This is a genomic window from Gluconobacter cerevisiae (genome assembly GCF_015244675.1).
GTDB lineage: Bacteria > Pseudomonadota > Alphaproteobacteria > Acetobacterales > Acetobacteraceae > Gluconobacter > Gluconobacter cerevisiae.
In genome coordinates this window covers 1-43,187 of record NZ_JABCQO010000013.1, presented here as the reverse complement: position 1 = coordinate 43,187, position 43,187 = coordinate 1, and the positions used below count along the sequence as shown (strand labels likewise).

At 57.1% G+C, this 43,187-nt stretch carries 28 protein-coding genes and 1 riboswitch; of the genes, 9 read left to right on the top strand and 19 right to left on the bottom strand.

Features of this window, described 5'->3' with window-relative positions:
• Positions 1-96: 96 nt before the first annotated feature.
• From HKD21_RS12765 to HKD21_RS12745, 5 genes are all read right to left on the bottom strand, one after another.
• On the bottom strand, positions 97-420 hold the full coding sequence (locus HKD21_RS12765; RefSeq protein WP_194256010.1) for a hypothetical protein: 324 nt from the start codon (positions 418-420) through the stop codon (positions 97-99).
• 13 nt (positions 421-433) lie between these two features.
• The gene (locus HKD21_RS12760; protein ID WP_194256009.1) at positions 434-841 is read right to left on the bottom strand and encodes a hypothetical protein; all 408 of its coding nucleotides are present in this window, start codon (positions 839-841) and stop codon (positions 434-436) included.
• Positions 842-954: 113 nt separating this feature from the next.
• Positions 955-3,285, bottom strand: a complete 2,331-nt coding sequence (locus tag HKD21_RS12755; RefSeq protein WP_194256008.1) for a glycosyltransferase — start codon at positions 3,283-3,285, stop codon at positions 955-957.
• A gap of 739 nt (positions 3,286-4,024) precedes the next feature.
• Complete coding sequence (locus HKD21_RS12750) at positions 4,025-5,665, bottom strand: ABC-F family ATP-binding cassette domain-containing protein (protein WP_194256007.1); 1,641 nt, start codon at positions 5,663-5,665, stop codon at positions 4,025-4,027.
• A gap of 104 nt (positions 5,666-5,769) precedes the next feature.
• Complete coding sequence (locus HKD21_RS12745; protein ID WP_228121473.1) at positions 5,770-8,406, bottom strand: M1 family metallopeptidase; 2,637 nt, start codon at positions 8,404-8,406, stop codon at positions 5,770-5,772.
• 172 nt (positions 8,407-8,578) lie between these two features.
• A riboswitch (Fluoride riboswitch) is annotated at positions 8,579-8,657 on the top strand.
• 36 nt (positions 8,658-8,693) lie between these two features.
• Here HKD21_RS12745 and HKD21_RS12740 point away from each other — a divergent pair.
• A complete protein-coding gene (locus HKD21_RS12740; RefSeq protein WP_194256006.1) occupies positions 8,694-9,986 on the top strand; it encodes a voltage-gated chloride channel family protein in 1,293 nt (430 codons plus the stop codon).
• 7 nt (positions 9,987-9,993) lie between these two features.
• Here HKD21_RS12740 and HKD21_RS14405 read toward each other — a convergent pair whose 3' ends face one another.
• Entirely contained in the window at positions 9,994-11,349 is a 1,356-nt protein-coding gene (locus HKD21_RS14405) for a superinfection immunity protein (protein ID WP_215748059.1), read from the bottom strand.
• Between the two features lie 366 nt (positions 11,350-11,715).
• Between HKD21_RS14405 and HKD21_RS12730 the strand changes: the two genes are divergently transcribed.
• From HKD21_RS12730 to HKD21_RS12720, 3 genes are all read left to right on the top strand, one after another.
• Positions 11,716-20,151: a GH36-type glycosyl hydrolase domain-containing protein gene (locus HKD21_RS12730; RefSeq protein ID WP_228121472.1), complete on the top strand. Its 8,436-nt coding sequence runs from the start codon at positions 11,716-11,718 to the stop codon at positions 20,149-20,151.
• A 125-nt stretch (positions 20,152-20,276) separates the two neighbouring features.
• The gene (locus HKD21_RS12725) at positions 20,277-21,098 is read left to right on the top strand and encodes a DNA/RNA non-specific endonuclease (protein WP_194256004.1); all 822 of its coding nucleotides are present in this window, start codon (positions 20,277-20,279) and stop codon (positions 21,096-21,098) included.
• A 145-nt stretch (positions 21,099-21,243) separates the two neighbouring features.
• Complete coding sequence (locus HKD21_RS12720) at positions 21,244-22,596, top strand: inorganic phosphate transporter (protein ID WP_194256003.1); 1,353 nt, start codon at positions 21,244-21,246, stop codon at positions 22,594-22,596.
• 82 nt (positions 22,597-22,678) lie between these two features.
• On the opposite strand, the gene HKD21_RS12715 is transcribed toward HKD21_RS12720, so the two are convergent.
• The 7 genes from HKD21_RS12715 to HKD21_RS12685 form a co-directional block, all read right to left on the bottom strand.
• Positions 22,679-24,322, bottom strand: a complete 1,644-nt coding sequence (locus HKD21_RS12715) for a phospholipase C (RefSeq protein WP_194256002.1) — start codon at positions 24,320-24,322, stop codon at positions 22,679-22,681.
• Between the two features lie 116 nt (positions 24,323-24,438).
• Positions 24,439-25,449, bottom strand: a complete 1,011-nt coding sequence (locus HKD21_RS12710; protein WP_194256001.1) for an MYG1 family protein — start codon at positions 25,447-25,449, stop codon at positions 24,439-24,441.
• 91 nt (positions 25,450-25,540) lie between these two features.
• The gene (locus HKD21_RS12705) at positions 25,541-25,921 is read right to left on the bottom strand and encodes a VOC family protein (protein ID WP_194256000.1); all 381 of its coding nucleotides are present in this window, start codon (positions 25,919-25,921) and stop codon (positions 25,541-25,543) included.
• 56 nt (positions 25,922-25,977) lie between these two features.
• Positions 25,978-26,310: a hypothetical protein gene (locus tag HKD21_RS12700; protein ID WP_194255999.1), complete on the bottom strand. Its 333-nt coding sequence runs from the start codon at positions 26,308-26,310 to the stop codon at positions 25,978-25,980.
• A gap of 143 nt (positions 26,311-26,453) precedes the next feature.
• Positions 26,454-28,028, bottom strand: coding sequence for an efflux transporter outer membrane subunit (locus HKD21_RS12695; RefSeq protein ID WP_194255998.1), 1,575 nt, complete (start codon positions 28,026-28,028; stop codon positions 26,454-26,456).
• Position 28,029: 1 nt separating this feature from the next.
• A complete protein-coding gene (locus HKD21_RS12690) occupies positions 28,030-29,214 on the bottom strand; it encodes an efflux RND transporter periplasmic adaptor subunit (protein ID WP_194255997.1) in 1,185 nt (394 codons plus the stop codon).
• The gene (locus tag HKD21_RS12685; protein ID WP_194255996.1) at positions 29,214-32,438 is read right to left on the bottom strand and encodes an efflux RND transporter permease subunit; all 3,225 of its coding nucleotides are present in this window, start codon (positions 32,436-32,438) and stop codon (positions 29,214-29,216) included. The genes HKD21_RS12690 and HKD21_RS12685 overlap by 1 nt, the downstream gene beginning before the upstream one ends.
• 280 nt (positions 32,439-32,718) lie before the next feature.
• Between HKD21_RS12685 and hpxZ the strand changes: the two genes are divergently transcribed.
• Positions 32,719-33,120, top strand: a complete 402-nt coding sequence (hpxZ, locus tag HKD21_RS12680) for an oxalurate catabolism protein HpxZ (protein ID WP_194256011.1) — start codon at positions 32,719-32,721, stop codon at positions 33,118-33,120.
• Between the two features lie 9 nt (positions 33,121-33,129).
• Here hpxZ and HKD21_RS12675 read toward each other — a convergent pair whose 3' ends face one another.
• The 3 genes from HKD21_RS12675 to HKD21_RS12665 are packed head-to-tail and all read right to left on the bottom strand — an operon-like array spanning position 33,130 to position 35,754.
• Positions 33,130-33,951, bottom strand: coding sequence for an ABC transporter permease (locus tag HKD21_RS12675; RefSeq protein WP_194255995.1), 822 nt, complete (start codon positions 33,949-33,951; stop codon positions 33,130-33,132).
• Position 33,952: 1 nt separating this feature from the next.
• Positions 33,953-34,777 (bottom strand): ABC transporter permease, encoded by an 825-nt coding sequence (locus HKD21_RS12670; RefSeq protein ID WP_194255994.1) that lies wholly within the window; start codon positions 34,775-34,777, stop codon positions 33,953-33,955.
• The gene (locus HKD21_RS12665) at positions 34,774-35,754 is read right to left on the bottom strand and encodes an ABC transporter ATP-binding protein (protein WP_194255993.1); all 981 of its coding nucleotides are present in this window, start codon (positions 35,752-35,754) and stop codon (positions 34,774-34,776) included. Before HKD21_RS12665 ends, HKD21_RS12670 begins: the two co-directional genes overlap by 4 nt.
• Before the next feature lie 303 nt (positions 35,755-36,057).
• On the opposite strand from HKD21_RS12665, the gene HKD21_RS12660 reads away from it, so the two are divergent.
• Positions 36,058-37,488, top strand: a complete 1,431-nt coding sequence (locus HKD21_RS12660; protein ID WP_194255992.1) for a carbohydrate porin — start codon at positions 36,058-36,060, stop codon at positions 37,486-37,488.
• A 4-nt stretch (positions 37,489-37,492) separates the two neighbouring features.
• Here HKD21_RS12660 and HKD21_RS12655 read toward each other — a convergent pair whose 3' ends face one another.
• Positions 37,493-37,921, bottom strand: coding sequence for an Lrp/AsnC family transcriptional regulator (locus HKD21_RS12655; RefSeq protein ID WP_194255991.1), 429 nt, complete (start codon positions 37,919-37,921; stop codon positions 37,493-37,495).
• Between the two features lie 120 nt (positions 37,922-38,041).
• Between HKD21_RS12655 and HKD21_RS12650 the strand changes: the two genes are divergently transcribed.
• A complete protein-coding gene (locus tag HKD21_RS12650) occupies positions 38,042-39,109 on the top strand; it encodes a saccharopine dehydrogenase family protein (RefSeq protein WP_194255990.1) in 1,068 nt (355 codons plus the stop codon).
• Positions 39,110-39,116: 7 nt separating this feature from the next.
• Here HKD21_RS12650 and HKD21_RS12645 read toward each other — a convergent pair whose 3' ends face one another.
• A complete protein-coding gene (locus HKD21_RS12645; RefSeq protein WP_228121469.1) occupies positions 39,117-40,163 on the bottom strand; it encodes a YeiH family protein in 1,047 nt (348 codons plus the stop codon).
• Positions 40,164-40,272: 109 nt separating this feature from the next.
• On the opposite strand from HKD21_RS12645, the gene HKD21_RS12640 reads away from it, so the two are divergent.
• A complete protein-coding gene (locus HKD21_RS12640) occupies positions 40,273-41,178 on the top strand; it encodes a LysR family transcriptional regulator (protein ID WP_194255988.1) in 906 nt (301 codons plus the stop codon).
• 54 nt (positions 41,179-41,232) lie between these two features.
• Here the strand turns inward: HKD21_RS12640 and HKD21_RS12635 are convergent, their stop codons facing one another.
• Positions 41,233-41,439 carry a cold-shock protein gene (locus HKD21_RS12635; RefSeq protein ID WP_024717199.1) on the bottom strand — a complete coding sequence of 69 codons (207 nt, stop codon included), beginning with the start codon at positions 41,437-41,439 and terminating at the stop codon, positions 41,233-41,235.
• Positions 41,440-41,814: 375 nt separating this feature from the next.
• Here HKD21_RS12635 and HKD21_RS12630 point away from each other — a divergent pair, with 375 nt between their 5' ends.
• The gene (locus HKD21_RS12630) at positions 41,815-43,080 is read left to right on the top strand and encodes a glycerate kinase type-2 family protein (protein WP_194255987.1); all 1,266 of its coding nucleotides are present in this window, start codon (positions 41,815-41,817) and stop codon (positions 43,078-43,080) included.
• The last annotated feature ends 107 nt before the right edge of the window (positions 43,081-43,187 follow it).

Here is a 43,187-nt window from a genome sequence, read left to right as displayed (position 1 = left end):
GAGGACCAGTTCGTCGTACGGTATCGCGTGGCTTTCGGCTTGCTCATCACTCCCAGCTACCAGTCTGGATTCATTCCGTGAATCCACTCCGAGCATTTACGCAACAAAGCCGTTCAGCGGGAGAAACGGATCAGGGAGGTGTAGCCACACGCCTGGTACGGCGAGCGCGGGATACAGGGGAAGGTACCACTGTTCCGCAGATGAGAACTCGCCCTTGGCGAAGGAGAGGGCAGCGTGGATGTAATGTGACTGGTCATAGTCTCCCCACCACCCGTTTCCCGGAAGCGCTGCCGTGGGATGATGTCCGTCTTGCCACCACCCTGTCAGGCAAATGAATGCTGCCAAGACGGGCAGAAGCATTTTCCAGCCGACAAGCATGAAGGAGGCTGGAAAATGGGCACGAGAAGCGGATACGGACATCAGTTTTTCTAATTCAGCCTCTGAGACGGGATGTTACGAGGCGGATGACAACGCGGAAGGGGCGTGTCATGCGCCATGACGTGGAGCGGCGCACGGCATCCAGCCACATGCGGGCATCGTCACGTTCCGCGACAAGCAGGCGCAGTTGGTCTGTAACATTGTTGGGTACAATTTCCGGATGAGTTCTCGGAATATCAAGGTCTCTGGAGGTTTCGAACAGCCTGCTGCGCAGGTGGATCAGTTCCTCACGGCCACCATGCGACATGGCAAGGCGCATGGCGTAATCTTCGCAGCGTTCCTGAAGACGTGCGACCGAAGTGTGAAGGCGTTCGACTTCATTTCTCAGAAAAGTGGCTTCATGCTCCGCACGGGATTGCGCTTCCCGTGCCATCTCGATGGCATTCGTCTTCAGAGATTCCAACGGTTGAGACGTCCTGTTTTTGGGCGTGTCTTTTTGTACGGGACGCGGGGTAGGTTTGTGCTGGGCATGATTTCTCGTGGACATAAGAACTTCTTTTCTTCTTGAGAGCAGACTCAGGTGTTCTTGGTCAGCTCGGCAAAACGCTGCATCTGCTGCTTGAGAACAATTTCGGCGTTGTAGGTCTTCTGGATAAATTGCTGTGCTGCGGTGGCCTTTTGCTGCGCTTCTTCTGGATTGTTCATGACATGCCGCATCAGCCATGCAGCATGTCCGATATCTGGATCAGCCCATCTCTGACCCTCTCCGAAGGGATATTCACCCTTTTTGACAGGAACAAGGCGATAGCCCACGGGGTAACCTGTGGCAGGAGAAAGAAGATCGGTCGTCGCTGCATAGTCCGTTGCAATGACAGGAAGCCCCAGCGCCATGGCCTCAGCGACAACCAGGCCCAGACCCTCACAACGGTGTAACGACACGACGCAGTCACAGCATGTCATGAGGGAGAGGGTGTGTGCGCGTGACAGCACACCGTTGATGAGAATGATATCGGGGTCGTCCCCAATGAGTTTCAGGAAAGCGTCTTCGCGGTCTTTGGCGAAATCTCCGTTCATGGCTTTGATGACGAGAGCGGAGCGATGGGCTTTTCCGTGCTGTTGCCGCATTTGCCGGAACGCTGCGACGATGCCCTCGGGATTTTTGCGTTCGATGAAAGATAAAAAATCAAATGAGAAGTAAAAGAGGAACGTGTCTTCCGGCAGGCCGAAGCGCGCACGCGGTTGAGCTGTCGGGAGATCAAGGGTGAGCGCAACCGGCATATAAACGACGGGTTTGTCCAGACGGCCGGCAAGCATGCGCTGTATCCAGCGGGTCTGGGCCCAGATCTCATCGACATCGTCGAAAGCTGACAGCCATTCCGCAGGAAATTCCTCAAGTTCCCATGCCGGCATGCTGATTTTATAACCAGGATCCGTGATGGGTTGGAGATGCTTGAGGATGGCAGGAAGCTGGTCTGCATTGATGTTGGCGTAAAGCTGAATACGACCGCGCACGCGACCGTTCAGCAGGTGCGTACAGCTTCTGTCAGAACGATCCGAAACCACTCCAAAGGCGACATCAACGCCCTCCACAGCCAAACCAGACTTGGCGAGATTTTGAAGCGTGTGGCGGGCAACTGTACCGACACCACTGGTCGTCTGGAGATAGCCCACAACGGAAATGTCGGCATGATCCGCAGATTTATGAAACGCGGTTATAGCCTTGGCAGGCCGAACCTGCCCAAAGCGGCAGGCTACAGGTTCGATAAGGCGGTGGTCCAGCCCCTGCTCGAACCGGGCATTTTTGATATACCAGTGTGTCAGGCTGGTGAGATGATCAGCCCGCTCTGGGTCAAGATTAAGACGCTGGTTATCGAAGAAATTCCAGAGATAATGCTGGAAATTTGTAAAGACAAGATTTTCCTTGTCCTGACTGCCTCTTGGAGCGGGTTGTTGGAGATATGCTTCATAGGTCTCAAAAGGATCGGACGGCCAGTCAGGAGTGTTTTCCCGGAACATGTGTCGGGCATGTTCCGGAATTCGCGTTCCGCTTGTGAAAGCGCCATAGGCATAAAGCGCCGCCGGAATTGTGCCGTATCCTGCTGAAAAGAGAAGCGTGGAATAACGATCCAGAAGATTACGCAGGGGAGGAGCAATGTTGGTCCGGAAGTGCCGGCAATGCTTGCTCAGACATTCAGGGTGTCGGGGATCAAATCCGCTGAAATGGAAAAATACCAGTGGGTCGTCATTGGCCGTCCATGCATTATCATTCTGTCTGAAGGTGACCTGCGCCAAATTCCAGTATGCGAGGTTCATTCCGGGATTGTGAATGATATGGGTATTGGGTGCAAAGCAGGGCGCCAGATCCATGAATTTCTGGTCTACAAAAATTCCCTGTTCCTGGGCGTTGATGCAGGTGCGATGCAGGCGTCGCATCCACCAGCGGATTACGTTGAGGGTTTCTGCCGAACGAGAGGCGCCGAGAAAGCCGAGATTATACACACCGGCTCGCATGATCGTAATGTCATTGGGATCTGCATCTCCTTCCGCCGGACAATGCAGATGTGGAGTTAGGAGAAGTGAAGCGCCCTCATCAAAGTGAGCAAGCAGAAGATCGAGGCGATTGAGAAGGAGAATATCGGGATCAAAATAGAAGACACGATCAAATCCCTGAGCGACCAGAAGGTGTTCCATCAGGAACGGTTTGATAGCCGTATTGAATTCCATAATGTCGTATTGGAAAGCAAAAGTCTTAAAATCGGGAATATCAAGTGTATCAGCTTCAATAATGGAGGCCGGACCATCGTAAAGGCCATCCCAGTCGACCATCTTGTCTGCAAGCCCGATGAAAAGCTGAAATTCGGGGTGTAATTTTGCCACCGAATCCATAAGAACGCGAGCTGCGGGCATGTAATTGTTGGAACAGATAGTGAAGAGAGCAACTCGACAGTGGGGCTGTTCGTTTTCTGCCGTTTTGGACAAGGAGGTCAGAGGGCTGGATGAGGTGACCATAATGACTGCTGCTGGCTCCAAGGATGTTTTCAACGACCGGAAATGATGCTGAAGTCAATAGAATACGCTAACCCGCGTTTCTCACAAGGGTTTTGCCTGTCTTGGTATGTGATGTAAGAACGAAACTCGCAAAATATTGACGATATGGGTATTTTGAGAATGGATAATAACTGATTTCATCTCGTCATGGCTGGTTCGTGTACGTTTAGCCCGTATTGGAATGATCGAATAGTATTCTATCGTTTGAAAGGTTTCTTGGGTTTGATTGGCAGGGCTGGGTTTTCATATTTTTTATAATAATTGATGAGAAATGGTCTTAAAGAGACTGGAATCCTATCTTGATTTTTCTCGACACATTATCTGATATGCGACTTGAGATAATCTTATAAAATACCCGTTATGAATTCACCGTGTTAGGTTGAGAAATATTAATAAGGCATAGAATAAATTTGATAATTATATTGGATTTTCTGATCATTTTAATCGTTCATTATTAGATATTCTTTTGTTTTTTGAAATAATTTTTCAATAAGAGTTTATGATTATAAAAATAATTCGATTATGAATTTGTCTGACAGTCAGACTAAAAATGATCTACATTTTCATAGATCATTTTATTTTTTTCAAATCAATATTATTATTTTCTTTTATTTTTCTTATTCTTTGAGCGTTTTTCCTTGGCAGCATTTTGAGACGGAGCAGATGTTCCACCTTTTGCGCGCTCGATAACGAATTTGGCGTAGTCGTCCATATCGCCATCGAAAGGCACGATCTGGTTGTCCGCCGCAAGCCAGAGCCGGTCTGCAACCAGTTCCATAAGAGAACGGTCATGGGTGATGAGAATAACCGCACCTTCATAGTTGTTCAGAGCGTCCAGAAGGGCCCTGCGGCTGTCGATATCCAGATGGTTGGTTGGCTCATCGAGGATCAGCAAGTGCGGGGCAGCCATAGCCACCATGTTCAGCAGCAGGCGGGCACGTTCGCCGCCAGACAGGGCTTCAACCTTGGTGCCCTGCTTTTCGAAATGAATGCCGAACTGTGCCAGACGGGAGCGGTGAGACTGATCGCTGTCCGTCGGACGGGCTTCACGCATGATGTCCAGTGGCGTCTGTTCCGGATCGAGCGCCTCGATCTGATGCTGATGGAACCAGCCGACCTCAATGCGGGGAGAGCGCGAGACTTCTCCGGAGCGGACTTCAAGGGCACCTGCGATCATCTTCGCAAAAGTGGATTTGCCGGCACCGTTAACGCCGAGCAAGCCAATGCGGTCATCCACATCCAGTCTGAGGTTCAGGTCGCGCAGGATGGCGGGATCGTCTGCGTAGCCGACTTCGACGTTCTCCAGCCTGATCAAGGGCGGTGCAAGTGGGCGGGCGGGAGACGGGAGGAGGAATGGTGAGACTGAGGCCTCGATCGTTGTTTCGATGGGAGCCAGTTTGGCAAGACGTTTCACGCGGCTCTGGGCCTGTGCCGCCTTGGCGGCCGAAGCTTTGAAGCGATCCACAAAAGACTGGAGATGGGCCCGCTCAGCTTCCTGCTTGGCGCGGGTAGCGCTTTGCAAACGGATTTTTTCGGCACGCTGACGCTCGAAATCGTCGTAGCCGCCGGTGTAGAGTTCCAGCTTGCCTTCCGTGACATGCAGCGTGAAGTCCACGGAATTGTTCAGCAGTTCGCGGTCATGGCTGATGATGAGCGCGGAATGCGGGTATCGAGCGAGGCGCGCTTCCAGCCATAAGGCGCCTTCGAGATCGAGATAGTTCGTCGGCTCATCAAGCAGCAGCAGGTCGGGTTCGGCGAAGAGTGCGGCGGCGAGAGCTACACGCATCCGCCAACCACCGGAGAATTCGGCCATTGGACGGTCGAGGTCTTCCGTTGAGAAGCCCAGACCGTTGAGGATTTCTGCTGCGCGGGAAGGGGCGCTGTCTGCATCGATTTCGATCAGACGCATCCAGATATCACCCATCCGCTCCGGATCGGCCGTTTCCAGCTCTGCCATGAGGGTTGCACGTTCCGTATCGGCTGCGAGGATCGTATCGATCAGGCTGATGGGCGTCGCGGGATGTTCCTGATCCACGGTTGCGACGCGGGCAGCTCGGGGGATGACGACTTCACCGGAATCCGGCTGAAGCTCACCCTTGATCAGTTTGAAAAGCGTGGATTTTCCGACGCCATTCCGGCCAACCAGCGACACCTTGGACGGGTTGGGAAGGTTCGCACTTGCACGATTGAAGAACTGTCGTCCCCAGGCGTTGAAGACAAGGTTTTCGATCTGAAGCATGGGGCAGGATGGTCCGGTGGCGGGTAAAACAAGAGAGCCACGTCTATAGCAGTTTTACCGCCCCGGACAGGGACGAGGCGGATCTTTTCCGCCTCGTTGGAGTGTTAGTGAGTGTGAGTGGCAAGCCAGTCGTGGATCTGGCTCTGGGCTGCCTGAACGGCTTCTTTGCGGGCTGAAACGGCATTGACCGCATGAGCCGTGGCGATTTTCGCACCGGTTGTCTTCGTGGAAGACGGGTCTTTCTGAAGTTCGGTGAGAATATCCGGATTGTTGGAATGGGCTGCGATGGCTGGAAGGAACCCGTCCTGTGACCAAGGGGCCAGATGCGTGCGGATTTCGGCTTCATGCTGGCGAACGAGCTTCCAGACGAGATCCGGGTTTTCGCTGGCAGAGGCGATTGATGACAGGGCCATGGAAATACGACCGTTCGGGATAGCGCCGCTATAGGCCAGTTCAACATTGCGACGGATCAGATCAGGGTCCGTGGCGTTGGCGAGAGCCTGAAACAGACGCAGCTTGACTTCCGTGGCCTGCGTGTCGCGAACTTTTGTTGCCATGATGTCATAGGTTGCAGCATCGGCATGCTTCATCGCCAGAGCCGAGACCGTACCGACCAGATCGGGGCGCAGGGAGGCCGGGTTTTTGAGCCATGTCGCGAAACGGCGCTTGGCTTCTGCCAGGACTGCGGGATCGTTGAAGTTTCCAAGAGCCGAAATCACGGACGGACGGAGCATTGTGTCCAGCACGCTTTCATGCGGCTTCTGGTCCCAGCCCAGACGCTTCAGCACGGGAGCAAGGCGGCTGCGAGCGTAGGCCTGAAATGTGGCACGATCCGGGCTGTTGATTTCATAGGTATCAAGCGTTTCCAGCTTGCCGATGATCTCTTCAAGCGTGGCGATGTCGCTCTCATGCGCTGCGGTCAGGCGGTCCACGAGATCGAAATAGGAAGACAGGTTGCCATGACCGGCCCGGAATTGGGCGAACTGATCGCCAAGAATGTTGGCGCGATCCACCGGTGCAAATTTCGAAATCGAGGCGGCGATCGGTGCGAAAGCCACGTCGTCGTAATGCACGCGGTAATAGCCGCTCTCGCCCAGATCGAGCTTGAGGGGGGCGTTGCAGCGAGGCAGGGTGAAGGTTACGGGTTCAGCACCGAGGACCAGCTTTTTGGTCTCAAGTCCCGGACCGCCTGCGACAACCGGAATGTTCCAGGTCAAGGCCTTCGCATTGGGATCGTGGATCGTGAAGCGGCTCTGCGTCAGAGTATATGTCGTCTGGCCGTTCTGGCAGATCGCCGCGACATTGACCTGCGGGATACCGGGCTGTTCTGTGAAGCTGCGCGCGACCTTGCCGACATCCTGACCTGAGGCCTGTGACAGGGCATTCCAGAGGTCCTGACTGGTGGCATTTCCGTAAGCATGGGCCTTCATATAGGCACGCATTCCGTCACGGAAATGGTCTTCGCCCAGCCAGCCTTCCATCATGCGGATGACAAGTTCGCCCTTGCCGTAACTGATGCCGTCAAAGGCGGAATTGGCTTCGCTGACATTGTGGATGGTCTGCTGGATCGGATGGGTGGTGGACAGGGCGTCTGTCGCCATCGTGCTTTCACGAGTTTCGTGCTGGCGCGGCCAGATGTCCCATTCCGGGTTCATCTTGTCCGTCGCCTTGATTTCCATCCACGACGCAAAGCCTTCGTTCAGCCAGATATTGTCCCACCAGCCCATGGTCACCAGATCGCCAGACCATTGATGCGCCATTTCGTGTGCGACGACTTCATAGATCAGTTCGCGGGTGCGGGGCGTACTGTTCTTCGGATCGAACAGCAGGACGTTGTCGATATAGGTCAGCGCGCCCCAGTTTTCCATCGCGCCCGCTTGATAATTGCCGGGGATGGCCAGCATGTCCATTTTCGGCAGTGGGTATTTGATACCAAAATAGTCGTTGTAATAAGGCAGGATTTTTTCCGCAGCGCCCAGAGCGTAAGTGCCCTGATTTTCAAGGCCGGTCGGTGCAAAGACGCGCAGAGGCGTGCCGTCTGCCTTGCCATCGACAGAAGCCATGTCGCCCGCCACCAGCGCCAGCAGATAGCTCGACATGCGCGGGGTTGCAGTGAAAGAGACGCGCTTTGTCTTTTCATCCTGCTGTGTCGTACCGATGATCGGCATGTTGCTCACGGCGGCATATTCGAACGGAAGCGTTACGTTCAACTGGTATGTCGCCTTGAAGGCCGGTTCGTCCCATCCGGGGAACATGCGGCGGGCATCGGCGACTTCGAATTGTGTGACAAGCATCCGCTGCGGCTTGCCCTTGGGGTCCGTGTAGTCGTCAACGTAAATGCCGTTGGGCGTCTTCAGGATCGGACCGGAATACTTGATGGCCAGCGTATGCACGCCAGCCGGAACGGGGGCCGGGAAGTGCAGTGTGACCGTCTCTGCGGCGTCGTCCTGACGGATGACGGCTTTCTCGGAGTTGTCGAGCAGAGCGCTTGCCAGCTTGAGGCCTGCCTGATTGAGCGTGATATCCGCAGTCGGGGTCTGGACTTCGATCCGGATGATTTCTTCACCCTGAAGGGTCAGATGATCCATGTCGGTCGTCAGATCGATGACATAATCCGTCGGCACAACGGTTTTGGGAAGCTGCCCCGGTGTCGTGGCAAAGGAGAAGGTTTCTTCGGCATGCGCTGCAACCGTGAAGGGTAGCCCTGCCAGAAGGGTGGTGAGAACCAGAAGGCGACGCATGATATGCAAATCCTTAAAATCAGCCGGATGGAAGAACGGATCGGGCCGTTCGTTTTTGTTACGGTTACGGTGGCATACCCCTGTCATGCTGGAAAGTGCCGTCCCCTTAAAACCTTGTCATCTGCCGGGCGAGCGGATCTCTTGACAGATCGGGCGTTGAGAGGCTTTTTTCCTATCTGAAGGCAATGGATTCTGCCTGACCTTTCACGGTCGAACCGCTTCATCCGGAAGCTGATGATTCCTGTCCAACGCCCTGCGCGGCACAAGACAGGAGACATGCGTCCGCCATGAACGACGTTGAGAACCAATTCCGTTTTTCCAGTATTCTCGATTATTGCCGGACGGGTGCTGTCCTCATCATGCTGTCGGTGTGTATCGGCAGTATCTGCGCCCTGTTTTTGTGGCTCTTGGATATCGTAACCGCTTGCAGGATCGCTCATCCGGTTCTGCTGTTCGGCCTTCCTCTGGCAGGGGTGGCGGTCGGGTTATGGTATTTCTGGTTCGGACAGGATGTGGAGGGCGGGGCGAACCTGATCGTGGATGAAATCCACGAGCCGGGGGCTGGAGTTCAACTCCGCATGGCGCCTTTCGTGCTGATCGCGACGGTTGTGAGCCATCTTTTCGGCGCGTCTGTCGGGCGGGAAGGGACCGCTATACAGGTTGGAGGCAGTCTGGCGAGTGCGACGGCGCGGCTGCTCAGACTTCGTTCTTCAGAACGCTGCGCCCTGCTGGTTTGTGGCATTGCTGCCGGATTTGGTTCCGTCTTCGGAACCCCCGTGGCAGGAGCGGTTTTCGCTCTTGAAGTTCTGACACTCGGTCGGCTTGACTACCGGTTTCTTCTGCCTGCGGTCATGACCTCTGTCATAGCCGATTGGTCCTGCCGGGCATGGGGTGTGCACCACGTTTTCTATCCTCTGATGTTTCAGGGAACACTGACCGCCGACGGCTCGCTGTTGCACGTTAATCCTGTGCTGGCTGCGAAGGTTGCAGGTGCGGCTGTTGTCTTCGGTTGCCTGAGCTGGATCTTTGCCGAGAGCGTGCATCGTCTGGCGGCGCTCATGAAAACAGTCTGTCCGAGATCATGGCTGCGCCCGGCCATTGGGGGGATTGCGACCATTCTTCTGGTGATGGTCGTTGGCAATAGAGATTATCTTGGGCTGGGCGTTCTTCCGGCAGAACCCGGTGGAGCGTCCATTGTCAGTTTTTTCGGGTCTGCATTCTATCCCTGGTCCTGGTTCTGGAAGCTGGTGTTTACGGTTGTCGTTCTGGCGAGTGGGTTCAAGGGCGGGGAAGTCACGCCACTATTTTTTCTTGGCGCCGCGTCGGGAAATGCTCTGGCCCATGTGCTGCATATGCCGATGGACCTGCTCGCTGCTGTGGGGTTCGTGTCGGTCTTTGCCGGCGCGGCAAACACGCCTCTGGCCTGTACCCTGATGGGTGTGGAGTTATTTGGGGCAGCGGATATCGCCTATTTCGCGATCGGATGTTTCGTGGCCTGTGCCTTTTCAGGAAAAACCGGGATTTACCTCTCACAGCGGGTCGGGGTCATGACGCTGCGAGAGGCGCGGAGCAAAAACTGAGCGCTGTCTATGCTTTTCGTGAATGCTGGGTGAGAGCCATGACAAGAGCTGCGATCCATCCGATGATCGTCCAGCCCAGCAGGACCGTTATGATCGCAATTTTTCGTTGATCGACAGTATCGCGTTTGTAAGCGATCAGAATTGGGAGAAGATAAAGAGCCAGTCCAAGGCCAGCGAGAACGGCGAATAGAGTGCCGGATCTGGTTGGTTTGTCCGAAACAGCCGTGTCGGAATTCGTTGCCGTAGGCCGAGCCGCCGCAGATGATGGGAGCGGTGGGTTCTGCGGGGCGGATGCCGTTGATGGCGGAGGCGCGCTAGCAGAACTCTGGGTTTCTCTGACCGAAGCAGCCTGTTCAGGCGTTATATAGCCGCTTTGGACAAGAAAAGCCGAGAGAGCTTCGGGAAACGGAAGCAGTTCTTTTTCTTTGACCGAGCAGCCGTGACCATTCTGTTTTTCTGCGGCGGGTTTGAGATCACATAAAGACAGCCCAAATCCGGACTCTTTCGTAGATTGCGCATGAGCCAGCATATCGTGCCAGCCTTCGGAGAATTTGCCCAGATTGGCCATGGTCGCGACCTCATAGGCCAGAAAACCATTCGGCTCGAAACGCCCGGATCGTATCCAGTTACGGCGCCTGTCTGCCAGATTTTTGGTAAGATAGTCCCGGTAGACCGGATCGCGTGTCACGTTTTGTAGAACACCATCGTGATAGCGCGAAATCACAACAGGTGCTTCCGATCCAGCATGGGATGCGAAGGCATAGAGAAAAGACTGATCGACGGTCAGGATTTCCTGCTGTCCATTCCCTGTGACATCTACAACCTCTGGCTCACCATCACCGTCCATCGATCCCAGTTCGAGATGCTGCCAGCGCCCGTTGGAACGCAGATCAAAAATGGAGGTGAGGGAGCAGCAATGCGCCCCACCCGTATAGGCGGAGACCATGACCTGCGGAAACGGTGAAGAAGCGTCAAGCTGCCGAAAAGACATTCTGAGCTGCGCCATGCCGTCGTCTTCCGTTCCGTAGGGCGTCAGCGGAAAAGAAGATGCGTGCGCCTGTGTGTCGCCGGGCGTACGAAGTGTCAGGAAGGCCATGCTGCAAGGAGATGTCGGGCTGGAATTCGCATTCGCCCAGACGACGGGCACATTGCAGTTTGTTGTGTGTCTGACATCCAGTGCCGCGACAATACCCCGCGCGGAGAGGGTGGTATGGGATTTATTTTCCAACTCGGCATGAGCGAGAGGCTGAAGTGTGCGGTCGGGCGCTGCTTTCGCATGGGATGAAATACCTGTTAGCGCGACACCCACCAAGGCGCTTGCGAACACTCTGACGACCATGGCCGTGGGTCGTTTTTGCTTCATATCGTACAATGTCTCGTCATCCCCGTAGTCAGACAGTTCTGAAGTATCTCCAGTAACGCTTTCAAACAGTTGCAGTTTTTACCAGACATTTCCTCAACAGCAAGGAAACGTGATCAGTCACAAAAGAAATAACAAGAACCTGTTGCTGAAAACAGCCTTCTCAATTCGGTTGCAGACGTCTGGATGGTTCTCCATTCCGGAGATGGAGGCGGTAAGATGTCGATCAGAACAGAAATTCTCAAATTGCAGGCATCCTTCACATCGGTCTCCTCTCGGTTCCGGTGGGCGTCAAAAGCAGAAGCGTATGTGCGGAGCTGCTGGGCGAATGAAAACCCTATCCGGGCAGATCTGTTTGGGATGGACCGGATGAGGGTGCATGCTCACAGTCTGGCGGTCTCCCATGCCCGAACCGGGTTTGGCACTCATGGCAGCCCTCTGATCGCCCGTCTGAACGACAATGCGCGAGTGTTGCAGGACGCCAATATCGTTCTGTCCCACGCATCGGAGCAGGGAAAGCAGCTGACACCAGCAGCCGAATGGCTGATCGACAACTATTATCTGATGGATATGCAGATCCAGACCATTAAGGTCGAATTACCTGTCGGATATTACCGCGATCTGCCAAAACTGGTGGATGGCGCCTTTTCCGGCCTGCCCCGCGTGTTCGAGATCGCCTGGGCGCTGGTGGCGCATACGGACAGCCATATCAGTACGGAAACGATCCGCGAGTTTCTCGAAACCTACCAGCAGACCCAACCTTTGCTGATCCGGGAACTCTGGGCTGTCCCGATCAACATGCGTATCGTTCTGATCGAAAACCTGCGGCGTATTTCACAGAAGATCAGTGCTGACCTGAAAGCGCGGGAGAAGGCTGATACTCTTGTCGATGCCCTGACGGAAAATGGGGGCGCCAATGGTCCGCAGACCATGCAGGTTCTGGCCGGCGTTGAGACCCACACGCTCTCGCGCGCTTTTCTCGTTCAGTTCGCCCATCGTCTGCGAGGACATGACCCGCAGAAGGACCCTGCTTTTCTGTGGCTTGACGGAGTGCTCCAGGAAAAAGGAACGGATCTGGAGACGATCGTTCATGAGGAGATGCAGGAACAGGGGGGACTGAACGCGACAATCCGCAATATCATCAACAGTATCCGGCTCATGACGACGACCGACTGGAACGATCTAGTCGAGGATGTCAGCCTCGTCAGCAGGACGCTGGCGGCCCACGGCGAATTTGCCGGGATGGATCTGACGACGCGCCACCTCTACTGCCGGGCTGTCGAAAAACTCGCGAAAGGATCACAGTTCTCAGAATGTGACATTGCCACTCTGGCGGTTGCAAAAGCGCAGAACGCCCGCGTTGAATACCCTGCGGAGCCACGGCGTGCTGACCCCGGATATTATCTGATTGCGGAGGGACGTCCGGCTCTTGAGCAGGAACTGGGGTTTCGTGCGCCGTTGCGGGTTCAGGTCGGGAAGATCAGCCGCCAGCTTGGCATTACCGGCTACAGCATTGCGGTAACGCTTCTGACACTTCTTCTGCTGGCGGCGTTTCTGTCGCTCATGAACGGCTATCTGCCGGGACGCGTGTTCCTGCTTCTGCTTGTTTTGGGCTTCATCCCGGCTTCGGATGCCGTGGTTTCCGGAATGAACCGTTTTCTGATGTGGGCCATTACGGTTTCAGAACTTCCGGCGCTGGAACTCAAACAGGGCATTACGGCGGAACTGAGGACGATGGTCGTGGTGCCGACCCTTCTGACGCACCGTCAGGCGGTCCAGGAAATGGTTGATCGTCTTGAAAAACATTACCTCGCCAGCCGGGACGGAGATATCTGTTTTGCGCTGCTGACGGACTGGACGGACTGGTCTTCCGAACACCGCGCCGGAGATGAAGATCTGCTGGATCAGGCCGTGCAGGGTATTGAGCGGCTGAACCGGATTTACGGACGGACTGACGGAGCGATTGATGGTGCTCCTGACCGTTTCCTGCTGCTGCACCGTCGCAGGAAATGGTCGGAAGGCGAAGGCAAGTGGATCGGCTGGGAGCGTAAGCGTGGCAAGCTGCATGAGTTGAACCGTCTTCTGCGTGGGGCGCAGGATACGAGTTTCATGCTGCTTCCTGGGCAACGGATTCCAGAAGGAGTTCGGTATGTCGTAACGCTCGATAGCGACACGCGTCTGCCTTACGAAGTGGTCCGGCGTCTGGTCGGTAAACTGGCGCATCCTCTGAATAAGGCGAGCTTCGATCCGGAGCGGGGTGCTGTCGTAGAAGGCTACGGCATCCTCCAGCCGCGCGTGACGCCCTCTCTGCCGAAGGCGCGGAGCAGCACGCTGTTTCAGCGGGTTTTTTCCAGCCCCAACGGGATCGAACCTTACACCGCCGCTGTTTCTGACCTGTATCAGGACATGTTTTCTGAAGGCTCATTTGCCGGAAAAGGGATCTACGACATTGATGCGTTCGAGGCGGCCTTGGCCGGACGCGTGCCTGAAGGAACACTGCTGAGTCATGACCTGTTCGAAGGTGTTTTCGCCCGCGCCGGGCTTGTAACCGATATCGAAGTCATCGAGGAATTCCCGACAGACTATCTGGTTTCAGCTTCCCGCCTGCACCGGTGGGCCCGGGGGGACTGGCAGCTTCTGCCATGGATCTTTTCATGGATGGGACGGCTTCCGACGATCGGTATACGCTCAACGCCCATGACGGGTATCGCGCGCTGGAAAATGCTCGATAACCTGCGGCGCAGTCTGTCCGCACCCATGGCCGTCGCGGCCCTGTTCGCAGGTTGGATGCTGGGGGGCCATGATGCGTTCGTCTGGACAATGTGCATTGTTGCAACCGTCGCCATTCCCGCCATTCTGCCACTGCTGATTGACGCGTTTCGCTTCCGGCAGGGAGAGACGCTTGACAGTTATCTGGCCCTGCTCGGCACAGACCTGAAACGCACTGTTCTGACCACCGCGCTCTGCCTGGTGTTCCTGGCCGATCAGGCATGCCTGATGGGAGATGCGATCGTTCGCACACTTGCAAGGGTGTTCGTCACACGCAGGCATCTCCTGCAATGGGTAACGGCGGCGCAGGCTGCCGAGGCACCACGGGAAAGCCTGATGGGATATGTGCGCCAGATGGGCGGAGCCATCCTTCTCGGCGCTTTCGCTTTTGTCCTGATGCCTCTGATGGCGCCTCTTGTGTGGATTGTGATTCTGCCATTTGCCTGTGTCTGGGTTCTGTCGCCGGTTTTTGCCTGGAAGACGAGCCAGTACAGCGTCTCAGCCCGTAGGCTTGAAGCAACCGTGGACGAAACGGCTGTCCTGCGCCTTCAGGGGCGGAGAACATGGAAGTATTTCGAGACTTTCGTCACGGAATCGGATCATTGTCTGCCGCCGGACAATTTTCAGGAAGAGCCCGCTGCTCTGCTCGCACGCAGAACATCGCCCACGAATATGGGACTGTATCTTCTATGCGTTGTCGCCGCGCATGACTTTGGCTGGATTGGCATGGCGGAAGCCGTGGAGCGCGTGCAGGAAACACTCACGACAATGGTCCGTCTGCCGAAGTATCGGGGCCATTTCTATAACTGGTATAGCACGGAAGACCTTTCCGTTCTCGCACCGGTATATGTCTCGACTGTCGATAGCGGCAATCTGGCAGGCCATCTGATCACGCTGGGCCGGACCTTTGTGGAATGGGAGCATAAGGGCCGTTCGCCTGACGGCTGGAGACGGGGTGTTCAGGACGCTCTGACTCTGGCTCAGGAAGAACTGTCCGCGAATGGTAACGCTTTTCGTATGACCAGCATTGCGCAGGATATCCGGTCGCTGCTGCATGAGTTGCTGGAGAATGCTGCCGGGCAGATTTTTGTAGAACAGAAGCTGATGGCTCTTGTCGCGCGTGCGGGGGAAGCAGCGCAGTCTCTGAACGGGAGCAGAGGGCAGAAGGCGGCTGACAGGGATATTGATCTGGCAGGAGGAGCAGAGAGTGTCCTGTTCTGGTTGCAGGCTGCACAGAACAGCATCCGTAGCGATCAGAGAGACGGCGCCACCATACAGCAGACAGCCGGATTGTTGCGGGAACTGGCCGAGCAGGCCCGGACCATGGCACTTGATATGGAGTTCGGCTTTCTCCGTAACCGTGAGCGTGGTCTGCTGTCGATTGGGTACGTCGTCAATGACGGGGTTCTGGACGACAATTGCTACGACCTGCTTGCGTCTGAAGCACGACTTGCTTCGTTCTTCGCGATTGCGAAAGGCGATGTTCCTGCCCGGGACTGGTTCCGGCTGGGGCGGCCTGTTGCTGCCGTGGCGCGGGGAGAGGCCCTTGTCTCGTGGTCGGGCTCCATGTTCGAATACCTCATGCCCTCTCTGGTTATGGCGGCACCGTTCGACAGTCTTCTGGAGGGGACCAGCCGACAGATCGTCAGGCGTCAGATCGAATATGGACAGGCGCGCGAAACACCCTGGGGCATCTCGGAGTCAGCCTATAACGCCCGGGATCTGGACTATAATTACCAGTATTCCAACTTCGGCGTACCGGGTTTGGGGATGAAGCGGGGGCTTGCGCAGAACCTCGTGATCGCGCCCTATGCGACGGCGCTTGCCGCTATGGTCAATGCCCGTAAAGCCGTGGCGAATTTCGTTCGCCTGAAGGCGCTCGGAGCCCAGGGGGCATTCGGGTTTTACGAGGCTCTGGACTACACGAAAGAGCGTCTGCGGCCGGGAGAAAATCCTGCGATCATCCGCTCCTACATGGCGCATCATCAGGGCATGTCCATTCTGGCATTTGCAGATACCATTCTGGACGGAATCATGCGCAGACGGTTTCATGCGGAGCCCATGATGGGGGCTGCCGAGCTTCTGCTTCAGGAACGTGCGCCGATCGGGGGGGCTATAACGCGTCCGCTAAAGGAAGAGAAACTGCTCCCGCCTCCGGCCTCTACGGGACAGGCTCCCGGCGGCCGGCAGATCACGCTGGATGTGGATGCCCCTCCCGTGACTCATCTTCTCTCCAATGGTCGCTACAGTGTCATGCTGACTGCTGCTGGGTCGGGCTACAGCCGCTGGAACGGGCAGGCGGTGACGCGCTGGCGTGAGGATGGAACGCTCGATAACTGGGGATCTTATGTCTATCTGCGGGATATCGGACGTGGCCGTGTATGGTCCGCCGGTTTTCAACCCTGCGGGGTTCCGGCAGATCAGTGCAGCGTTGAGTTCCGCGAGGATCGCGCCACGTATCTGCGGCAGGATGGCGAGCTGACGACGACGATGGATGTGCTGGTTTCTGCGGAGGACGATGCGGAACTGCGTCGTGTTTCCGTCAGGAATACGGGTCAGGCGACTGTTGAGATCGAGGTGACGTCCTATGTCGAGCTGGCGCTGTGCCCGCCGGAAACCGACCTTGCCCATCCCGCTTTCGCCCGCATGTTCGTGCAGACGGAATATCTTCCCTCGCAGCGCGCCATTATTGCCACGCGCCGCCGTCGCAGTCCGGGGGAGCAGGAAATCTGGGCCGCATGTCTGGTTGTGGGGGGCGGAACTCTCTCTATCGAGACGGATCGTGCACGGTTTGTGGGTCGGGGTCGCAATCTTCGGGCGCCCCTCGCGTTGCAGGGAGCTTCGGAACTTTCGGGCAGTACCGGTACGGTACTGGATGCGACTTTTGCCGTGAGGTGCAGACTGGCGGTCCCACCACGGGCCACACGCCGGGTGTCGTTCTGGACGATCGTGGCCTCGACGCGGGCGGCGCTGATGGACAGTATCGAGCGGCATCAGGACGCGGCGGATCTCGACCGCGCGCTGACGCTGGCCTGGACGCATGCACAGGTCCAGTTACGGCATCTCGACATCCGCCCCACTCAGGCAGATCTGTTTCAGAAGCTGGCGAGCTTCCTGCTTTACGCGGGCCCGACACTGCGGGCATCTCCTGAACGGATCCGGCGTGGAGCCGGGCGGCAGACCGATCTGTGGGGGCAGGGTCTGTCGGGCGATCTTCCGATCCTGCTGCTTGTCGTGAGTGAAAGCGAGGACTTCGAGCTTGCCCGTACGGTGCTCAGAGCACAGGAATATTTCCGGATCAAGGCATTGGCCGTGGATGTGGTCATCCTGAACGAACATCCGACATCCTATGCGCAGGATCTTCAGCAGGCGCTTGAAACGCTCGTCAGATCCTCCTCGGTGGGCGGCGGGGCCGGGGGCGTCCATCTGCTACGGGGCAGCCTGATGTCAGGTGTCGTGAAGGAGCTTCTGTACTCTGCTGCGCGTGTGGTCCTTCCCGGAAAGGGAGGGAGTCTACAATATCAGATCACCCGCGCCGAAACGATCCGGCATGACAGGACAGCTTTGACGAAAGAGGCGCTCTTCCGGCCTTATCGGACTACAGGCGAGGCTCCTGCTCTTCCGGAACTCGAACTTTCAAATGGATATGGAGGATTTACGGCCGGGGGGACGGAATATGCCGTGATCCTGCGGGGACGTCGCACCACGCCGGCGCCGTGGATCAACGTGATCTCAAATCCACATTTCGGGTTTCAGGTCTCAGCAGAAGGAAGCGGCTATACATGGTCTGAAAACAGCCGTGAAAACCAGCTCACACCCTGGAGCAACGACCCCGTCAGCAATCCGCCGGGAGAGGCTTTTTATCTGTGCGATGAGGAAAGCCGGGTTTTCTGGTCGCCTGTTGCAGCGGTTTGCCCTGATGAAGCGGCGGTCCATGTTGCGTATCACGGCCGCGGTTACAGTCGGTTCGAACGGGTTGCGAATGGGATCGCCACGACGCTGATACAGTATGTGCCACGGGAAGATCCGATCAGGATTTCAAGGCTGCGTCTGGTGAACCAGACGTCTCGGACACGGACTCTGCGCATGACGGCATATGTGGAATGGGTGCTTGGTCGCGCCCGGATGTCTGCGGCTCCTTTCGTGTTTTCGGAAACCGATGCTGAAACGGGTGCCGTATTCGCCCGGAATGTATGGGGAGATACGTTCGGCGACCGTGTTGCATTCGCGGATTTCGGAGGACGTCAGACCTCCTGCATGGATGACCGGACGGCATTTCTTGGACGTTATGGAAGTCTGTCCGCCCCTCGCGCGATTATTCGGGGAAGCGATCTTCCGGGTCTTGTCGGTGCAGGCGTCGATCCCTGTGTGGCCTTGCAGACGGGTATCACTCTGGCGGCGGGTGAGGAGACGGAATTTGTTTTCCTTCTGGGGCAGGGACAGAATGTCGAGCAGGCCCGCAAACTGATCGCGCAATACCGGGCCGCAGATCTGGATGATGTTCTGGAGGATGTGAAGCAGGGCTGGCGTTCTGTTACAGAAGCCATTCAGGTCCGCACTCCTGACCGCTCGATGGACATCATGCTCAACGGCTGGCTGTTGTATCAGTCCCTGTCGAGCCGTATCTGGTCGCGGGCCGGGTTCTATCAGGCAAGCGGTGCATACGGGTTCCGCGATCAGCTTCAGGACGGAATGTCACTCGTGACTTCTGCGCCTGCATTGGTCAGGGAACATCTGCTCCGTGCAGCATCGCGGCAGTTTGTTGAAGGCGATGTCCAACATTGGTGGCTGCCCCAGAAGGGTAACGGCGTGCGGACGCTCATCTCCGATGACTGTGCGTGGCTGGCCTTTACAGTGGCGCAATATGTGCGTGTCAGTGGAGATCGGAGCGTTCTGGATGAGGAACTGTCTTTCCTTGATGCTCCTGTGCTGGCGAATGACGAGCATGAACGCTTCCTTCAGCCCTCAACGGCGGAAAACCGGGCCTCGCTTTACGAACATTGTGCTTTAGCGCTCGATCACAGTCTGACATGGGGTGCGCATGGTCTGCCGCTCATGGGCACTGGCGACTGGAATGACGGGATGAACCGTGTCGGCGAAGCCGGTCGGGGAGAAAGCGTATGGCTCGGCTGGTTCCTGTCCTCGGCGCTGAAGGCGTTCATTCCTCATGCGGAAGCCCGTGGCGATCAGGCCCGTCTGGAGACATGGCATTGGGCGCTTGAGGAACTCAAGATCGGGCTGGAGAACGCCTGGGATGGGGAGTGGTACTGCCGTGCCTATTTCGATGATGGATCGCCGCTGGGCAGCCATCTCAATCGGGAAGGGCGGATCGATGCGATCGCGCAGTCATGGGCTGTGATCTCAGGGATCGGAGACCCCGAGCGGGCAAGATCGGCCATGCAGGCGGTCCGGGAGCAACTCGTAAGGCTGGACGACGGAATCATCATGGTCCTCACGCCGCCCTTCGATAAATCCGAGCCTGATCCCGGCTATATCCGCGGTTATCCGCCCGGCGTTCGGGAAAATGGTGGGCAATACACCCATGCGGCACTCTGGACCGTCATGGCAACAGCCCTGCTGGGAGACGGCGCCGCTGCCCATGCGATGTTCGCTACCATCAATCCGGTCCATCACGCCCGGAATGAGGTAGCCGCCGGGTGTTACAGGCTGGAGCCGTATGTTGTAGCGGCGGATGTCTATTCCGCAGCACCCCATGTCGGGCGCGGTGGCTGGTCTTGGTACACAGGTTCGGCGGGATGGATGCAGCGCGTGGGAACGGAAGTTCTGCTTGGTGTGCGGATCGAGGACGGCAAACTGCTTCTCTCGCCCTGCATTCCGCCGGAGTGGCCGGGCTTTGAGGTGCTGCTGCGCTGGAAGACAGCCACCTATCGGGTTGAGGTAAGCAATCCGGATCAGATCAGCCGGGGCGTGTTGGATGTTCGGGAGAACGGAAACCTCTTGGGAAATGAAGAAGCGGTTGTTCTGACAGATGACGGAGCGGTCCACCTGATTGAGGTTGTCATGAAAAGAAATTGAAAAATCAGTTAGTTGCGCGGAGCGGGATGATCCATTAACACCGGCCGCTCCCGGAACTGACGTCATGAGACCGGCCGCTTTTGAAATATTTTCTGTCCTTTCCCATTCTGTCCCTTATTTTTTCCATGTCGGCTGGAGCGGAGACATGCCCGGCTCTGTTCGCGGAGGGACAGTCCCCGTCAATCCTGCGGGAAACGGCGCGGATCGGCACGGTTCAGCTTTGCAACTCCGGGTATGCCGTTCTTGTCTCAGAAGCGACCAAGGGGCCGCTCTGGTCTGCGGAGGACCTGACGGAAGAAAATCTGGAGATTGCGGACCGCACGCGTCGGCAGGGGAGCTTTTTCGCTGATGAGCGTCTTCCCTTCAATATGCGGGCTACTCTGAACGATTATCGGTCGTCAGGCTATGACCGGGGGCATATGACGCCCAGCGGTGACGAAGCCGGGCTGATGGCGCAGCAGGAGTCATTCCTGCTGTCCAATATCGTCCCGCAGACAGAGGAGCTGAATCGTGGTCCGTGGGAAGGCGTTGAAAGTGCTGTCAGGGGTTGGGCGCGGCAGGAAGGTGAAATCTTTGTCGTCACAGGTCCGGGTTATGATCCGGATGATGTGCGGACGATCGGGAAGGGGCGTATTCCGGTTCCTGCGGTAACGTGGAAGGCTATTTACGACCCCGCAGTCAACGGAACGGGAGCATATGTGTGTTTGAACACGCATCGTCCGACGTGCCGGATTACCAGTGTGGCGCTGCTGACGCAGTTGGTAAATATTGATCCTTTCCCTGCACTTCCGGCCAACATCAAAGATCATGTCAGCGCTATGCCCCCGATCAGGGAAACGCCTGAATCGCTCTCGAAACAGCCTCAGGCACGTGAACTTTTGCGGGAATGGGGATCGAAAGCCGCACAGAAAGCCCTCAAAGCTCTCGTGAAAGCGCTTGTGCCTTGACTGAAACACTACTCCTGAAAACAGGGCCGTATACTGTTGTGTTTCAGACTATGACTGTGAAGATTTTATGAAAAGCAGAAACGTCATAACTAAAAATTTATTAAATGGATTAAGGCAGGAGACAGAATAACGGAATCCGGGATTTATGTTTCATTTTGACCCCTCCTCGGCGGTATCGCTCGTTGCGCTATGCCTCTGCTTTGTTCTGGTCTGTGTGTTTGAATTTGCCAATGGCTTTCATGACACGGCCAATGCTGTTGCAACCGTCATCTATACCAATTCGCTCAAGCCGACTGTAGCAGTCGTCTGGTCCGGATTGATGAACCTGCTGGGCGTGATTCTGGGCGGCATTTCCGTCGCTTACGCGCTGGTGGAGCTTCTCCCACCGGATGTGCTTTCGCCTCCGAGCGGAAATCCGGCTGTTCCAATGCTGGTGGCTCTTTTCGGCACGGCTCTGGCCTGGAACCTGATGACATGGTGGTTCGGAATTCCGAACTCTTCCTCACATTGCGTTATCGGCTCGCTGGTCGGCATTGCCATCGGTGACTCCTTCGTTCACGCTCGTGAACTGGGACACAGCGTGGACTGGAGCCAGATCTGGAAAGTGCTTCGTGCACTGGCCGTGTCGCCTCTGCTGGGGTTTGTGGGCGCGCTCCTGCTGTATTTCCTCATCCGTTCGCTCGTGAAGATGCCGGAAATGTACAAGGCGCCGACGCCTGACCAGAAACCGAACCCGATCGTACGCGGTGTTCTGGTTCTGACCTGCACGCTCGTCAGCTTTTCGCATGGTAGCAATGACGGTCAGAAGAGCATCGGTCTGATCATGCTGACGATTATCGGCATCATGCCCGCAACCTTTGCACTGAACCCGTCATCTCCTGTCAGCATTCAGCAGATCCGTCAGGACGCACAGCAGGCGCTCCCGCTGGTGACGCAGTATGACCGGTATTCCTTCAAGGAAGATGCCATCGCGTCGATCAACCGTCTGTCACAGACGGATGGCCCTTCCGAGGTGCCCGCTGAACTGCGCGGCGATGTGTATCAGGTTCTGTCCGGCCTTCGCTCTGTCGCAGCTAACCCTGCTGCGTCAGATGCTGAAAAGAAACAGGCTGCCCGTCTCGCATCCGAACTCCGCCCGACCGTTGAATACGCTCCGGCCTGGGTGCGTCTGCTGAGTGCGCTCTGCCTCGGGATCGGCACGATGGTCGGCTACAAGCGCATCGTCCGGACGCTGGGTGAAGGTATTGGAACAACGCATCTGACGCCAGCACAGGGTGCGGCTTCGGAAGTTGTTGGTGCGGGCCTGATTATGACGGCGGGCTATACAGGTCTTCCGGTTTCTACAACGCATATCATCACATCCGGTGTGGCTGGAACGATGGTGGCTGCGGGATCGGGCATCAACAAAAAGATGCTGAGCAAGATCGTGATGGCCTGGCTGCTAACACTGCCGGTGACGGTCTGTGTGGCGGCGACGGTGTTCTACCTTCTCGCCTGAAGCATCTTCATCAGAGGCCGGAGCTTTCATGCTTCGGCCATGACGACAAAGGGACGCGATGTTATCGCGTCCCTTTGTCGTTTCAGGGCTGCGGTCTTACAGCGCCCGTTCCGGCATCGAGAAACAGAGGAGTCAGTCTGGGCTTGCGATTGAAATCGAACAGATCTTCGAGGGAATTCGTGTCCGCATCGAAAGAACCTTTGCCCAGTCTCTCGCCCTGAAGCCAGTTGTCTTCAATGAAGCGGGGAATAGAAGACTGGGTCAGGAAGGTGTGGCTGACATAGTTCGTCCGCGCCCAGGGTGAGAGTACCAGCAGGGGAGTTCGTGTCCCCGGCCCGCACCGGCCATTCACTTCAGTGCCACGAACCCCTTGAGGGCGCGCTGCAGTTCCGCACTGTCCCGGCCCGTCAAGCTGATCAACTTCGGGATCGGTGGAGCCATGACGGGGAGGGACGAAGGCATGGTCGTACCACCCGTCTGAATCGTCGTACGCGATGAAAATGGCGGTATTGCGCCATTCCGGTCGGGCCTGGATGAAATTGACGAGTTCAACGACGCCCTTCTGCTCATCCAGCGGGTCCGAATAGCCCGCATGACCGTCCTGCCAGGCGGGCATCTTCACGAAAGAAACGGCGGGAAGGTTTCCTGCTTTCGTCGTAGCAAAGAAATCCTGAAGATCGTATTCGTGGTGGGCGGGGTCCGGTTGGCCGTTGTCGGGGCGCACACTGTGTCCGATGGCAGCTACGGAAGACGGTCGTGCATGGGTCGAATTGGCCGTACTGGCGTAATACTGAAACCAGTTATGGTGCGGGATATAATCCACCACGGTCTGGCTGACGGTCGGGGAGAGAGTCTGCCGCTGGCACCCTGTTGAGCCATCGGAATTGTGGAGTGAAAGGTCGAATCCCCCCATGAAGCCACCCCAGGTGATTCCATGCCTGTTGAGCAGATCCCCGATATTCGGCCCGGTCATCCGCACTTGATTGTCAGGGGTGGAGCAGACATCGTCGGCGGGATCAATGTCATTGATCATGGTCCAGCCGCCCTGGCCGTCTCCGACATAAGGCGATGCGGCATGCAGTGTTGAAGGCTTCTGCGTCGTGGTTTTGATCTGGAGACCGTTGGTCTGGCCGGACACCACTTCCAGAGCGCCGGGCGTGGAGGGACCATATGTGTCCGTATAGGCCGCATCGCTCATGGCAAAGCGCTGTGCATAGCGCCACATTGCCGTGACGGTATTGCCGTCGAAATAACCCATGACTTCCCCTCTGGTGCCAAACGCACCGACGCCGCCGGGCAGTCCGCGTCCGGTATAGCGTGGGAACAGGTCGGATCGTCCGTGATCGTAGGCCCGCTGTTCGGCCGTGTAGCCGTGGTTCTGGTCGGCTGTTGCGGCCTGTGTGCGATCCAGCCGGAAGGGCAGTGAGGCGTCCCGGCCATTGCCCAGGATCGTGTTGGGATTGTGTCTCAGCAGATCAGCCGTGGCGAGCGTATCGACACGCGGTGTCTCCGCTAGGGCATGGAATTCAGGCTCGCCGGTGAGGTTGGCAGCCTTCGGGTATGTTCCGAAGTAGTGATCGAAAGAGACGTTTTCCTGATAGATCACGACCAGATGTTTGATTGGCGTCTTGGTCGGAGGGGACGTATCGGCTGCATGAATGGCAAACGGCCATGTCAGGCACAGACCGATCGCCGCAACAGGAATACGTAAAGGAAGGTTCGTCATCAAAAAGTGGTCCGCCGCTGAAAAATCCGGAATTCGGAGCTTTCCTAGCGGCAACACCGACTTCCGATGAAGAAACTTATTTGAAGATCAACGCTCTGACCTGAGACGTTTTCGTCTCAGACGCCGGCGATCTGCAGAGACAGTTGAGCCATGCGGAGGGCGCCCTCGCGGCTTGTCGCGCCGCAGATGAAGCGGGCAGGATGGGCAAATACGGCATCAGACACACCAGAAACGGCGGCCAGCTTGTCCCGCTCCAGACCCCCCCAGGCTTCCGGCAGGGAAACACGCTGGCCGAAATCGCCACGAACAGGCGGAACGGCCTTGACGTTCCACTGCTCCGGCCCTGCGGGGGAGACGACGTAAACCACCGGTAGGTCGCGCTCGAAAATAACCTTTTCTGTCGGCATGCCCGTTTCCATGACGAGAATGCGCTTGTCTTCGGCGCTCTCATAAGCCGCGACGACGCGGTCCGTTGCCTTAAGGCTGGCACGGATGCGGTCCACGACATTGACCAGATGCGAGGCGACAGCTGTGGCGGCATTGGCGAAACCGAGAGATTCCCGTGCGCGGGCCTCCTGCTTTCCGTAAAGTTCAGCCGTATCCCATGGCGGGCTGCATGCCGAGACGATGTCTGCCAGCGAGAGCTTGCCCATCTTGACCACACCATTGTCATCCTGGTCAATTGGCAGAATCAGGGACTTGTCGAGGCTCTGCCAGATCAGATCCACGGTGGCGTCATCGACCGGAGCGCTCAGAATGTTGCGAATAGCCGCGTGTCCATAATCCTTCCACAGAAGGCCAGCCGCGCTATAAGGCGTGCTGTCTTCACGAAGGGGCTTGTCCTTCATGTGGTGGTCGTAACGGCCATGCGGCGGATCGTAGAGGCCGCCTACGTCGAAAACGATATCGGCAGATTTGATGACGTCCGGATTGCGGGTTCGGATGAATGTCAGGCGATCGGCGGATTTTTCTTCCAGAACCCGAGCGCGGAGATCCCCCTGCGGCGCAAGGGCATAGTGTAGAATGACATAGCCCATGGTCTCGTCGACATGAAAGTTGCCCGAATGGGTGAGTGCCGTGACAGGCGCCGAGCCGTTTTCGAGACCAATGGGGGTATGGTTAGACATCTTGGGAACCTGCCGACAGGAAAAAGGAACGTATTGGCCCCTTTCATGCCGCAGGCTAGCCCGGCAGACAACCTTCCTGCCAGAGTTCGTTTCAGCCGACCCGATGCACGGCGCAGAGCTTGTTGCCATCCGGATCGCGCAGATAGGCAAGGTAGAGGTCGCCTGTTGCGGTGTGGCGGATGCCGGGCGGGTTTTCGATGGCCTCGCCACCGTTTTCAACGCCGGCCTTGTGCCAGGCGTCCGCCTGTTCGGGGCTGCTCATGGCAAAGCCGACCGTTCCGCCATTGGCGCCTGTGGCGGGTTCACCGTTCAGGGGCTTCGTGATGATCAGACGACCACCGGAATGGGCATAAACAAGCCGCCCCTTGGCATCGGGTTCGGCGGCCGTACAGCCGATGACGCCAAGCGTTGCGTCATAGAATGCTTTGGAATGGGCGATGTCGTTGCTACCCAGCGTGATGTGGCTGAACATGGAAAGACTTTCCTTGGTGACGGATTGCGGGAGGACGAAATGGTTTCTCCGCAGGATCAGTCGATATTGATATTGCGGATTCCGCCGGGAATTTTCGTCTTGGAATTGCGCGGTACGAATGAGAGCCCGGTGGTATTGTAATCCGGGTTTTCCGCCATCGCCTGAAGGGTCATGTCGTCACGCACGTCTAGCAGGCGGCCATGTCCCTTGTTTTCCTTGCGGATGGCAGCAGCACAGAATTCTGCGGCTGCGGAGAAGGGGTGGGCATTGCCGTTGGCCCCGCTCACCATCTGTTCGCGGATGCATTTGCTGTCAGTATGTCCTGTGACCCACGGGGCAGAAGAACAGGAGGTAAGCAGAAGAACGCTGGAAAGAAGAACGTAACGCATGAAGCAGAGCCTACTCGTGGCAGGGAACGGGATAAAGCATAGGCCCGGTAGAACCTGAATGCTTATTGGATCGCTCCTTGCGAAAAGGTCAATGCCCCGTTTGGTCCTGACCGGAACGACATCGGTCAGGACCAAACATTTATTTACCGTGTTGCTGGCAGACCAGTCGTCAGGTTCTCGAACTGCTCTGGATGCTGGGACGTCGTGACATCCCCGACGGGTTTCGGGTGGTGCAGGTTATCATACTGCAACGGCGTAATGGACAGGGTCTGGTCCATTGTGGGCAGGTCGCGGATGGTCCAGCCGCCGCCGAGGCTGCGGATCAGGTCCACGTCCGCATGGTACAGACGGGTTGCGATCTCGACCTGATGGATGCGGCTTTCCAGCGTGTTTTCCTGGCTGAAGATGGCCTCAAGATAGGTTCCGACGCCGCCCTGATAGAGCGTCATGGTCATGTTTTGCGTGGCAAGATTGGCTTTGACAGCCTGTTCCAGCGCCGCGTTTTCCTTGGTCAGACGTTCGGTCAGGGACAGTCCGTCTTGCACTTCGCGGAAAGCAGACAGAACCTTCATGCGATAGCCGTCGCGCGTTTCCCGATAGGCTGACCATGTTCTTTGAAGTTCCGCCCGACGCAGTCCGCCATCAAAGAGCGGCATGTCGAGCGTGGCGCCATAGGTCCAAAGCGAGTTGGCAAGATTGGCCAGATCGAAGCCGTTGGCGGAGAAACCACCATTCAGGCGCAGGGCGATATGCGGATAGAAGGCCGCACGCGCAATGCCGATTTCACGATTGGCCTGTGCCATTTCGCGCTCGGAGGAGGCGATGTCCGGACGACGCTGGAGCAGGGTGGAGGGAACGTCCGTGGGGATCCTCGGCTGAATAAAATGGAACTGCGGGCTGGCCGGGATATGGAAGCTTGACGGTGAACTGTTTGTCAGCACCGCGATGGCATGCTCCGTAACCTGCCTTGCAGCCTGAATGTCCAGACGCGCCGCCTGTGTGGTGTAGAGCTGCGCCTGTGCGCGTGCCAGATCGAGGCGCGGCGCTGCTTGATTCTGGAGCTGGTTCTCCGTAATGCGGACGGCGCGCTCGTAGTATCCGATGGACTGCGCATAGATCGCATCCTGCGCGTCATAACCGCGAAGCTGGATGTAGTCGCGGGCAAGCTCAGCCTGTGTGCTCAGGCGGGCTATCGCGAAATCGGCCGCGCGCTGCTGGGCGAACTGCTTCTGTTCGCGAACGCGGTTGCGGATGGATGACCAGAAATCAGGCTCCCATGATGCCAGACCGCCGTATTCTTCTTCGGTCTGGGTCTGGGTCGCACCGTTGCGGAACAGGCGGTCAGCGGACTGTTTGTTGTCCGACGCCCCAGCTTCGAGGCTGACATGCGGCAGCAATTCCGAACGCGCGGCCACGACAAGTGCGCGTGCCTGAATGAAGCGTTCGGCAGCGGCCTGAATGTCGCCGTTATCTGATGTGGCGCGGGCTTCAAGATCGTTCAGCAACGGGTCCTGAAACATGGTCCACCAGTTGGTGGGAAGTGCCGTATCCGCGGGTGTGGCCACGGCAAACGGTGCCTGCCCCTGCCATGAGGCAGGGACGACAAGGTTCGGAGCCTTGTAGGTGGGCGCCAGATCGCACGCGGACAGACCGAGCAGCGACAGAGCGGTGCCGCAGACCAGACCGGTGCGGCGAAGGCGGGAGAAGGATGGGATCATCTTACTCGTTCTCTTTTCCGAAGCCGGACTGGTTGTAGCCGCGCTGCGGCACGGTCACATTGACCTTGTCGCCTTCGAGCACATCTGCGGGCGGATTGGCGATCACGCGGTCGTTCGGGCCGATACCAGCCTGAATTTCCGTTGCCGTATCGGCCATGCGTCCGACCGTCACGTTCTGGAAATGGACTGTGTTGTCGTCCCGCACAACTGCGAGCTGCATGCCCTTTTCCTGAAAGACCAGAGCACTGGTGGGAACTTCGTAGAGATGCGAATTCTCGTTGTTCGCCTTGAGCTCCACCGAAGCGAAGGTGCCCGGCCACAGGACTTCGTTCGGATTGTCCATTTCGAATTCTGTGGTGGAGGTCCGGGTGTTCGGATCATAGCCGCGTGCGGTCGTCAGGAAGTTCGCCGTGAACTTGCGGTCCTTGAACTGCGGAACGGTGACTTCAGCCGTGATGTCCGGCTGAAGAACATACTGGAAGACTTCCGGCACGGAGACGAACAGACGCAGCTTGTGTACATCTGCGACGGTGAAAAGCTCGGAGGCCGCGCCCGCAGCGTTGAGGTTGCCGCCGCCGTCATGGACATAGTCGCCGACGTTGATGTCACGCGAAGTCACGATGCCATCAAAGGGCGCGACGATCGTCTTGAAGCGTTCGAGCGCTTCGAAGTGCGCAACATTGCGTTCGGCAGCCTCAACCTGCGCCTTGGCGGACTGCTGGTCGGCCTGTGCGACAGAAACAGACTGCCCCGAGACGGACTGGGAACGACCCATGGCCTGCCAACGCTGGAGCGTGACGTTGGACAGGTTGTACTTTGCCATGATCGACGCGAGGTCGGCCTTCGCCTGTGCGTATTGCGCGTCCAGTGCCGGGGCGTTGATCTCAGCCAGAACGTCACCCTGCTTCACGCGGGCGCCGTAGTCTTTGTACCACATCTTCACATAGCCCGAGACCTGCGGATAGATCGGCGCCTGATACCAGGCATCGATGTTGCCGGGCAGCGTCAGGGCGACCTTTTTGGGGGACTGGATCGGCTTGACGACGGCAACGTCGGGCAGAGCGTTTTCCTTCGTCTCTGCTGCAAGGGCAGTAGAGACATGAATGCGGTCAACGACGATATAGCCGACATAGAGCGCGAGGAGGCACCCTCCCGCAGCGGCGATGATTTTGGGGGAGGTAGCCATCAGGCGATTTCCTTCTGACGCGATGTGCGGTTGTGGAGGATTGCGTAGACGCAGGGAACGAAGAGGAGGGTCGAGATCGTTGCGACGATCAGTCCGCCGATCACGGCGCGACCGAGAGGCGCGTTGGTTGAATTCGACATGGCCATCGGGATCATGCCCACAACCATGGCCAGCGCGGTCATGATGACCGGGCGGATACGGCCATAACCGGCTTCGATAGCGGCCCTGAGCGCATCGCCGTGGATTTCGAGGCGTTCACGGGCAAAGGACACCACGAGGATCGAGTTCGCGGTTGCGGTTCCCATGCACATGATGGCACCCGTCAGAGCCGGGACGGACAGGCGTGTCTGTGTGAGGAATAGAGCCCACGCGATGCCGCCCAGTGCGCCCGGAAGGGCTGTGATGATGATGAACGGGTCCAGCCAGGACTGGAAGTTCACCACGATCAGCAGATAGATCAGGACGATCGAGATCGCGAGACCGATGATAAGCTGTTTGTAGGCGCTTGCCATCGTTGTGGCCTGACCGTGGATATCGACTTCGGCGGAGGTCGGCTTGTTATGATCGTCGTGGGCGACGACCTGACGCACCTTGTCTAGCACGGAACCCATATCGGTGCCTTCGATGTTCACATAGATGTCGATTTCGGACATCGAGTTGTAGTGCGAGACTTCGCCCGGGGTGCCAGCTGCCACGACATTGGCAATGGCGCCCAGAAGCTGGGTTTTGTCGTTGGGATCGCCGTCTCCCTTGTCGACCGGGATGGTCAACAGGTCATTGAGATGGGTGAGCTGGTCCTGTGACGTGTAGACGTTGAGCGGGAAGGTGACATTGTCGACCGGGTCAAGCCAGAACTGCGGATCCACGACGCCGGAACCGGCAAGTGTCAGCAGTTCGTTGGTTGCAAGATCGTTTTCCGTCACACCGGTTGCCTGACTGAAGGTTCGGTTGCCATTCACCATCAGTGTTGGCGTGGACATCGTTTGCTGGATGTTCACGTCTGCCGTACCCGGGATCTGGCGGATCAGCCCGATCAGGTGCTTGGCGTAGTTGTAGTTCTCCATGGCATCCGGGCCGGAAAGCTGGATGTCGATGGGGGCGGCGGAGCCGAAGTTCAGGATCTTGTTCGTCAGATCCGCAGGCTGGAAGGTGAAGACCGTTCCCGGGAAGCGCTTGGAGAGGTCCTTGCGCAGAAGGGCGCGGTAATCCCAGACGGGGGACTGAGCATTCTTCAGGGCAATCGTCAGATCGCAATCCTGCGTCCCGATGGATGGGGTCGGGATGAAGGCCTGGTTATGCGGTCCTTCGGGAAGGCCGCAATTCGAAATGATGTTCTCGACCTTGCCCGGCAGAAGCTGGTTGATGCGATCGTCCACGAGTGCGGCGATACGGCCTGCGACTTCAATTCGCGTTCCCAGTGGTGCACGCATGTGCATCTGGAGGGCATCGGATTTCACTTCGGGGAAGAAGTCCCGTCCAGCGACGAAATAGAGCCCCATGGACGCGATGGAGAGCACCATGAAGATGCCGACAAAAGCACCACGGCGTTCCACGCAGCGTGTGAGGACCGTGTTGTATCCTTCACGGAAGCTGGTGAAGCGTGCCTCGAAGCCTTTCTGAAAGCGGCTGAAGAAGCCTGATGGCGGGCGCTGGGTTGCGTGCGGGTTCGGGATGTCGATCGCAGAGTCATGGATACCGTGCGGGTCTTCATCGGGGCCGGGCGCGCCGACGGGGTGATGCACATGGCCTGCGAGAAGGTACTTCGCCATGGTCGGAACGAGAGTTCGCGACAGGATGAAGGACGCGATCATCGCGAACATGATGGCAAGGGCCATCGGCATAAAGAGATAGCCTGCGACGCCATCCAGCTCGAACAGCGGCAGCCAGACGATGCAGATGCAGGTCGTGGAAACGAAAGTCGCGATAACGATCTGGTTTGCCGCATCGATGATGGCGGTTTCGAGATCCTTGCCCATTTCAAGGTGAACGTCGATGTTCTCGATCATCACCGTAGCATCGTCCACGAGGATGCCGACTGCGAGTGCCAGACCGCCGAGTGTCATGACGTTGATCGACTGACCGGCCCAGCCAAGCGCTATGATCGAGCACAGGATGGCGAGGGGAATTGAAGTCGCGATGATGACTGTCGAACGCCAGGAGCCAAGGAAGAGCAGAACCACGATCCCGGTCAGGAACGACGCGGTGATCATTTCCTGAACCACATCCTTGATCTGATCCTTCACCATGATGGAGGCGTCGGACAGGATGGAGATATGGACGTCAGGAGGCAGGATTGCTTTCAGGCGCGGAAGCAGGGCCTTGGTAGCCGCGACCACATCGAGCGTGGAAGCCGTACCGCCCTTTTGGGTGATCATCTCGACGCCCTGGCGGCCTTTGACCAGCACGAGGTTCGTCTGGGGATGGCCACCGCGATAGACCGAGGCCACATCGCGCACATAGATGACCGCATTGCCAACGCGCTTGACCGGAATATTGGCGATATCGTCCATGGATTCAGGAGCGGCATTGGTCTGGACCATCCAGTCCGTTGCGTCGATCTTCTGGTCACCTGCTGGCAGAACGATATTCTGGGCGGTCAGGGCGGCCTGAACGTCTGCGGCGGAGAGGTGATGAGCCTGAAGCTGCTTCTGGTCCAGAGAGACCATGACGAAGCTGTCCATGCCGCCATAAGGATGGGCGACGATGGCGCCGGGAACCGTGGCGAGAAGCGGACGAACGCGAATGACACCGAGCTTGAAGAGATCGGACGGCGTCTGTTTGTCAGACGTCATCTGAAGCGCAATGACCGGAACCTGTGAGGGGTTCAGGGCCACGATCATCGGCGCCGGCACCTTGGGCGGGAGCCCGAGCAGCACGGTCTGTGCGATGGCCGACACTTCGGCTTCGGCGGTGCCGACCGATGTTCCGGGCTGGAAATAGAGATTGACGATCGAGCGGCCGTAATAGGAGCTGGACTCCATATGCTCGATGTTCTGAACGGTCGTGGTAACGGCCAGTTCGAAGTTATAGGTGATACGGCCTGCAAATTCCTGAGGCAGGAGCCCCGGATAGGTCCAGATTGCCGCGACTACCGGAACCTTGATGTTTGGAAAAACATCGGTCGGCGTCTTGAAGATCGACATCACGCCAAGCAGCACGATCATGATCGACAGGACGACAAAGGTGAGCGGTCGCCTTAGCGCGGTGACGACGATGGCATTCATTCAGCTCGGTTCCCAACAGATTTTGAGCAAGGAAGGGAAACCGGGACAATAGGAGGGATGAAATATAACGTCTTTTAAATCGTGATTTATGGATTGTTTTTTACTTTTCAGAATCTGTTAAAAATTTTTTATGATTTGAACGGATGAATCTATATTTATAAAAATTAATATAGACTTCCGTTACTTTCCGACATCTCCCCAGATGGAGATTTTTCTGTGGAATGATATGTTCTGTGTGGATGGAAAAACTCTTTCTGACAGGCCTGCCGGAGACATAATGATGACGCTGAAGTCTTTTCCTGCGCTGAATGATCCTCAGGTTTGTGTGGAGGTGACTGCGATGTCCGATCGTTATGAAAAGGCGTTGAGCGAGAATATCCTGCACGAACTGGACGCATTTTTTTACGAAGGTGCGGAAACGGTTCGTTACGGTGTGGGGGAGAATCTCTACGGGTTTGAGGAAATCCAGGCCTTCCGCCGGGCGCGGGCGGGAGGGTCACCGCCGCGGGAGGTCCTGCGTCGTGTCATTACGGCTGTGGGGCAGGATGTGGCGACGGTGGATCTGGAGTTCCGGCGCATCGGGGCTGAGAAGATCGGGCGTCAGAGCCAGACCTGGTTCCGCACGCCCGATGGATGGAAGATCATTGCCGCGCATGTGTCGCTGATGGGCACGGGATCTTAAGCGCGGCAATCAGCTTCCGCTGGAGACGTAGCCTGCAACTGCCCGGTTCCATATCAGGACCATGACGCCGAGAAAGACAAAGCCTGCAATCGGAGACAGGGCGCCGATCCATATCGGCATACCCAGCGGGTCTGGGTGATTGAGACTGAACAGAGCCGGATAGTAGCAGACTGCTGCGAGTGGCAGGACGAACGTTATGAACCGCCGGAGCCAACGGCCGAACATGGTCAGTGGGTATTGTCCGGCCTCGACGCCGCCGTATGTCAGGACATTCACAACTTCCAGCCCCTCGACCGTGATGAAGCACAGTGCGGCCTGTCCGATCAGGACGCCGAGGAACATGGCTGCGCCGCCTGCGATGGCGAGCGGCAGAACCAGAACGGCGCTCCACTGGACGTGTGGGGCAAGCCATAATCCCGCGATGAGAACGAACGCGCCCTGAAGGAAACGTCCTATGGGGCGCAGGCGCAGTTCGTGGCCCAGAAGCAGAAGCAGGGTCGAGCGTGGCCGCAGGAGCAGGCGGTCGAAGCTTCCGGTGCGGACGTACTCGCCGCCAAAGACCTCGAAGCCGCGCCCCAGCGTTTCGGCCACGGCAAATGCCACGTTCACAAGGCCATAAAGAACGGCGACCGTGCCGATATCCCAGCCGGCAATGCTACCGAAGCGTCTGAACAGGCTCCAGATGCCGAAGAAGCCGAGCAGGGTCGTGACGAAATTGCCGATGGCCTGAATGGCGAATGTGCCGGGATAGCGGAGTTGCGCCACGATCGAGGCACTTGCCATGCGGCGATAGAGACCAAGGGCGCTGAGCGTGCGAGGGGTATGTGTCATGTCAGGCACCCTGCACCTCCAGTCGGTTGACCGTCTGGCGCATCCACAGGCGTCCGAGAAGGGTCAGTGCCGTCAGCCAGAAAAGCTGAAGGCCCAGCCCGGTTGCGACGCCCCCCGGAATGGGCGTGCCCAGATAGATGCGGATGGGAATGTCGGTAATTCCGGCAAAAGGCTGTGCGAGCAGGAAGGGGCGGATCCAGTCGGGATAGAGCGGCAGCGGCAGGAGCATTCCCGACAGCAGCACGGCCAGTGGCGTTCCGACGGCGTAGCTGCCGAGTGGGGAGAGCGTGCGGGCTGTCAGTATATTCCACCACATGACGATGGTAGCTGAAAGCAGTGCGCCAAGCGTGATGGAAATCAGCGACAGTCCCGCCGCCGCCAGATCCGCTGGTGGCGCGAGGCTCCATGCTCCGAGACCGACCAGCATGGCCAGCGGACCCGCCACGCAGGCCAGCAGGACTGCACGGGGTATGGCATTGCCCAGCAGACGCGCCAGACTGGCTGACAGCCACCAGTTCCACATATCGACCGGGCGTAGCAGATCATAAACGATGGCGCCTGTTTTGGCGGCGTCTCCGATGGCGGGCAGGCAGCCCAGCGGCAGAAGTGTGAAGAGGGACTGCTGGATCCAGGTGTAGGTCATGGCCTGTCGCAGCGAGAGCGGAGCCTGAACGTCCGGGGCGGCGTGATAGACAGAGGCATAAGCCATCAACGTTACGGCGCCGAACCACATCTGCGCCGCCAGTCCGGCCACCACCGCGATACGGTATCGCAGACCAATCTTCCATTGCAGCCCGAAAGCCGTGAGATAGGGGCGGAGCGTCATGCTGCGTGGTCCGCATAAAAGCGTGTGATGATCTCTTCGATCGAGGGGCGGCTGATCCTCAGATCGTCGAGCCCAGGCAGATGTCCAACATGGGCAACAAGGGCAGGGGCCGGGATCTGGCGCGGATCGAATGTGATGGTGAGGCTGTGTGGTGCGCGGGAGGTTTCGACCGCTCCTGCCGGGAGTGCCAGTTCGGGCGGCGTACCATGGAAATCCAGTTCGAGAATACGTTCGGACAGGGTTGTCATGCGCAGGTCCTCAAATGGACTGTCCGCAAGGATACGACCATGCCCGATGACGATCACACGTTCGGCCAGCGCTTCAATATCATGCATGTCATGAGTGGTGAGCAGGACCGTCGTGCCCCGGTCCCGGCTAAGCTCATGGACAAACGCCCGGACAGCGAGTTTGGACGGTGCGTCGAGGCCAATGGTGGGTTCATCGAGAATCAGGATTTCAGGGTCGTGGATGAGGGAGGCGGCGATTTCGGCGCGCATTCTTTGTCCGAGCGAAAGCTGGCGGACAGACTGATCCATGATCCCGCCCAGATCGAGCGCATCAGCCAGACGGGCGCGGTTGCGGGCGAAGCGTTCAGGATCGACGCCGTAAATATCCCGCAGGAGGGCAAGACCTTCACCGACCGACAGATCCCACCAGAGCTGGGTACGTTGGCCGAAGACAACCCCGATCCGCGCGACATGGGCCACACGGTTTGTCCAGGGCACCAGCCCGTTCACCTGTACTTCGCCGGAGGTGGGACGCAGGATTCCGGACAGGATCTTGATAGCCGTGGATTTTCCTGCACCGTTCGGGCCGATGAATCCGGCGATCTGGCCTTTGGGAACAGAAAAAGAAATTCCGTCCAGCGCCACGATCTCACGTGTTTTGCCGCGCCAGCTTCCTCCTTCGCGGATCCGGTAGGTTTTCCGGAGGTTATTGACGGTAATGGCATCAGAGGCGGGGTGGGAAGACTGCATGAGGATTCCGGGGTGGGAGGGTAATGAAAACTGGCGTGATCTTATTTTATAAAATAAAGTCTTATTGTTTCAATTGTCTCACTGTTTTGTGCCTTCCTGCAACAAAGCTCTTTCTGTAAAGTGAATTTTACTTAAGGGTGCGGATCATGGCATCCCTGTATTTCGCGTTTTTTGGCTCTTCAAGGGGAAGTTGGTTTGAGGCATGTGAGTAAATTCCTGAGGTTGGTTCCTACTGGTGCGGCTTGCCGCAGATCCGGTTCTGTCCTGTCGTTCGCTTTCGCCTGCGGGTTGGGGGTGCTCACAATGGGGTCCGGTACTGCTCAGGCGCAGAGCAGCAAGAGCAAGGCAAGTTCGGAAGATCTGACCAATCCTGCCCCTATGGGGTCGGAGACGCAGCCGGTTCCTCCACTGTCCACGACCATTCCGGGTTTTCTCCAGTCTCCGTATGGACCGCCGTCCTTTGGTGCGCCTTACGGCACGACCCATATGCTCGGGACATGGGGCGGCGTGCAGCCCTGGCTCCAGAAGCATGGCATCTATGTTGCGGTGGATGTGTATGAAAGTCTTATGGGTAATGTGACGGGTGGGCGTCACCAGACCGAGACGAATGCCGGGCAGGTCGGTGTGACGGTTGATCTGGACTGGCATCAGATTCTGGGTGGCGACTGGTCCAAGGATCTGTGGCTGCATACACTGATGGTGAACGGGCATGGCCGGAACCTGAGCGGTGATATCGGCGATAACGTCACGCAGGCCCAGCAGATTTATGGCGCGCGTGGCAATGTCGTGGCGCATCTCGTGTGGGCTTATGCGGAGAAAGCGTGGTTTAACCGGAAGGTGGATCTGGCGGCTGGCTGGATCCCGACGGGCACGTTCTTCAATAATTCTCCCTGGCTTTGCAGCTTCGCGAACGTCTCCATGTGCGGCAACGTCACGCCGACCAAGTACCTCAATGGCGGACGTGACTGGCCGTCGGGCAATATGGGTACCGTTCTGCGTCTGATGCCGAACCCGCATCTCTACCTGATGGGCGGCCTGTTTGCCGTATCTCCCCATTCGTATAATGGCGGCATTTCCGGCTGGTCCTGGGCGCAGAGCGGGCTTGGTAAGCTCTCCACCGAGGTCGAACTGGGCTGGATTCCGGAGTTTGGCAAGGACAAGCTGATCGGCCATTACAAGGTCGGCGCCATGTACGATAACTCGCGCTATCACGATCTGTATGATGACGGATCAGGGCAGGCCTGGGTGTTGAGTGGCCGCAATCCGCGCTATCAAAGCGGCCAGACGTCTGTCTGGGTGCTGATGGATCAGATGCTGATCCGGCATGGCGATGGCCCGATGAACGGCCTCATGCTGGCAGGATACTATTCCTATGCTTCGGGTCAGACGTCTGCGATGAACCATCATCTGGTTGGCTCTCTGCTTGATACTGGCAAGCTCTGGGGCCGCCCGCTGGATACGTGGGGTATTGCGTATCAGTGGATGAACTTCAGCCGGGCTGCGATCCTGCAACAGGAAGCGTCGCTTGATAATGGTCTGCCGTTCCAGTCCACCAATTTCGGTGTTCCGCACGGTGTTCAGTCGCATGAGAACGTTTATGAGTTTTTCTATAGTTTCCACATCATGAATGGTCTGACGCTACAGCCGGACTTCCAGTATTTTAACCGTCTTGGTGGAACGACCCGTTATAAGGACGCGGCAGTTCTGGGAATGGTTTTCAACGCCGCTCTCTAAGGGATCAGTTCCCTTTGCGAAAGCGTGTGGAGAGGATGATGGCGGATACCGTCCTCTCTACACCTTCCATCTGACCGATATCATCAATGGCACGGTTGATGGCCTCTGTGGTGGCCGCGCCCAGTATGGCAATCAGGTCCGAAGCGCCGCTGACTGCGTGTAATTCCCGGAGTTCGGGAAGTGTTTTCAGGTCGCGCTCTACCTTCTGGCTATGGCGCGGCGTGATGACGATCGAGACATGCGCGCGAAGCAGGTCGTCGTCAGTATTCTCCACAAGTGTGTAGCCGCGGATGTGGCCCTGTCGTTCCAGACGTTCCATGCGTCCCTGAAGGGTTGTGCGTGAAATCCCGAGCCTACGCGCCAGCGCAGCTGTGGGCGTGCGTGCATTGCGACGCAGGATGTCGAGCAGGGCCTGATCCAGTGAATCCGTCATTCTGCCAGTTATAACCGGCAATCTGCCGATGGAAACTGCATTTCATCGTCTGGATGCCACTTGAGATCCGTCTGCTCTGATCGTGATGCTGTCATAACACTTCCGAAACAGGATATGATCATGAAGCAGGTTACGGTTGCAGGCGCGGGAAAGATCGGTTCAGCCATTGCGGAGCTTCTCCATCACGGAGGCTATGGCGTCACGCTACTGGACTGTCATGCGGATCACCTTCAGGCGCTTGTCCTGCCGGAAGGTGTCAGGCGCAGAACGGTGGATATTGCAAAAGGACTGGATCCAGCGCTGCTGGAGGGCCAGTTCGCTGTTCTCTCTGCGCTGCCCTTTCATCTGACGCGGAATATCGCAAAAGCGGCTGCTGCGGCAGGCACGCATTATCTCGATCTGACGGAAGATGTCGCCTCCACGAAAGATGTGCGGGCGCTGGCCGAAGGGGCGTCCAGCGCATTCATTCCACAATGTGGTCTGGCGCCGGGTTTTGTCTCTATTGCCGCGCATGATCTGGCACAGCATTTCGATGAGGTCGAGACGATCCGGCTACGGGTCGGGGCCCTTCCGCGGTTTCCGTCCAACGCGCTGGGTTATAACCTGACCTGGAGCACGGAAGGTCTGATTAACGAATATATCGAGCCATGCGAGGCGATCGTGGACGGGCGGCGCGTTGTAGTTCCCGCTCTGGACGGTGTTGAGACGCTGGGCGTCGATGGCGTAACTTATGAAGCCTTCAATACGTCGGGCGGTCTAGGCTCCTTGTGCGAGACCTATGAAGGCAAGGTGCGCGAACTTAATTATCGCACCATGCGCTATCCGGGGCACCGGGATATCATGAAGGTTCTGCTGTCGGATCTGCGTCTGTCGGAGCGGCGACATATCCTTCAGGATATTTTTACGCATGCCATTCCGGGCACCACTCAGGATCTGGTCGTTCTTTCTGTTATCGTGACCGGCCTGAAGGACGGAAAACTCCAGCAGGAAACGGTCGCGCGTTCCATTGAGTCTCAGGATTTCATGGGAGGATTCCGTACGGCAATCCAGCTCACGACGGCCGGGTCCATCTGCGCCGTTCTGGATCTGCTGGCAGAAGGAAAAATCCCAACGAAGGGTTTTGTGCGACAGGAAGATATTCCGCTGGCCGATTATCTGGCCAACCGATACGGGAAAATCTACCGGTAGGACTGCGTCAGGTCAGGACCTTCACCAGCATCAGACTGGCGCTGACAAGACCGACCAGAGACAACACGACCGTAAGCATCAATGGTCCGCTGGCCTTGAAGACGGACCGGATATCAATGCTCATCCCCAAGGCTGCCATTGCCATAACGGTCAGGGCTGTGGCGAAGCTGTTGAGGATGGGCAGGACTGCTTCGGGAATAAGACTGAAAGACCGGCAGATCATCATCATCAAAAATCCCGTGATGTACCACGGAACGAGACGACATGGGTTCGGACGCGTCACTGACGGACCCTCTCTACGGGCGAACAGAAGCGACAGGACAATGCATACCGGTCCTAGTGTCAGGACGCGCATGAGCTTGACCAGTGTCCCGGTATGCAAGGCAGCAGCCCCAAAAGGTGATGCTGCTGCCATGACCTGTGGAACGGCATAGACAGTCAGTCCGGCAACATTGCCTTCCGCGATATCGGATAACTGGAGGAACGGCAGAAGGAGTGGTAACCCGAGAACGACGGCAAGGCCACCTGCGGCAGTGAAGGCGAGAGTTGCACCAATCTCTTCGTCGCGGGCATGAATGACGGGTGCGACCGCCATGATGGCAGAATTTCCGCAGATCGAATTACCACAGGCTACGAGCAGGGTTTGTGAACGGGAAAGGCCGGCCATTCGTCCGATCAGAACGGTCAAGGCCAGGCTGAAGCTGACAATCCCGAAGACACAGGCAATCATGACGGGTCCTGCCGAGACGATCCCTGCCATGCTAAAGCCGGTTCCGAGAAGAACGATGGCAACATCAAGAAGGGATTTTGAACAAAACCTGATCCCTGAATCAAAAATCCGGCTTCGATTGGACACCGAGCGGAGGCCGACGCCAATGACAAGGGCCAGATTGAGCATTTCAAGCCAAGCCTTCTGTAGAAATGCCTGTTCGATTTTCTCCGCTTCAAAAGCCAGCACGGTAATGCCCGCACAAAGAGCGATGCCAGGCAGCTTTGCGCCCACGATACCGGAGAGTCTGAAGATCGGACGGTTTCTGAAGCAGGATATGTGCATGATGATCTCCCTTGCCGGAGACATCTAGGCTGAAGAGAATACATCATTCCAACGAGTAATTTTTCTGGTTTCAATCGGAAAATCAGATTGATTGTGTTAGAAGAACTCTATGACACTCGATCAGCTTCGTCTTTTCATCGCAGTTGCGGAACGCGAGCATGTTACGGCCGCAAGTCAGGCCATGAACGTGACCCAGTCTGCTGTTTCGGCTGCCATTGCGGTTCTGGAAGCGCGTTATGGGATCAAGCTTTTCCATAGGGTCGGTCGAGGGATTAGTCTGACCGATGCAGGACGTCTGTTTCTGCCCGAGGCGCGGGCGGTGGTTGCTCAGGCAGCCGTCGCTGAAAATGTCCTGAGGGACATCAGCGGTCTGAGGCGAGGTACGCTGAGAGCTGTTGCTAGTCAGACCATTGCCGCATACTGGCTTCCTCGGATCCTTGCAGCGTTTCGACAGAAATATCCCGAAATCGAGGTCGAACTGGCGATCAGCAACACGGAGGAGGCGGCCCGTATGGTTCGGGAAGGGGAGGCCGAGGTCGGGATTGTAGAAGCCGTTGTTGACGATCCTGCACTGGCTCAATGGCCGGTGGGGAAAGACCATCTCATTCTTGTGCAGGCCAGTTCTCTGCTCCCGGCGCAGGTTGATGACGTCTGGCTGCGCAAACAGGATTGGGTCATGCGCGAAGACGGGTCCGGGACACGTTCAACTCTTGAACAGTATCTGGGCGCGCGTGATATCCTTACGAAAGATCTGAATATTGGTCTTGTGCTGCCTTCAAATGAAGGTGTGCGGACTGCCATAGAGGCTGGTGCCGGCATCGGGGCATTATCGTCTCTGGTGGTGGCGCCGGCGTTACGTGCAGGGACGCTGCACGCAATCCTGCAGATTCCTGAGAGCCGTTTTTTTTATGGGATGCGTCATAAGGAGCGTTATCAGAGCCCGATCGCTAACGCCCTGCTTGGTATGCTAGCGTGTATTGAGGTTTCTTGGGGCGCATCGGAAAATCAGGCATAAAAAAAGCCGCCCTGACGGGCGGCTTTCTGTACACCAGAGTGCACATCAGAGCAATTAGATTGCCTTGATGCTCACTGCCGATGTCTTGCCGTTACGGCCAGATTCGAGCTCGTAAGAGACGTGCTGGCCTTCGTTCAGAGTGTGCATTCCGGCGCGCTCGAGTTCAGAGATGTGAACGAACGCGTCCTGACCACCGTTGTCAGGCTGGATAAAGCCAAAGCCCTTGGTGGAGTTAAACCATTTTACGGTGCCTGTTGCCATAACGAGGCTCCTTTTTAACAATAGCAGTCGTGTACAAGATACACACGAAATCATAACACTTAAGGAGAACGAATGGCGCAACACGCGCCGAAAACTCACTCAAGAGCACCTGCCATCTCTAGTTAGGCGCCATGTTTTTCAAAAATGCAAGGGAAAAAATTTCTGAAAGAGATTTAAATTGTAACGCGGCCAAATATTAAATGCAGAATTTCCGTGAATTTATTTTCAGATAACCATAATTTTTGTGTTTGGAATAAAATATCATTCAGCTTGAAGATTTCAGATTCAAAAAAATGATTGATAAACAATAATATTTGATTGTGACGACAAGATGCTCAACAGCTTTTATGCAAGATGGACAGACAGGAACAGACAATGATGTTTCAGGATCGTGCATTCCTGACAGAACTTTTTGAGGCTGCTGTTGGTGCGGCGGAGCCAGATCAGATTCTGTCAGCGCATCTCCCCGAGCTTCCGAAAGGACGAACGGTTGTAATCGGGGCCGGAAAAGGAGCTGCCCAGCTTGCAGCGGCTTTTGAGCGTGTCTGGACGGGCCCGCTGAGCGGTGTGGTTGTCACCCGTTACGGGAATGTGTGTCCAACGCGGTTTATCCGTGTGCTGGAAGCATCGCACCCCGTGCCGGACGAAGCAGGTCTGAAAGCAACGGAAGCGCTTTTTGATGCCGTCAAAGGATTGGGACCGGATGATCTCGTGGTGGCGCTGATTTGTGGCGGCGGGTCCGCCCTGCTTCCGTGCCCACCACCGGGGATGACGCTTGCGGATGAGGCCGAACTGAACCGTATTCTGCTGGCATCCGGGGCACCAATTTCGGTTATGAACAGCATCCGCAAGCAGGTCTCCGGTATCAAGGGTGGTCGTCTTGCTGCGGCAGCGGCTCCGGCGAAGGTGGTGTCTCTGGTAGTTTCCGACGTTCCGTTTGATGATCCGGCGCAGGTGGCCTCAGGCCCGACCGTGCCGGATATGGGAACGCGCGAAGAGGCCCGTCGTCTCGTGAAGACTTGGAAACTGCGACTTCCGGAGAAGATCCAGTCCTGGCTGGACGGGGAGGAAGGCCGGGCGCCACTAGCGACCGATCCGGTCTTCAGCGGGCACAGTGTCCGTGTGATTGCTTCAGCGCATCTGTCTTTGGAAGCAGCGGCGGAGAAAGCGCGGCAGGCGGGGATTTACCCTGTGATCCTGTCCGATGCGATCGAAGGGGAGGCCCGGGATGTTGGCAAGGTTCATGCCGCTCTCGTGAGAGAGGTCGTTCTCAGGGATCGGCCGTTCAGACGGCCGGTCGTCATTTTATCGGGTGGGGAAACCACGGTGACGATACGCGGACAGGGGCGAGGCGGTCGGAACACGGAGTTTCTTCTGGCTTTTGCACTTGCGGCGGAAGGGCTGCCGTTTGTGGCACTTGCGGCGGATACCGATGGCATTGACGGGTCGGAAGATAATGCTGGGGCGTTCGCCGATGGTGGCAGCATGGAACGGCTGCGGGAAAAGGGGTTCAGTCCTGTCGATCTTCTGATGGAAAATGATGCTTATACAGCGTTCGAGGCTCTGGGCGATCTGTTCGTGCCGGGACCGACAGAGACGAACGTCAACGATTTCAGGGCAATCCTAATCCGTCAAAACTAGGCTCAGGACCTATTAATTTATTGAACTGAGCGAGAGGTTGTGATTCACAGGCTTACCGATGGAGGGTAGGCCTGTGAGTGAGGTATTTTTGTTGTCTGAGCGCCAGA

Excerpts from the sequence above, each read along its gene's own strand:
- hpxZ (WP_194256011.1), top strand. The coding sequence starts at position 32,719 with ATGACGCTGAAGTCTTTTCCTGCGCTGAATGATCCTCAGGTTTGTGTG.
- HKD21_RS12715 (WP_194256002.1), bottom strand. The coding sequence starts at position 24,322 with ATGACGAACCTTCCTTTACGTATTCCTGTTGCGGCGATCGGTCTGTGC.
- HKD21_RS12765 (WP_194256010.1), bottom strand. The coding sequence starts at position 420 with ATGTCCGTATCCGCTTCTCGTGCCCATTTTCCAGCCTCCTTCATGCTT.
- HKD21_RS12655 (WP_194255991.1), bottom strand. The coding sequence starts at position 37,921 with ATGACGGATTCACTGGATCAGGCCCTGCTCGACATCCTGCGTCGCAAT.
- HKD21_RS12745 (WP_228121473.1), bottom strand. The coding sequence starts at position 8,406 with ATGCGTCGCCTTCTGGTTCTCACCACCCTTCTGGCAGGGCTACCCTTC.
- HKD21_RS12665 (WP_194255993.1), bottom strand. The coding sequence starts at position 35,754 with ATGCAGTCTTCCCACCCCGCCTCTGATGCCATTACCGTCAATAACCTC.
- HKD21_RS12635 (WP_024717199.1), bottom strand. The coding sequence starts at position 41,439 with ATGGCAACAGGCACCGTAAAATGGTTTAACTCCACCAAGGGCTTTGGC.
- HKD21_RS12685 (WP_194255996.1), bottom strand. The coding sequence starts at position 32,438 with ATGAATGCCATCGTCGTCACCGCGCTAAGGCGACCGCTCACCTTTGTC.
- HKD21_RS12710 (WP_194256001.1), bottom strand. The coding sequence starts at position 25,449 with ATGTCTAACCATACCCCCATTGGTCTCGAAAACGGCTCGGCGCCTGTC.
- HKD21_RS12690 (WP_194255997.1), bottom strand. The coding sequence starts at position 29,214 with ATGGCTACCTCCCCCAAAATCATCGCCGCTGCGGGAGGGTGCCTCCTC.
- HKD21_RS12705 (WP_194256000.1), bottom strand. The coding sequence starts at position 25,921 with ATGTTCAGCCACATCACGCTGGGTAGCAACGACATCGCCCATTCCAAA.
- HKD21_RS12740 (WP_194256006.1), top strand. The coding sequence starts at position 8,694 with ATGAACGACGTTGAGAACCAATTCCGTTTTTCCAGTATTCTCGATTAT.
- HKD21_RS12670 (WP_194255994.1), bottom strand. The coding sequence starts at position 34,777 with ATGACGCTCCGCCCCTATCTCACGGCTTTCGGGCTGCAATGGAAGATT.
- HKD21_RS12645 (WP_228121469.1), bottom strand. The coding sequence starts at position 40,163 with ATGCACATATCCTGCTTCAGAAACCGTCCGATCTTCAGACTCTCCGGT.
- HKD21_RS12725 (WP_194256004.1), top strand. The coding sequence starts at position 20,277 with ATGTCGGCTGGAGCGGAGACATGCCCGGCTCTGTTCGCGGAGGGACAG.
- HKD21_RS12700 (WP_194255999.1), bottom strand. The coding sequence starts at position 26,310 with ATGCGTTACGTTCTTCTTTCCAGCGTTCTTCTGCTTACCTCCTGTTCT.
- HKD21_RS12675 (WP_194255995.1), bottom strand. The coding sequence starts at position 33,951 with ATGACACATACCCCTCGCACGCTCAGCGCCCTTGGTCTCTATCGCCGC.
- HKD21_RS12630 (WP_194255987.1), top strand. The coding sequence starts at position 41,815 with ATGATGTTTCAGGATCGTGCATTCCTGACAGAACTTTTTGAGGCTGCT.
- HKD21_RS12750 (WP_194256007.1), bottom strand. The coding sequence starts at position 5,665 with ATGCTTCAGATCGAAAACCTTGTCTTCAACGCCTGGGGACGACAGTTC.
- HKD21_RS12695 (WP_194255998.1), bottom strand. The coding sequence starts at position 28,028 with ATGATCCCATCCTTCTCCCGCCTTCGCCGCACCGGTCTGGTCTGCGGC.
- HKD21_RS14405 (WP_215748059.1), bottom strand. The coding sequence starts at position 11,349 with ATGAAGCAAAAACGACCCACGGCCATGGTCGTCAGAGTGTTCGCAAGC.
- HKD21_RS12720 (WP_194256003.1), top strand. The coding sequence starts at position 21,244 with ATGTTTCATTTTGACCCCTCCTCGGCGGTATCGCTCGTTGCGCTATGC.
- HKD21_RS12730 (WP_228121472.1), top strand. The coding sequence starts at position 11,716 with ATGAGGGTGCATGCTCACAGTCTGGCGGTCTCCCATGCCCGAACCGGG.
- HKD21_RS12755 (WP_194256008.1), bottom strand. The coding sequence starts at position 3,285 with ATGCCCGCAGCTCGCGTTCTTATGGATTCGGTGGCAAAATTACACCCC.
- HKD21_RS12650 (WP_194255990.1), top strand. The coding sequence starts at position 38,042 with ATGAAGCAGGTTACGGTTGCAGGCGCGGGAAAGATCGGTTCAGCCATT.
- HKD21_RS12640 (WP_194255988.1), top strand. The coding sequence starts at position 40,273 with ATGACACTCGATCAGCTTCGTCTTTTCATCGCAGTTGCGGAACGCGAG.
- HKD21_RS12660 (WP_194255992.1), top strand. The coding sequence starts at position 36,058 with ATGGGGTCCGGTACTGCTCAGGCGCAGAGCAGCAAGAGCAAGGCAAGT.